This window comes from Amycolatopsis sp. NPDC051061, from assembly GCF_040682935.1.
Taxonomy (GTDB): domain Bacteria; phylum Actinomycetota; class Actinomycetes; order Mycobacteriales; family Pseudonocardiaceae; genus Amycolatopsis.
This window is the reverse complement of the sequence record NZ_JBFBBZ010000015.1, coordinates 87,337-142,424: the sequence shown is the minus strand read 5'-3', so window position 1 is coordinate 142,424 and position 55,088 is coordinate 87,337. Positions and strand designations below refer to the sequence as shown.

General features: G+C 72.4%; 54 protein-coding genes (1 of these 54 running past the window's edge). 32 read left to right on the top strand and 22 right to left on the bottom strand.

The window, feature by feature from the left end; genetic code table 11:
- A protein-coding gene (locus tag AB0N03_RS21970) for a glycoside hydrolase family 43 protein (protein ID WP_364374595.1) crosses the window boundary here: on the bottom strand, positions 1-903 show its 5' portion. Its footprint begins 39 nt before the window's first position; the window shows 903 of its 942 coding nt (coding positions 1-903); the start codon lies at positions 901-903; its stop codon lies off the left edge, out of view.
- Positions 904-1,032: 129 nt separating this feature from the next.
- On the opposite strand from AB0N03_RS21970, the gene AB0N03_RS21965 reads away from it, so the two are divergent.
- Complete coding sequence (locus AB0N03_RS21965) at positions 1,033-2,124, top strand: AI-2E family transporter (protein WP_364374593.1); 1,092 nt, start codon at positions 1,033-1,035, stop codon at positions 2,122-2,124.
- 46 nt (positions 2,125-2,170) lie between these two features.
- Here the strand turns inward: AB0N03_RS21965 and AB0N03_RS21960 are convergent, their stop codons facing one another.
- The 3 genes from AB0N03_RS21960 to AB0N03_RS21950 all read right to left on the bottom strand — a co-directional run bounded on the left by AB0N03_RS21960 (position 2,171) and on the right by AB0N03_RS21950 (position 3,867).
- The gene (locus AB0N03_RS21960) at positions 2,171-2,524 is read right to left on the bottom strand and encodes a hypothetical protein (RefSeq protein ID WP_364374592.1); all 354 of its coding nucleotides are present in this window, start codon (positions 2,522-2,524) and stop codon (positions 2,171-2,173) included.
- 322 nt (positions 2,525-2,846) lie between these two features.
- The gene (locus tag AB0N03_RS21955; protein WP_364374589.1) at positions 2,847-3,215 is read right to left on the bottom strand and encodes a hypothetical protein; all 369 of its coding nucleotides are present in this window, start codon (positions 3,213-3,215) and stop codon (positions 2,847-2,849) included.
- A 310-nt stretch (positions 3,216-3,525) separates the two neighbouring features.
- The gene (locus AB0N03_RS21950; RefSeq protein ID WP_364374586.1) at positions 3,526-3,867 is read right to left on the bottom strand and encodes a hypothetical protein; all 342 of its coding nucleotides are present in this window, start codon (positions 3,865-3,867) and stop codon (positions 3,526-3,528) included.
- 268 nt (positions 3,868-4,135) lie between these two features.
- Here AB0N03_RS21950 and AB0N03_RS21945 point away from each other — a divergent pair, with 268 nt between their 5' ends.
- Together AB0N03_RS21945 and AB0N03_RS21940 are read left to right on the top strand one after the other, a co-directional pair.
- On the top strand, positions 4,136-4,558 hold the full coding sequence (locus AB0N03_RS21945; RefSeq protein WP_364374583.1) for a WGxxGxxG family protein: 423 nt from the start codon (positions 4,136-4,138) through the stop codon (positions 4,556-4,558).
- Between the two features lie 811 nt (positions 4,559-5,369).
- On the top strand, positions 5,370-5,840 hold the full coding sequence (locus AB0N03_RS21940) for a hypothetical protein (protein ID WP_364374580.1): 471 nt from the start codon (positions 5,370-5,372) through the stop codon (positions 5,838-5,840).
- Positions 5,841-5,980: 140 nt separating this feature from the next.
- Here AB0N03_RS21940 and AB0N03_RS21935 read toward each other — a convergent pair whose 3' ends face one another.
- On the bottom strand, positions 5,981-6,907 hold the full coding sequence (locus tag AB0N03_RS21935; protein ID WP_364374577.1) for a hypothetical protein: 927 nt from the start codon (positions 6,905-6,907) through the stop codon (positions 5,981-5,983).
- A gap of 194 nt (positions 6,908-7,101) precedes the next feature.
- On the opposite strand from AB0N03_RS21935, the gene AB0N03_RS21930 reads away from it, so the two are divergent.
- From AB0N03_RS21930 to AB0N03_RS21905, 6 genes are all read left to right on the top strand, one after another.
- Positions 7,102-8,088, top strand: coding sequence for a polysaccharide deacetylase family protein (locus tag AB0N03_RS21930; protein ID WP_364374574.1), 987 nt, complete (start codon positions 7,102-7,104; stop codon positions 8,086-8,088).
- A gap of 769 nt (positions 8,089-8,857) precedes the next feature.
- Positions 8,858-9,709 carry a DUF3152 domain-containing protein gene (locus tag AB0N03_RS21925; protein WP_364374571.1) on the top strand — a complete coding sequence of 284 codons (852 nt, stop codon included), beginning with the start codon at positions 8,858-8,860 and terminating at the stop codon, positions 9,707-9,709.
- A gap of 294 nt (positions 9,710-10,003) precedes the next feature.
- Positions 10,004-10,855 carry a geranyl diphosphate 2-C-methyltransferase gene (locus AB0N03_RS21920; protein ID WP_364374569.1) on the top strand — a complete coding sequence of 284 codons (852 nt, stop codon included), beginning with the start codon at positions 10,004-10,006 and terminating at the stop codon, positions 10,853-10,855.
- 25 nt (positions 10,856-10,880) lie between these two features.
- The gene (locus tag AB0N03_RS21915) at positions 10,881-11,996 is read left to right on the top strand and encodes a family 2 encapsulin nanocompartment cargo protein terpene cyclase (protein ID WP_364374566.1); all 1,116 of its coding nucleotides are present in this window, start codon (positions 10,881-10,883) and stop codon (positions 11,994-11,996) included.
- A gap of 28 nt (positions 11,997-12,024) precedes the next feature.
- Positions 12,025-13,428, top strand: a complete 1,404-nt coding sequence (locus AB0N03_RS21910; protein ID WP_364374563.1) for a family 2B encapsulin nanocompartment shell protein — start codon at positions 12,025-12,027, stop codon at positions 13,426-13,428.
- 5 nt (positions 13,429-13,433) lie between these two features.
- Positions 13,434-14,822 carry a family 2B encapsulin nanocompartment shell protein gene (locus AB0N03_RS21905; protein ID WP_364374560.1) on the top strand — a complete coding sequence of 463 codons (1,389 nt, stop codon included), beginning with the start codon at positions 13,434-13,436 and terminating at the stop codon, positions 14,820-14,822.
- Here AB0N03_RS21905 and AB0N03_RS21900 read toward each other — a convergent pair.
- Positions 14,817-15,968 (bottom strand): C45 family peptidase, encoded by a 1,152-nt coding sequence (locus AB0N03_RS21900; RefSeq protein ID WP_364374558.1) that lies wholly within the window; start codon positions 15,966-15,968, stop codon positions 14,817-14,819. The genes AB0N03_RS21905 and AB0N03_RS21900 overlap by 6 nt on opposite strands.
- Positions 15,969-16,037: 69 nt before the next feature.
- On the opposite strand from AB0N03_RS21900, the gene AB0N03_RS21895 reads away from it, so the two are divergent.
- The 8 genes from AB0N03_RS21895 to AB0N03_RS21860 all read left to right on the top strand — a co-directional run bounded on the left by AB0N03_RS21895 (position 16,038) and on the right by AB0N03_RS21860 (position 24,850).
- Positions 16,038-16,928, top strand: a complete 891-nt coding sequence (locus AB0N03_RS21895; protein WP_364374555.1) for a MurR/RpiR family transcriptional regulator — start codon at positions 16,038-16,040, stop codon at positions 16,926-16,928.
- On the top strand, positions 16,925-18,115 hold the full coding sequence (rocD, locus tag AB0N03_RS21890; RefSeq protein WP_364374552.1) for an ornithine--oxo-acid transaminase: 1,191 nt from the start codon (positions 16,925-16,927) through the stop codon (positions 18,113-18,115). Before AB0N03_RS21895 ends, rocD begins: the two co-directional genes overlap by 4 nt.
- The gene (locus tag AB0N03_RS21885) at positions 18,112-19,029 is read left to right on the top strand and encodes a GDSL-type esterase/lipase family protein (RefSeq protein ID WP_364374549.1); all 918 of its coding nucleotides are present in this window, start codon (positions 18,112-18,114) and stop codon (positions 19,027-19,029) included. The genes rocD and AB0N03_RS21885 overlap by 4 nt, the downstream gene beginning before the upstream one ends.
- Positions 19,026-20,099, top strand: a complete 1,074-nt coding sequence (locus AB0N03_RS21880) for an isocitrate/isopropylmalate family dehydrogenase (protein WP_364374546.1) — start codon at positions 19,026-19,028, stop codon at positions 20,097-20,099. The genes AB0N03_RS21885 and AB0N03_RS21880 overlap by 4 nt, the downstream gene beginning before the upstream one ends.
- Complete coding sequence (locus tag AB0N03_RS21875) at positions 20,096-21,838, top strand: aldehyde dehydrogenase family protein (RefSeq protein WP_364374543.1); 1,743 nt, start codon at positions 20,096-20,098, stop codon at positions 21,836-21,838. Before AB0N03_RS21880 ends, AB0N03_RS21875 begins: the two co-directional genes overlap by 4 nt.
- Positions 21,839-21,937: 99 nt before the next feature.
- Positions 21,938-23,518 (top strand): cellulose binding domain-containing protein, encoded by a 1,581-nt coding sequence (locus AB0N03_RS21870; RefSeq protein ID WP_364374540.1) that lies wholly within the window; start codon positions 21,938-21,940, stop codon positions 23,516-23,518.
- Between the two features lie 94 nt (positions 23,519-23,612).
- A complete protein-coding gene (locus tag AB0N03_RS21865; protein WP_364374537.1) occupies positions 23,613-24,503 on the top strand; it encodes an NAD-dependent epimerase/dehydratase family protein in 891 nt (296 codons plus the stop codon).
- 20 nt (positions 24,504-24,523) lie between these two features.
- Positions 24,524-24,850 (top strand): darcynin family protein, encoded by a 327-nt coding sequence (locus tag AB0N03_RS21860; protein ID WP_364374794.1) that lies wholly within the window; start codon positions 24,524-24,526, stop codon positions 24,848-24,850.
- A gap of 151 nt (positions 24,851-25,001) precedes the next feature.
- Here the strand turns inward: AB0N03_RS21860 and AB0N03_RS21855 are convergent, their stop codons facing one another.
- Genes AB0N03_RS21855 through AB0N03_RS21830 form a run of 6 tightly spaced genes read right to left on the bottom strand, consistent with a single transcriptional unit; the run spans position 25,002 to position 30,279 of the window.
- A complete protein-coding gene (locus AB0N03_RS21855; RefSeq protein WP_364374534.1) occupies positions 25,002-26,003 on the bottom strand; it encodes a proline racemase family protein in 1,002 nt (333 codons plus the stop codon).
- The gene (locus tag AB0N03_RS21850) at positions 26,004-26,915 is read right to left on the bottom strand and encodes a dihydrodipicolinate synthase family protein (protein ID WP_364374531.1); all 912 of its coding nucleotides are present in this window, start codon (positions 26,913-26,915) and stop codon (positions 26,004-26,006) included.
- Complete coding sequence (locus tag AB0N03_RS21845) at positions 26,912-28,204, bottom strand: NAD(P)/FAD-dependent oxidoreductase (protein WP_364374528.1); 1,293 nt, start codon at positions 28,202-28,204, stop codon at positions 26,912-26,914. Before AB0N03_RS21845 ends, AB0N03_RS21850 begins: the two co-directional genes overlap by 4 nt.
- Positions 28,201-28,452 (bottom strand): (2Fe-2S)-binding protein, encoded by a 252-nt coding sequence (locus AB0N03_RS21840; RefSeq protein WP_364374791.1) that lies wholly within the window; start codon positions 28,450-28,452, stop codon positions 28,201-28,203. Before AB0N03_RS21840 ends, AB0N03_RS21845 begins: the two co-directional genes overlap by 4 nt.
- Positions 28,452-29,597 (bottom strand): FAD-dependent oxidoreductase, encoded by a 1,146-nt coding sequence (locus tag AB0N03_RS21835; protein ID WP_364374525.1) that lies wholly within the window; start codon positions 29,595-29,597, stop codon positions 28,452-28,454. The genes AB0N03_RS21840 and AB0N03_RS21835 overlap by 1 nt, the downstream gene beginning before the upstream one ends.
- 37 nt (positions 29,598-29,634) lie before the next feature.
- On the bottom strand, positions 29,635-30,279 hold the full coding sequence (locus tag AB0N03_RS21830; RefSeq protein WP_364374522.1) for a helix-turn-helix transcriptional regulator: 645 nt from the start codon (positions 30,277-30,279) through the stop codon (positions 29,635-29,637).
- Positions 30,280-30,384: 105 nt separating this feature from the next.
- Between AB0N03_RS21830 and AB0N03_RS21825 the strand changes: the two genes are divergently transcribed.
- The gene (locus AB0N03_RS21825) at positions 30,385-30,888 is read left to right on the top strand and encodes a hypothetical protein (RefSeq protein ID WP_364374519.1); all 504 of its coding nucleotides are present in this window, start codon (positions 30,385-30,387) and stop codon (positions 30,886-30,888) included.
- Here the strand turns inward: AB0N03_RS21825 and AB0N03_RS21820 are convergent.
- Positions 30,877-31,836: a pyridoxal-phosphate dependent enzyme gene (locus tag AB0N03_RS21820; RefSeq protein ID WP_364374516.1), complete on the bottom strand. Its 960-nt coding sequence runs from the start codon at positions 31,834-31,836 to the stop codon at positions 30,877-30,879. The genes AB0N03_RS21825 and AB0N03_RS21820 overlap by 12 nt on opposite strands.
- A gap of 41 nt (positions 31,837-31,877) precedes the next feature.
- Positions 31,878-33,059, bottom strand: a complete 1,182-nt coding sequence (locus AB0N03_RS21815; RefSeq protein ID WP_364374513.1) for an MFS transporter — start codon at positions 33,057-33,059, stop codon at positions 31,878-31,880.
- Between the two features lie 90 nt (positions 33,060-33,149).
- Here AB0N03_RS21815 and AB0N03_RS21810 point away from each other — a divergent pair, with 90 nt between their 5' ends.
- Together AB0N03_RS21810 and AB0N03_RS21805 are read left to right on the top strand one after the other, a co-directional pair.
- On the top strand, positions 33,150-33,848 hold the full coding sequence (locus AB0N03_RS21810; RefSeq protein ID WP_364374788.1) for a helix-turn-helix transcriptional regulator: 699 nt from the start codon (positions 33,150-33,152) through the stop codon (positions 33,846-33,848).
- Between the two features lie 79 nt (positions 33,849-33,927).
- A complete protein-coding gene (locus AB0N03_RS21805) occupies positions 33,928-35,445 on the top strand; it encodes a DUF2235 domain-containing protein (RefSeq protein ID WP_364374510.1) in 1,518 nt (505 codons plus the stop codon).
- On the opposite strand, the gene AB0N03_RS21800 is transcribed toward AB0N03_RS21805, so the two are convergent.
- Together AB0N03_RS21800 and AB0N03_RS21795 are read right to left on the bottom strand one after the other, a co-directional pair.
- Complete coding sequence (locus tag AB0N03_RS21800; RefSeq protein WP_364374507.1) at positions 35,416-36,750, bottom strand: MFS transporter; 1,335 nt, start codon at positions 36,748-36,750, stop codon at positions 35,416-35,418. The genes AB0N03_RS21805 and AB0N03_RS21800 overlap by 30 nt on opposite strands.
- A gap of 70 nt (positions 36,751-36,820) precedes the next feature.
- Positions 36,821-37,597 (bottom strand): NmrA family NAD(P)-binding protein, encoded by a 777-nt coding sequence (locus AB0N03_RS21795; RefSeq protein WP_364374504.1) that lies wholly within the window; start codon positions 37,595-37,597, stop codon positions 36,821-36,823.
- Between the two features lie 80 nt (positions 37,598-37,677).
- Between AB0N03_RS21795 and AB0N03_RS21790 the strand changes: the two genes are divergently transcribed.
- Positions 37,678-38,607, top strand: a complete 930-nt coding sequence (locus AB0N03_RS21790; protein ID WP_364374501.1) for an AraC family transcriptional regulator — start codon at positions 37,678-37,680, stop codon at positions 38,605-38,607.
- Here the strand turns inward: AB0N03_RS21790 and AB0N03_RS21785 are convergent.
- Entirely contained in the window at positions 38,597-40,609 is a 2,013-nt protein-coding gene (locus tag AB0N03_RS21785) for a phosphocholine-specific phospholipase C (RefSeq protein ID WP_364374498.1), read from the bottom strand. The genes AB0N03_RS21790 and AB0N03_RS21785 overlap by 11 nt on opposite strands.
- A 165-nt stretch (positions 40,610-40,774) precedes the next feature.
- Here AB0N03_RS21785 and AB0N03_RS21780 point away from each other — a divergent pair, with 165 nt between their 5' ends.
- A complete protein-coding gene (locus tag AB0N03_RS21780) occupies positions 40,775-41,302 on the top strand; it encodes a MarR family transcriptional regulator (protein ID WP_364374495.1) in 528 nt (175 codons plus the stop codon).
- Positions 41,299-41,661 (top strand): hypothetical protein, encoded by a 363-nt coding sequence (locus AB0N03_RS21775; protein ID WP_364374493.1) that lies wholly within the window; start codon positions 41,299-41,301, stop codon positions 41,659-41,661. The genes AB0N03_RS21780 and AB0N03_RS21775 overlap by 4 nt, the downstream gene beginning before the upstream one ends.
- A 160-nt stretch (positions 41,662-41,821) precedes the next feature.
- Here the strand turns inward: AB0N03_RS21775 and AB0N03_RS21770 are convergent, their stop codons facing one another.
- Positions 41,822-42,832: a DUF5914 domain-containing protein gene (locus AB0N03_RS21770; RefSeq protein WP_364374490.1), complete on the bottom strand. Its 1,011-nt coding sequence runs from the start codon at positions 42,830-42,832 to the stop codon at positions 41,822-41,824.
- Between the two features lie 178 nt (positions 42,833-43,010).
- Here AB0N03_RS21770 and AB0N03_RS21765 point away from each other — a divergent pair, with 178 nt between their 5' ends.
- From AB0N03_RS21765 to AB0N03_RS21735, 7 genes are read left to right on the top strand one after another with little or no spacing between them, the layout of a single operon-like run.
- A complete protein-coding gene (locus AB0N03_RS21765; RefSeq protein WP_364374487.1) occupies positions 43,011-44,099 on the top strand; it encodes a polyprenyl synthetase family protein in 1,089 nt (362 codons plus the stop codon).
- Complete coding sequence (gene crtI, locus AB0N03_RS21760) at positions 44,096-45,568, top strand: phytoene desaturase family protein (protein WP_364374484.1); 1,473 nt, start codon at positions 44,096-44,098, stop codon at positions 45,566-45,568. The genes AB0N03_RS21765 and crtI overlap by 4 nt, the downstream gene beginning before the upstream one ends.
- Positions 45,565-46,509, top strand: coding sequence for a phytoene/squalene synthase family protein (locus tag AB0N03_RS21755; protein ID WP_364374481.1), 945 nt, complete (start codon positions 45,565-45,567; stop codon positions 46,507-46,509). The genes crtI and AB0N03_RS21755 overlap by 4 nt, the downstream gene beginning before the upstream one ends.
- Position 46,510: 1 nt before the next feature.
- Complete coding sequence (locus tag AB0N03_RS21750; RefSeq protein WP_364374478.1) at positions 46,511-46,867, top strand: lycopene cyclase domain-containing protein; 357 nt, start codon at positions 46,511-46,513, stop codon at positions 46,865-46,867.
- Positions 46,864-47,184, top strand: coding sequence for a lycopene cyclase domain-containing protein (locus tag AB0N03_RS21745; protein ID WP_364374785.1), 321 nt, complete (start codon positions 46,864-46,866; stop codon positions 47,182-47,184). The genes AB0N03_RS21750 and AB0N03_RS21745 overlap by 4 nt, the downstream gene beginning before the upstream one ends.
- Positions 47,181-47,882, top strand: coding sequence for a class I SAM-dependent methyltransferase (locus tag AB0N03_RS21740; RefSeq protein ID WP_364374475.1), 702 nt, complete (start codon positions 47,181-47,183; stop codon positions 47,880-47,882). The genes AB0N03_RS21745 and AB0N03_RS21740 overlap by 4 nt, the downstream gene beginning before the upstream one ends.
- Positions 47,879-49,381: an FAD-dependent oxidoreductase gene (locus AB0N03_RS21735; protein WP_364374472.1), complete on the top strand. Its 1,503-nt coding sequence runs from the start codon at positions 47,879-47,881 to the stop codon at positions 49,379-49,381. The genes AB0N03_RS21740 and AB0N03_RS21735 overlap by 4 nt, the downstream gene beginning before the upstream one ends.
- 66 nt (positions 49,382-49,447) lie before the next feature.
- On the opposite strand, the gene AB0N03_RS21730 is transcribed toward AB0N03_RS21735, so the two are convergent.
- Together AB0N03_RS21730 and AB0N03_RS21725 are read right to left on the bottom strand one after the other, a co-directional pair.
- Positions 49,448-49,795 carry an SgcJ/EcaC family oxidoreductase gene (locus AB0N03_RS21730; protein WP_364374469.1) on the bottom strand — a complete coding sequence of 116 codons (348 nt, stop codon included), beginning with the start codon at positions 49,793-49,795 and terminating at the stop codon, positions 49,448-49,450.
- A 5-nt stretch (positions 49,796-49,800) separates the two neighbouring features.
- The gene (locus tag AB0N03_RS21725) at positions 49,801-50,508 is read right to left on the bottom strand and encodes an SDR family oxidoreductase (protein WP_364374466.1); all 708 of its coding nucleotides are present in this window, start codon (positions 50,506-50,508) and stop codon (positions 49,801-49,803) included.
- A 118-nt stretch (positions 50,509-50,626) separates the two neighbouring features.
- Between AB0N03_RS21725 and AB0N03_RS21720 the strand changes: the two genes are divergently transcribed.
- Positions 50,627-51,601: a LysR family transcriptional regulator gene (locus AB0N03_RS21720; RefSeq protein ID WP_364374463.1), complete on the top strand. Its 975-nt coding sequence runs from the start codon at positions 50,627-50,629 to the stop codon at positions 51,599-51,601.
- Here AB0N03_RS21720 and AB0N03_RS21715 read toward each other — a convergent pair.
- The gene (locus tag AB0N03_RS21715; RefSeq protein ID WP_364374460.1) at positions 51,528-52,316 is read right to left on the bottom strand and encodes an SDR family NAD(P)-dependent oxidoreductase; all 789 of its coding nucleotides are present in this window, start codon (positions 52,314-52,316) and stop codon (positions 51,528-51,530) included. The genes AB0N03_RS21720 and AB0N03_RS21715 overlap by 74 nt on opposite strands.
- Before the next feature lie 87 nt (positions 52,317-52,403).
- Between AB0N03_RS21715 and AB0N03_RS21710 the strand changes: the two genes are divergently transcribed.
- The gene (locus AB0N03_RS21710; protein ID WP_364374457.1) at positions 52,404-53,306 is read left to right on the top strand and encodes a LysR family transcriptional regulator; all 903 of its coding nucleotides are present in this window, start codon (positions 52,404-52,406) and stop codon (positions 53,304-53,306) included.
- A gap of 208 nt (positions 53,307-53,514) precedes the next feature.
- Here the strand turns inward: AB0N03_RS21710 and AB0N03_RS21705 are convergent, their stop codons facing one another.
- Positions 53,515-55,020 (bottom strand): MFS transporter, encoded by a 1,506-nt coding sequence (locus AB0N03_RS21705; RefSeq protein ID WP_364374454.1) that lies wholly within the window; start codon positions 55,018-55,020, stop codon positions 53,515-53,517.
- Positions 55,021-55,088 lie beyond the last annotated feature (68 nt).

The window sequence follows — 55,088 nt, the reverse complement described above, 5'->3', positions numbered from 1 at the left end:
CAGCGAGTACAACCCGCGCGCCGTGCGGGCGCCGCCGAGCCAGCCGTGGAAGTAGATGTGGCCGTCCACGACGTCGGCGCCGCCCGGGGCGTCCACTTTGGCGCCGAGGAGCTCGGTCGACAGGAACTGCGCGTCGGCCTTCACGAACGGGCCGTTCGCCGTCGGCGCGGACGCGTAACACGTGTGGTAGCCCGAGCTCTGAAACGTGTCCGCCGAGTAGAACAGCAGGAAGCGGCTCGCGGTCTTCACCACCGACGGCGCCTCGACGACCGCCTTCTCCGCGTTGAGGTCGGCGCGCAGCAGCTCGGTGCGCGGCCCGGCGAGCGTGCGCCCGTCGGCCTGCAGCTTCTGCGTCCAGATCGCCGCCGGCGCCCCGGTCGCGCCGCCGTCGCTCTTGTACAGCAGGTAACGGGTTCCGTCCGCGTCGACGAACGTCTGCGGGTCGATGTCGCCGTGGTCCTCGGGCGCGCAGACCAGTGGCTGGTCACCGACCGGGGTGTACGGCCCGGCCGCCTTCGACGCGGTCGCCACGCCGAGGCACATCTCCCCGTCGGTCGTGCGCGCGCCCGAAAAATACAGGGCGAACGTGCCGTCCGGCAGCTGCGTGACGTCCGGCGCCCAGAACCCGCCGTCCGGCTTGGCCCACGCGGGAACGGCCCCGAGCGCGTCGCCGGTGATGCGCCACGGTCCGTCCGGCGCCGACGCCGTCGCGACGGGGATCCGGCCCGATCCGGTGGTCGTCGAGAACGCGAAATAGCCGCCCGCGGTCTTCACCACGTCCGGGTCGGGGAAGTCCTGGTTGATCAGCAGCCGCGGCGCGCTGATGGCCGCCGCCGCCGGGCCGGCCGCGAAGGCGGCCAAAAGGGCGATGACGGGAGCGAGCACGAGGTTCTTGACGCTCATAAGCGATTCTGTTGACAGTTCAAGGGATTCGGCAAACGGTGGGGGACGCCGTCACCGGGAAGCGTGGACTTGCCCGCGCGCCCGGATCGGGTGGATTCGGGCAGCCACCGCCGGGGTAGCCGCCGTCTCATGCACGCACCGAAAGGCGCCTACCGCGCCGGCCACGCCGTCGGGGAGGCCGAAGGAGCTGCCGCGGGCCAGGAAAAGCCCTTGGGCACGCCCGGAAAGCCGCTCGATCGCCGGTCGCCGTTCTTCGCCGGGCTGACCGCCGCGGCCGGGGTGGTCGTCACGGTCGCGGTCGTGGAGGTCGTCCTCGCGGCGTCCGATGCGCTCCTCCTGATCGGCATCGCGTTCTTCATCGCGGTGGGGCTGGAACCGGTGACCGCCCGGCTGACCCGCCGGATGCCCCGCGCGCTCGCCGCCGGGGTGGTCGTCGTGACCGGGGTCGCCGTCTTCGCCGCGGCCGTCGCCGGCGCCGCGGTTCCCCTCTCCGACCAGATCGCACAGCTGCGGGACGGCGCACCGCGCTACCTCGCCCTGCTGCGTGACCCCGGCACACTTCTGGGTCGCGCGAACGAGACCTTCGGGCTCGAAGCCACCTTCCGCGGCATCCACCTCACGGACGTGGCCAAGTCGCTCGCCGGCGTGCTCGGCGACGCCGCGATCGTCGTCGTGCTCGGCACCTACTTCATCGCCGACTTCCCGCGGGTCCGCACGGCGCTCTACCGGCTGGCCCCGCGTTCGCGACGGCCCCGCGTGATCCTGATCGGCGACGCCGTCTTCCGGAAGGTGGGGGCGTACCTGGTCGGCAACGTCGTGGTGTCGCTGATCGCGGGGGTGCTGACGTTCGCCTGGCTGTGGTGCTTCGGCGTGCCCTACCCGCTGGTGCTCGCCCTGCTCGTCGCCGTCCTCGACCTCGTTCCGGTCGCGGGTTCGGTGGCGGCCGGGGCCGGCACGACGCTCGTCGCGCTGACCGTGTCGACGCCCGTCGGCCTCGCCACCGCCGGTTTCTTCGTCGGCTACCGCCTGCTGGAGGACTACGTGCTGCTGCCGAAGATCGTCGGCCGGGCCGTCCGGATCCCGGCGCTCGTCACCGTCGTCGCGGTGCTGCTCGGCTTCGAGCTGCTCGGGGTGGTCGGCGCGTTCGTGGCGGTGCCGGTCGCGGCGGCCGTGCTCCTGGTGGTGCGGGAAGTGGCCGTGCACCGGCTGGACCGGACGTGAAACCGCCGCGCGGGGGGCATCCGCGCGGCGGTTCCGGTGGGATCGGTCAGTGACCCTGAGCCGTCCCGCCGTCCGCGATGCTGCCGGCGGCGCAGTTGTCCGGCGTGTCACCCTCCGCCTCGTGCTCGCCCGGCGAGAGCACCGGCACGCCGATGCCGTCCGCGACGTCGTGCACCGGGACCTGCACACCCAGCACGTTGATGTCGTTCTCGCAGACGCCGCCGACGACGTTCAGGTTGTGCACCGCGTCGAGGTCCTGCACGTTGCCGATGAGGCCGAACTGTTCGGTCTGGTCGACCGGCTGGCCGCCGACGGTGAGGGGCGCCGCGGACGCGGATCCACCGAGCACCGCCATCCCGGCGGCGAGGGCGGTGGCGACGAAGCCGAGCTGCTTGATCACTAAAGAAACTCCTTCTACAGACCCGCCGGAGGGTCCGGCGGGGGATCGGGGAAAGGGAACCGGGCCCGGCTTCGGTTCGCCGGGCCCGGTGAAGTCGGTTATCGTGCGGTTCACGCCGGGTGGGACCGGCGCACTTCTCCAGGTCGTGACCGGTCCCACCCGTGCCGGCAACGCCCGGCGTCGCGGCGGGCCCGGAACGCGGAACAGGAGTGTGCAGCTCGCTCCGTGCTCCGGGCCCGCGTCACGACGTCTACGCGGATCGCCGGATTCCCGTGCCTCGGCCGGCGTCCGCACACACAGCGGGCAGCGTCGGCACGGAAACTCAGTTGTCCTGGCTCGTGCCGCCGTCGGTCACGGCACTCGCGGCGCAGTTGTAGGGCGACTCGCCACTGGCCTCGCTCCCGCCCGGCGACAGGATCGGCACGCCGATGCCGTTGAGCGAGTCGTGGATCGGAACCTGGACGCCGAGGACGTTGACGTCGTTGCCGCAGATGCCCGGCGTGACGTTGACGTTGTGGAGCACGTCGGTGTTGTTCAGGTTGACGAGGCCGACCTGGCCCATGTGGTCGTAACCGCCGAGGTGGTGGCCGTGGTGGTCGTGGCCGTCCGGCGTGCCGGCCGCGGCGACGCCGCCGGCCAGGAACGCGCCGGCGGCGGCGGCGGCCGTGACGAAGCCGATCTTCTTCAGCATGGACTACTCCTCGATTGACGATTGCGTCGGACGGGGCGGCAATGAAGGTGTGTTCTCCGACCCGTGTGAGGGAAACGTACTGACGTCCCGGCACCGTTTCCACTTCATTCCACCATCGTGTGGGTGCCGCGGGTCCCTGACCGGCCTAGTAGTGGCCCTAACGGGTTACGCGACGTTCTCTTTCGCGCCAATCTCTTCCTCTGCCATCGTGCGCGCGAAACAGTTGTTTCGCAAAAACTATTGCAGGTACGCGAAAAAGCCCTGCGCCGCCTCGGAGAGAGGCGACGCAGAGCTGTCGTACCGATGGTTCCTAGCCGGGCCAGGCCTCCGCTTCCGCGGTGAGTGCCGTGGTCACGTCGATCTCGCCCGACCGCACCCGCCACGCGAGCGAGCCGGGGCGGGGCTCCACGAGGTGCCATCCTGTGACATTTTCGTCGGTGTAACACGGGTTTTCGTCATCACCGATGCCGAGTGCGGCGAAGTACTGGCGGGCCGGCCAGGTCTCGGGCACCCAGGCGCGGGCCCAGCGCACCACGATCCTGGCGAGGTCGTTGCGGCCGTCCGCCGGGTGGATCAGGCGGTCGCCGGTGGTGCAGATCAGGCGTGGCGAAAAGGTCGCCCCCAGTGGGGCGACCACGAGCTGACTGTTCATTCCTCCCCCGGATCCACGGCAGTGGACGGTGTTTCCCGATACGGATGCGCGGCAGCGCGAAAAAGGGAAGGGAGCGACCGGTGGCGGACGCGGACGTCCTCCCGCGGCTCCTGCTTGAACCGGGGTCCAGCATACAAACGGCTTGCGCGCGCGGGAAACCGGGTCCGGAACCGGGAATCGTCGCCCGTTCCCGTGACAACCGGTGTGAAGCCGGGCGACGGGGGTACGCGAACGGTGATCGTCCGCCCCAACGGAAGGAAGAACCGAGATGAAGCGAACCGCACGGAACCTGCTCGCCGGCTGCGTGGCAGCGGGCGCCATCGCCGTGACCGGCGCCGTCCCGGCGTCGGCGGCACCGGCACCGGCACCGGCCGTGGTCGTGGCGCACCAGGCCGACGACGACGGAGGCACCATCCAGGACGACAACGACGACAACGGTCTGTGGGGCCTGCTCGGCCTGGTCGGGTTGCTGGGCCTGGCCGGCCTGGTCCGGCGCGGGCCGAAGACCGAGGCGATGGCCGGGTATCCCGCGGCGGGGAGGACTCCGCGCAGGGAGGCGGCTCCGCGCGCCGAAGCGGCTTCGCGCACCACGGCGGCTCCGCCGGTCGAGGCGTACCCGCCGGCCGAAGCGACGCCGCCGGCGAACACGTACCCGCCCGCCGAACCGCGGCGCACCCCGCCGGGCGTCTGAGGCCTCGGCCGAAACCCGCCCGGGCTGCCGGCACCCTGCGCCCCGAACTCCGTGGATCTCCGAGTTCTCGGCTGAATCTCGTGCGGGGTGCCGGCACCGCGGGGGCGAAGCCCTCCGCGTACTTGAGTTCTCGGCTGAAATCCCTGCGGGGCGTCGACACCGCGGGACCGAAACCATCCGCGCACCCGGAACCCTCCGAGCAGCCGTTTCCGACTGGCGCCCCCCACCGCGCTCCCCCTCTTCTTCTCCCGCACAGAACGTCCCGGTGCCCGTGGCACCGGGACGTTCTGTGTTTCCGCGTTCTCCCGATGGCGCCTTTGTGTCAGGTCTCGGCACCGAGGAAGCCGCCGATCGGCCGGAAACCGGCCCGGCGGCCGCCACTCAGATTAGCGATGCACTCAGCGCGCAAGAAGTGATTTTGCGCCGTACCCTTCTTAAGAGTGGCTTTCCGCCCCATGGCAAATTCGCATGATTACCCGATAGTTCCGCTAATAAACGTCCCGACCGGGTGAAGCTTCGGGACCACGCGAGAACCACCCAGCCATACCTTCCGTAAGAAAAATCGGGCTGATTCAGCCATTCATCGTAACCGATACTCCCGAACGAGTGACCTCGTCACGTGCCGTGATGGGTGCGGCGAATTGCCGGCCACCGGCTTCACGCGAACTTGATGTTTGTTCCGCGGATTCCGGAGCGGCGCGCACCGTGCGAAATCATCGACCCCGCCGGTGCCCCGGGGATCCGCTCGCGGTAATGACGTCCGGAGATCACCATGATCGGAGTCGTCATCGGAATTCCGGAGGAGTAGGACATGAAAAGTGCACTGGCTCGGGCGGTCACCGTTTTCCTCACCGCGGCGGCGGTGACCCTGACCGGGGTGGGCGTCGCGACAGCGGGCGGCCCCGGCGGCAGCGGGTCGTCGAGCACCACGAGCGCGGCCGCGGAGGTCCAGAGCCTGCGCGATCAGCTGGTTTCACGAGCGGACCAGGGCAACGTGCCCGGCACGCAGGCCACCCTCGCCGAACTCGACCCGCTGCTCACGGATCTGGCCCAGGGCAAGCGGTACACCATCCAGGCCGACGCCCGCGACACCGCGGCCACGGCCCAGCAGCAGAACACCGAAGCACGCGAGGGCGTCGACCGGCTGGCAACGGAGCTCAAGGCCCGCCAAGGGCTGCCGCCGGTGTCGGCCCTCCTCAACGCGTTGCTGCAGCGGGTCCTGATCTCGCTGTCCGCGCTGGTGAACGACCTTCTCGGCGGGCTGCCCGTCCCGATCGGCTAGGGACCGATCGGAACCCCCGGACGGACAGCCGGCGATGGCCCGGTGCGGCTCACCTCCCCGCACCGGGCTTTCGTCGTCTTCGCCCTCGCGAAAAAGCCCGGTGCGGCGGGATCCGCACCGGGCTTTCTCGCGTTCTCCGGCTATTCGTAGACGACGTAGGCGGGCGCCGGGCCCAGCGCCAGCACCTGCGCCGGGCTCATCAACGCGGCGCCGCGGCGGGTGTCTTCGTCGAAGAACAGCTTGAAGCCGGGGCGCACGTGGTCGGGCTTGGTCTTCATCAGCGTCTTCCACGTCGCCTGCTTGGCCGCGGCCGAGCCGATGCCGTCGACGACCTTCACCGGCGAGACGCCGAGGTGCGGCCGCAGGAGCTCTTCGTCGCGCACCACCGAGGACGCCACCTGGTGGTACACCATGACCTTGGCGGGCAGGCGGTGCGCTTCGGCCAGGCCGCCGAGGTACCGCGCGACGCCGTCGAGCTCGTCGCCGGTCGTGCGGCCGAACTTCTTCCCCGGCACCACGCCCGGCTCGACCGCCCACTCGGGGTCGAGGGCGACGCCGACGTCCGGCTCGGTCAGCCAGCGTTCGTAGGCCTTGACCTCGGGCAGGAAATCGGCGCGGCCGGGTTGGATGTTCAGCAGCAGCAAGCCGTTCAGGGCCCGGGCGGCATCGAGGTAATCCCGCACGGTCTCCTCCGCGCCGCGGCTGCGGTACATGCCGTCGGCGCCGGGCGAGCGGTGCACGGTGGTCGCGATCAGCTCGACGACCGGCGTGACCGGCCGGTCCGCCGGGAACGCGCGGATCCGTTGACGCAGCTCGTCGCTCGCCGCCGCGAGGTCACCCGTCATCCGGCCGAGTGCCTTCGAGCCCGGCGCTCCGCAGAAGCCGACGAGCAGGTTCGTCGCGAGCGGGTCCGCCGGTGGCGTCGGCGGGGCGGGGGACGCGGTGACCGGCACGGCGAGGGCGCGCCCCCGCCGTTGCGCACCGCACGCGCTCGCCGCCAGACCCGCGAGCGCGGCGGTGAGCACCAGACGTCGATCGAAGGCGGCGTGCGCCGTTTTCGGGACCATCGCAGGGAAATACCCGCGGTGATCTTCGTCCAAACGCCGTCGCCGATGATCACCGCATCGTGGCCGGGCGTCTTTCGCGATCAGGGCCTCTTCCTGCGGAATCGCGCTTTTTCGAGCGGTGCGGCGGAAAGTCGGGCTCACCCGACCCGGTGCATCGGCCCGCGCGCGGACGCGGCCGGCACCACACTTCCCGCATGCGTTTTCTTTTCCGGTTCGGCGCCGGGTTCGCCTTGCTCGCCGTGGCGGCCTGCGGTGCTCCCGCTCCCGCGGCGGCGCCGGCGTCTCCCCCGGCGCCCGCCGCCACGTCCGCCCGCGTCACGCCCGCGTCCGCGCGCCAGGTCGGCGCCGACGAGCTCGGCCGGGTGCCGATCCTGATGTACCACCGGATCGTCGCGCGGCCGCGGTCGGTGTACGAGCGCACGCCCGAGGACTTCACGGCGGAGCTCGAGCGGCTGGCCGCGGAGGACTACGTCCCGGTCACGACGGCCGAGCTGGTGACCCACCGGCTCGACCTCCCGGCGGGGTCGCACCCGGTGGTCCTGACCTTCGACGACGGCGACCCGAGCGTGTTCGGCCTGACGCCGCAGGGGCAGCCCGCGGCGGGGACGGCGGTCCGGATCCTGCTGGACGTCGCGGCCGCGCACCCGCGGTTCCGGCCGGTGGCGAGCCTGTACGTCAACGAGCACCCGTTCGGCGCGGCGGACGGCGGGCCCGAGCTGCGCTGGCTGGCCGACCACGGCTTCGAGATCGGCAACCACACGCGCCACCACACGAACCTGCGCAAGGCGTCGGAAAGCGAAGTGACGACGGCGATCGCCGAAGAGGACGCGGCGCTCCGCGACTACCGGCCCCGCACGCTGGCGCTGCCGTACGGCGTCCACCCGCGGCGTGCGGAGCTGGCGCTGCGCGGCCCGGGCTATTCCTACGACGGCGTGCTGCTGGTCGGCGCCGGGCCGGCGCCGGCGCCGTGCTCCGCCGGGTTCGATCCCGGGGCGATCCCGCGGATCCGCTCGCAGTCGACCGGATCGGAGGCGGAATACGGGTCGTCGCACTGGCTCGACGTGCTCGCGTCGCCCAGCGGACATCGGTACACATCGGACGGCGACCCGGCGACGGTGGCGTACCCCCGATCGGGCCCGGCCCCGGCCCCGGCTTGTGCGAGCGTGGGCCTTGCCTACTGAGCCGGCGCGGGTGGATTGGCTGCCGCAGCCCCGGCCCCGGCCGGCCGCGCGGCTCGAGGAGGAACCCCCGGCGGCGGGAGTACCACGGCCCCGGCGCCGGCTGCGGTTCCGCCGAGCGGGCGCGGCGGTGCCCCGGCAGCGGACGGCCACGCCTTCCGAGCCGTGGGCGGCGGTGTCTTCGCCGGCCCAGGCGACTCCGGCGGCCGAACCGCGATCGCCCCAGCTGATCGCGCCACCTGAACCACGCCCCGCGGTGCCGCTGCTGACCCACGCAACCCCTGCGGCCGAACCACTGCCACAGCAGCGGCCGCCCCACGTGTTCACGCCGCCCGAACCACCGGCCGCAGCAGTGCACCCGCCGGCCCACGCAACCCCCGCGGCCGAGCCACCGCCAGAACAGCAAGCACCCCGGCCGATCGCGCCACCTGAACCACGACCCGCGGCGCCGCTGCTGACCCCCGCAGCCGAACCACTGGCCACGGCGCCGCATCCACCGGCCCACACCGGCCCCGCGACCGAACCACTGCCATGCCAGCAGCCGCCCCCAGCGGTCGCACCATCTGAACCATCGGCGGCACAACCGATCCCGGCGGCGAAGGAACCTCTGGCGCGCGCGGCCACATCTCCGGCACCGCCTGCCCCCACTGCGGCACCCGGACCGCCGGCACCGGCGGCACCGGCGGCACCGGCACCGGCACCGGCAGCGATCGTGTGGCCGGCGGAGCCGGGGCACCCGTCACCGGAGCCGATCCACCCCCTTCTGCCCCCGATGACCGAGCCCCCGAGCGCCACCCTTCCACCCGAACTGGAGACCCCGGAGACGGACCGACCCCAAGCACCGCCCCCACCGGTCACGTGGTGGGCACCCGCGGTGCTCGTCTTCGCCATCGCTCTCGCCGTCGCCCTGCTGCTCATCCCCCGCGCCGCCGAGCCGCGGCAGCTCGGCGGTACTCCGTCGCCGATTTCGCCGGCCGTCGCGCCCGTCACCACGCGTCCGCCGGAGCCCGCCGAGCTGCCCGACGGCCCGCCGGTCACCCCCACCGGCTCCGGTACCTGGCACGTCGTTCCCGGCCCCAACACCCTCGCCGGCACCGGTGCCGAAGAACTGACCTACACCGTCGAGATCGAAGACGGCGTCGACGCCCCGGGATTCGCGGCCCAGGTCGACATGATCCTCGACGACCACCGCGGCTGGATCGGCCAGGGGCGGGTGAAGTTCCGCCGCGAGACCGGACCCGAAGCTCGGCCGGAAGTGCGGATCAGCCTCACCACCCCCGGCACGAGCCGGCGGCTCTGCGGGTTCGCGATCCCCTACGACTCGTCCTGCCACCTCAGCCACCGGATCGTCGTCAACCTCGCCCGCTGGATCCGGGGAGCGCACTCCTTCCCCGACGACCTCGCCGGCTACCGCACCTACGCGATCAACCACGAAATGGGCCACGCGCTCGGCTTCGGGCACGTCGGCTGCCCCGCCCCCGGCGCCCTCGCGCCGGTGATGATGCAGCAGACCTTCGGCCTCTCCAACACCTACCTCGCCGAGCTCAACCGCGCCGAACCCGGCGCCGCCACGCGGGTCCGTCCGGACGGCGCGGTCTGCCGCCCCAACCCCTGGGTCTCCTGACCGGCACCCGGGCGGGCCGCCCCGACGCCGGCGTCACCACCGACGGGGTAACGACTCACCGTCGCCCCGCGTCATCCCAACGAGGTGTGCTCAGTCCCGAAAGAGGTCCTCAAGTCCACCGCGGACCACCCCGCGCAGGATGCCGCTGCGCCAGACGGGCCACGCCCGGCCACCCCGAGTGAAGCTCCTTGTCCGCGTGAATCTTTCCTCGCTAGCGTCAGTGGTGAGGGGACAAAGCCGGGTGCCCGGTCCGTTTCCTTGTACCCCAAGGCAAATCGAACGAGGAGTTTCTCGATGACCGCTCTCGACCAGCCCGTGACCCGCACCGCGTACCAGCAGTCGGTCGCCGACTACTGGAACGCGGAGAAGGACCCGGTGAACCTCCGGCTGGGCGATGTCGACGGTCTCTACCACCACCACTACGGCCTCGGCGACTACGACCCGGCCGTCCTCGACACCCCCGCGGACCGGCGCGACCAGGCGATCATCGACGAGATGCACCGGCTCGAGACCGCCCAGGCCGACGTCCTCCTCGACCACCTCGGCCCGATCGGCCCGGGCGACCGGCTGCTCGACGCCGGCTGCGGCCGCGGCGGCACCAGTGTCATGGCCCACCAGCGCTTCGGCTGCCAGGTCGACGGGATCTCCATCTCCGAGCAGCAGGTCGGGTTCGCCAACGAGCACGTGCGGCAGCGCGGGATCGACGGCTCGGTGCGCTACCACCTGAAGAACATGCTCGACACCGGCTTCGGATCCGGGGTGTTCCAGGGCATCTGGAACAACGAGAGCACGATGTACGTCGACCTGCACGAGCTGTTCGCCGAGCACGCGCGGCAGCTCAAGCCCGGCGGCCGGTACGTCACGATCACCGGGTGCTACAACGACGTCACCGGTGGCCGATCGCGGGCGGTGAGCCAGATCGACCAGCACTACATCTGCAATATCCACGCCCGCGGCGACTACTTCAAAGCGTTGTCGGACAACGGGTTCGTTCCGATCACCGTCGTCGACCTGACGGCCGCGACGATCCCGTACTGGGAGCTGCGGGAGAAGTCTTCGGTCGCCACCGGGGTCGAGAAGCCGTTCCTGACCGCGTACCGCGAAGGCAGCTTCCACTACCTGCTCATCGCCGCCGACCGCGTCTGAGGCGGGCGTGCCGAGGGAGAGCACCATGACGACCGGGACCGCGTGTCCACAGTGGACGAACGGGGGCGCCGCGAGCCTGCTCGCGGGCCCGTTCGGCCTCGGCACGGCCGCCGCGCGGATCGCGACGCAGTTCGCGCCGGCGCCCGGGCAGGACCCGGCCTACGCCCACCTGCCGTGGGGTGACGGCAGCGCGCCGCCGCTGTACTGCCCGGTCCAGGGACGGATCGACGAAGCCCTCGCCGGGGAGGTCGACCGGCGGCTCGTCGGGTGGGCCGCCGACTGCGGGTTCACCGGCGCGGGCCTCGACCAGGTCGCCCACGCGGGGTTCGGCCGGCTGGTGATGCTCGCCCACCCCGACTGCGACGACCCGGACCGGCTGCTCGTCGCGGCGCAGCTGAACGCGACGTGGTGGGCGGCCGACGACTACTACGCCGACGACAGCACGCTGGGCGCGGCGCCGACCGAACTGCCGCCACGCCTGGCGCTCGTCATGGCGGCCATGGACCCGGTCGCGCCGGCCGGGGAGTTCTCGGCGCCCCTCGAAGAGGCGCTCCAGGCGGACCCGATCCTCGTCGGGCTGCACTCCGCGATCGACCACCTGGGCCGGCACGGTTCCCCCGTGCTGGTCCAGCGGGTCTGCTACTCGACGTTCGCGATGTTCGTCAGCTGGGACGCCTACGCGGCGTGGCGCCACACCGGCCGCTACCCACCCGCGTGGGAGTACCTGGCGGCCCGCCAGCACGACAGCTTCTACACGTCGATGACCCTCGTCGACGCCGTCGGCGGCTACGAGCTGCCCGCGCCGTTCTACTACGACCCGCGCGTGCGGGAGGCGATGATGCGGGCCGGGACGGCGTCGGTGCTGGTCAACGACCTGCATTCGGTGGCCAAGGACGCCGCCGACGAGAAGCCGGTCTGCAACATGGTCCTGCAGATCGCCGCCGACCGGGGCTGCTCGGTCGAGGAGGCGGTCGAGGCCACCGTCGAGCTGCACAACAAGATCGTCCACGAATTCGAAGACGGCCACCGCGAGCTGATGGCGGTGCCGTCGCCGGAGCTGCAGCGGTTCCTCGTGGGTGTCCGTTCCTGGATGGGCGGCGGTTTCACTTGGCACGCCACCAATCCCCGTTACCAGTCTTGACCTACGAATCGATTGGGTGGTTCTCGTTGTGACTGTCACCGACCCGGTGGAATCCGAGCAGGCGCCGCTGAGCCTCGGACGGGCCGCGGCCCGCACCCTGGCCACGACGACCAAGTCGGTCCCGCAGATGCAGGGCATCTCCTCCCGCTGGCTGCTCAAGCTGCTGCCCTGGGTCGAGGTCTCCGGCGGCGCCTACCGCGTCAACCGCCGCCTGTCCTACTCGGTCGGCGACGGCCGGGTCACCTTCACCACCACCGGCGCCGAAGTCCGCGTCATCCCCCCCGAACTCGGCGAACTCGCACCCCTGCGCGGCTACGACGACGAAGACGTCCTCACCGAACTCGCCTCCCGCTTCGGCCAACACGAATACACCCCCGGCGACGTCCTGGTCGAGTTCGGCTCCCCGGCCGACCAGGTGTTCCTCATCGCCCACGGCAAAATCACCAAGGTCGGCACCGGCGCCTACGGCGACCAAACCGTCCTCGGCACCCTGGCCGACGGCGACTACTTCGGCGAAACCGCGTTGACCCAGGCCGACGGGATCTGGGAATTCACCGCCAAGGCCGTCACCACCTGCACCGTCCTCTCACTACCCAGGGACGTGTTCGAAGACGTCCTCTCACGCTCGGAAACCCTCCAAACCCACCTGGAAGCATTCACCGCCGGCGGCTCAAGTGCCCGCAACGACCACGGCGAAGCCGAAATCTCCCTCGCCTCCGGCCACGACGGCGAACCGATACTGCCCGGCACCTTCGTCGACTACGACGCCCAACCCCGCGAATACGAACTGTCGGTCGCCCAGACCGTCCTGCGGGTCCATTCCCGCGTCGCGGACCTCTACAACCAGCCGATGAACCAGATCGAGCAACAGCTGCGGCTGACCATCGAAGCCCTGCGGGAACGCCAGGAACACGAACTGATCAACAACACCGGCTTCGGGCTCCTGCACAACGCCGACTTCGCCCAGCGCATCCCCACCCGCACCGGCCCTCCCACCCCCGACGACCTCGACGAACTGCTCGCCCTGGTCTGGAAGGACCCCGGGTTCTTCCTCGCCCACCCCAAGACGATCGCCGCGTTCGGCCGCGAATGCACCAAAGCCGGCGTCTACCCCGACGCCGTCGACTTCGGCGGGCACCACGTCCCGGCGTGGCGGGGGGTGCCGATCCTGCCCTGCAACAAGATCCCCGTCACCGAGACCCGCACCAGCTCGATCCTGCTGATGCGCACCGGGGAGCAAGCGCAGGGCGTGGTCGGGTTGCACCAGACCGGGCTGCCGGACGAGTACCAGCCGGGGCTCAACGTCCGGTTCATGGGTGTCTCCGAGCAAGCCATCATCTCCTACCTCGTGTCGGCCTACTACTCCGCCGCCGTGCTGGTGCCCGACGCGCTCGCCGTGCTGGAAAGCGCCGAACTCGGCCGGGAGGGCTGAGACCGGTGACGGTGACGGAGGAAACGACGTCCGTGCAGCTGTCGCTGAGCGTGACAGCTGCCCGGACGCTGACCACGACGACCAAGACGCTGCCGCAGATGCGCGGCATCACCACCCGCTGGCTGCTCTCCCAGCTCCCCTGGGTCGACGTACCCGCGGGCAGCTACCGCGTCAACCGCCGCCTCACCTACACCATCGGCGACGGCAAAGTCAGCTTCTACACCACCGGCACCCGCGTCCAGGTCATCCCCGCCGAACTCACCGAACTCGAACTCCTGCACGGCTTCGGCGACGAACAAGCCCTCGCCGCACTCGCCGACACCTTCGAACAACGCGAATACGAACCCGGCGCCACCATCACCACCACCGGCGAACCGCTCGACACCCTGACCCTCATCGCCCACGGCAAAGTCACCCAGCACGGCCGCGGCGAATACGGCGACGAAACCCACCTCGGCACCATCACCGACGGCGACCACTTCGGCGCCGAACTCCTCACCCGCGACGACGCCCGGTGGAACTTCACCGCACGCGCCGCCACCCACGTCATCGCCCTGGTCCTGCCCGCTTCGGCGTACGCCCGGCTCAACGGCCGATCCGAATCACTCCGCAACCACGTCGCCGAAGCCAACGGACGCCCACGGAAACCACAAAACAAAGCCGGCGAAGCCAGCATCGACCTCTCCGCCGGCCACGACGGCGAGCCGATCCTCTCCGGCACCTACGTCGACTACGACCCCTCACCCCGCGAGTACGACCTCGCCGTCGCCCAAACCGTGCTCCGCGTCCACAACCGCGTCACCGACCTCTACAACAACCCCATGAACCAGCTCGAACAACAACTGCGGCTCACCGTCGAAGCGTTGCGAGAACGACAAGAACACGAACTGATCAACAACACCGACTTCGGGCTCCTGCACAACGCCGACCTCAAACACCGCCTCACCACCCGCACCGGCCCACCCACACCACTCGACCTCGACGACCTGCTCTGCCGCCGCCGCAAAACGAAATTCTTCCTCGCCCACCCCCGCGCCATCGCCGCGTTCGGCCGCGAATGCACCCGGGCACGCATCTACCCCGACCCGGCGGTCCTCGACGGCAAACGCGTCCAAACCTGGCGCGGCGTCCCGATCCTGCCCTGCGACAAGATCCCCATCACCGACACCGGCACCACGTCGATCCTCGCCATGCGCACCGGCGAAGACGACGCCGGCGTCATCGGCCTGCGCCCCCAGCAACTCCCGGACGAATACCAGCCCGGCCTCAACGTCCGGTTCATGAACATCAGCGACCACGCCGTGACGTCCTACCTCGTCAGCGCCTACCACTCCGCCGCCGTACTGGTCCCGGACGCACTCGGCGTCCTCGACCACGTCGAAACCGGCTCATGACCCGCCCGGGCCGTCGGCGATGTTCCACGGCAGCACCTGGTACTCGCCCTCGCACGGGTTCCCGCGCAGCACCCGGTACTCCCCCGCGGTGAGGTCGACCAGGCTGCTCATGGTCGTCTTGTAGCGGCGCACGTCCGGATCGCCCTCCCGGGGGTGCGCGCACACGCCGTGCGGGTGCCCGAAGTGGTCGCTCATGGTCGCCTGCACGACCTTGCGCACCCCGGCGGAGTCCACGGCGGCCGACGCCCGGGCGAGCCCGCGTTCGATGATCGGAACCCGGTACAGCGAGTCGACCGCGGCCGGCCGGTACCGGCCGGCCAAGGCAGCCGGAACGCCGTACTGGTAGTGGTTGCCGTGCACCAGGACGCCGTCCGACGCATAGCCCCACCGGTGATCGAGCGGCGTCGTCTCCAGGTCGAGGGCGAACCCGTCGCGGTGGGTGAACAGCAGGTTCGTGGCGATGTGCTGGGGAAACGCGTACGGCACGCGCAAGGCGTCGCGCAACGTCGGGCTGTCGAGGATCAGGCGGCGCAGCACCGGCTGCGGCAGGCCGGGCGGGGTGCCGAACGCGCCGTCGAGACCGTTGGCGTTGAGCGCGAGGCCCGCCGAGTTGACGCCGTGCCGGCCGACCTGCCCCGCCTCCACCTGCATGATCACCGTCGGCTTGGGCGGCTGCACGATCCGGATCAGCACGGTCGTGGCCTCGGTCTCCGCCCGCCAGTCCCAGTTCTGTCCACAGTAGACGTGACCGTCGCCCGTCGCTTCGGGCAGCAGCGCGAACGACGAGCAGCCGTCCATCTCCGTGAAGCCGCTGGCGTGGTTGCGCGCGATCTCGCCGCGGGCGTTGAGCGCGAGCACCTCGTCCGGGTGCACGCCGGCGCCCGCCGCGATGCCGTCCATCTCCTCCAGCAGATCAGGTGCGTGGGTGGCGACGAGCTTCCGCCACGGCCCGACCCGCGAGACGACGTCGGCCCAGGCCAAGCCGGGCTTGAGGGCGAACGAGCGCCGGTAGTGGTCGAGTGAGCGGGCGATCTCTTCTCGCGCCGCTTCCCCGTGGTCACGGCCACGTTCGGCAGGTGAGCCGCTGAGCTCCAGCAGCGGAACGGTCGGCACGGGCAGCTCCTCCGGGCGGAATGTAGTGGTCATTACAGACCTTGCATCGAATGACTGGTGCGTTACTATGTAGTCATTCCTACAGGGAAGTCAATGACTGACATGGACACTACAGAGCTGTCGCTGCAGGACCGGATCACCGGCCGGCTGGCCTTGATGTCGAAGGCGGAGCGGAAGGTCGCGGAGTACCTGCGCACCCACAGCCGCGAAGCCATCTTCGCCACCGCCGAGCAGATCGCGGCGGCCGCCGGCACCAGCGACGCGACCGTCGTCCGGACGGCCCGCTCGCTGGGTTACGCGGGCCTGCTGGAACTGCGGCACAGCCTCACCCGGCAGGTGGTGCGGGCCACGAGCCCGGTACCCCCGCCCGGCCGTCCGGACGAGCAGGTCTCGGCCACCGCCGCCCTGCTCGACCGCGTGTTCACCGAAGCGGCGCAGCGGCTCGCGGACACCTGGCGGCTCACCACCGAGGCCGCGTTCGACACGGCGGTCGCCACCCTCGCCGACGCCCGCGACGTGCTCGCCTTCGGCATCGGCCCGTCCGAATCGGTCGCCGCCTACCTCGCTTTGCGGCTGCGCCGCATCGGCCGGCGCGCCCGGGTCAGCGGCGCCACCGGCTTCCGCCTGGCCGACGACCTGCTCGAGCTCGGCCCCGGTGACGTCGTCGTCCTGTACTCCCCCAGCCGGCTGCTCGCCGAGCTGGAGATCGTGCTCGACCACGCCGCCGCCGTCGGCGCGCGGACCGTGCTGATCTCCGACTCCCTCGTGCCCGTGTACGCCGACCGCGTGCACGCCTCGCTGTTCTCCGTCGACAGCCCCACCGGCTCCACCGGCGAAGGCCTGCCGGCCCAGGTGCTCACCGACGCCCTCGTGCTCGCGGTGCGCGCGAAGGACGAGGCCCGCGCCACCGAACGCGCCGAACTGCTGACCGGGCTGCGGTCCGAGCTCAGCCAGACCCGAACCACCCGCCAACCCCGGAAAGAGAGCCCGTGAGCGCGACGACCGACGAAATCAGCCGCGTCGAGGCCGGCACCGCCCGCAACTACCACCCGCTGCCGGTCGTGCTGGCCGAAGGGCGGGGTGCCTGGGTCACCGACGTGGAGGGCCGGCGCTACCTCGACCTGCTCGCCGGGTACAGCGCCCTGAACTTCGGCCACGGCGACAAGGAGCTCCTCTCCGTCGCCCACGAGCAGCTGGACCGGCTCACGCTGACCAGCCGCGCGTTCCACCACGACCGGCTCGGCACCTTCAGCGAAGAACTGGCCGCCTTGGCGGGCATGGACATGGTGCTGCCGATGAACACCGGCGCCGAAGCCGTCGAGACGGCGATCAAGGTCGCCCGGAAGTGGGGCTACACGGTCAAGGGCGTGCCCGCCGGGCGCGCCCGGATCGTCGTGGCCGGCGGCAACTTCCACGGCCGCACCACCACCATCGTCAGCTTCTCCGACGATCCGGTCGCCACCGCGGACTTCGGCCCGTTCACGCCGGGGTTCGACACCGTCCCGTTCGGCGACGCCGAGGCGCTGCGCGCGGCCATCACCGCCGACACCGTCGCGGTGCTGATCGAGCCGGTGCAGGGGGAAGCGGGCGTGCTCCTGCCCCCGGCCGGCTACCTCGCCGCCGTCCGCGAAGCCTGCACCGGCAACGACGTCCTGATGATCGCCGACGAGATCCAGTCCGGGCTCGGCCGGACCGGGCGGACCTTCGCCTGCGAACACTTCGGCGTCGTGCCGGACGTCTACCTGCTCGGCAAGGCTCTCGGCGGCGGCCTGGTCCCGCTGTCGGCGGTGGTGTCGCGCCGCGAGGTGCTGGGTGTCCTGCAGCCGGGCCAGCACGGCAGCACGTTCGGCGGCAACCCGCTGGCCTGCGCCATCGGCACGGCCGTCGTCCGCAAGCTCGCGACCGGCGAACCCCAGCGCCGGGCCGCCGAGCTGGGCGAGGTCTTCGCCGGTCTCCTCACCGGACTGCCGAACGTCCGGGAAGTGCGCACGCTCGGCCTCTGGGCTGGCGTCGACGTCCTCGGCCGCAGCGGCCGCGACGTGTGCGAAGGACTGCTCCGGCGGGGCGTGCTGGCGAAGGACGCCCACGGCTCGACGATCCGGCTCGCGCCGCCGCTGGTGATCGACGAGACGGACCTGCGCCACGCCGTGACGCAGCTCGCCGAGGAGCTCGGCTCGTGAAGGATTTCCTGCGCGGCCACGCGGAACTCGTCGAGGAGGACGGCCGGCTCGTCCCCCGCCGGCTGCCTTCGGGGACCCTGCCCCCGCGGCTCGACGACGCCGCGCTGATGCCCGCCGGGGTGCGCCTTGAGTTCGGCACCGACGCGCGCGGGTTCGGCTGGGACGTCAAGACCGACGGGGACGTCGACGTCGTGGTCGACGGCGACCTCGTCAGCCGCTCGCCCACGGTCGACGTCGACGACCTGCCGGCCGGCCGCAAGCGCGTGACGATCTGGCTCCCGCAGTCGAGCCACGTCAGCCTGGGCGAATTCAGGCTCGAAGGCGAGCTGACGCCGGTGCCGGAGGGCCCGCGCTGGATCGCGTACGGCAGCTCGATCACCCAGTGCCGGCTGGCCGCCGGGCCGTCGGAGACCTGGCCCGCCCGGGTGGCGACCGAACTCGGCTGGTCCTTGCGCTGCCTCGGGTTCGCCGGCGAATGCCACCTCGATCCCGTGGTGGCCCGGTACCTCCGCGACACCGAGGCGGACGTGATCAGCCTGTGCGTCGGCGTCAACATCCACGGCGCCGCGTCGTTCTCCGCCCGTTCGCTCGGGCCCGCGCTCGAAGGGTTCGTCCGCACGATCCGCGACGGCCACCCGGACACCCCGATCCTGCTCACCACTCCCCTGCACGCCCCCGACCGCGAGCGGCAGCCCAACGCGCTCGGGCTCACCCTCGCCGACGTGCGGACGGAGGTCGCGAACGCCGCGCACGGCCTGCCGGTCGTCGACGGCCTCTCGATCCTCGGCCCGGCCGACGCGGGGCTCCTCGCCGACGGCCTGCACCCCGGCCCCGACGGCTACCGCCTCATCGCCGACCGGATGCGGCCGCACCTCGCCGCCCTGCTCCCCGAAACCGAAGGACGCCACCCATGAAGATCCTCGTCCTGCCGGGCGACGGCATCGGCCCCGAGATCACCGACGCCACCCTCGACGTCCTCGCCGCCGCCGACCGCCACCTGGGCCTCGGCCTGGAGTTCGAGACCCGCGCCATCGGACTGGCCTCGCTGAAAACCGGCGGCACCACCCTGCCCGCCGAGGTGATGACCCGGATCCCGCAGGTGGACGGCGTCCTGCTCGGCCCGGTGTCGCACTACGAGTACCCTTCGCGCGCCGAGGGCGGCATCAACCCGTCGGCCGAGCTGCGGACGGTGTTCGAGCTGTTCGCCAACGTCCGGCCGTGCCGCTCGCGGCCGGAGCTGAGCCTGCTGCGCGCCCCGATGGACCTGGTCATCGTGCGCGAGACCACCGAAGGCTTCTACTCCGACCGCAACATGCACGCGGGCACCGGCGAGTTCATGCCCGACCCGGATCTCGCGCTGTCGGTCCGCAAGGTGAGCGCGAAGGCCGCCGAGCGGGTGGCCGTCGCCGCGTTCGAGCTGGCGCGCGGCCGCCGCCGCAAGGTGACCGCGGTGCACAAGGCCAACGTGCTCAAGCTGTCGGACGGGCTGTTCCTGCGCGAGGTCCGGAAGGTCGCCGAGCGCTACCCCGACGTGGAGCTGGAAGAGCTGATCGTCGACGCGACGGCCGCCCTGCTGATCCGCACCCCGGACCGCTTCGACGTCCTGGTCACCACCAACATGTTCGGCGACATCCTCTCCGACGAAGCGTCCGAGCTGTCCGGTGGCCTCGGCCTCGGCGGGTCGATCAACGCCGGCCACGACCTCTGCGTCGGGCAGGCCCAGCACGGGTCCGCGCCCGACATCGCCGGGCTCGGCGTCGCGAACCCGACGTCGCTCATCCTCTCCGCGGCGATGCTGCTCGACTGGCGCGGCCGCCGCGACGACGACCCCGGCCTGGTCAAGGCCGCCGAGCTGATCACCACCGCCGTCGACACCGTGCTCGACGACCCCGCCACCCGCACCCGCGACCTCGGCGGCACCCTCGGCACGGCCGGGTTCGCCGAGGCCGTCGCCCACGCCCTGACGAAGGTGAGCGCCCGATGATCCTGTCCGTCGACCCGGCCACCGGCACCGAGCTGGCCCGGTTCACGCCGCAGTCCACTGTGGACATCGAGACCGGGCTCGACGCGGCCGTCGGCGCCCAGGCGCGCTGGCGCACCCTCGACGTCGCCGAACGGGCGGGGCTGCTGCGGGAGCTGGCCCGCGTTCTCCGTGCGGGCAAGGAGAAGTACGCCCGGCTGATCACCGCGGAGATGGGCAAGCCGCTCGCCGAGTCCGAAGCCGAGATCGAGAAGTGCGCGGTGACGTGCGAGCACTACGCCGGACAGGCGGCGACCTACCTCGCCGACCGGCCGATCCCGCCCGACAGCGTGGTCGTGCACGACCCCCTCGGCGTGGTGCTGGCGGTGATGCCGTGGAACTACCCGTTCTGGCAGTTCTTCCGCTTCGCCGCGCCCGCGCTCGCCGCGGGCAACGGGATCGTCCTCAAGCACGCGGGCAACGTGCCGCAGTGCGCGCTGGCCATCGCCGACGTCGTGCGGGACGCCGGAACGCCCGACGGGCTCGTCCAGGTGCTGCTCGTGGAATCCGACGCCGTCGCGGACCTCATCGCCGACGACCGGATCGCGGCCGTCACCTTCACCGGGTCGACGCAGGTCGGCACGATCATCGCCGCCCAAGCCGGTGCCGCGCTGAAGAAGCAGGTGCTGGAGCTGGGCGGGTCCGACCCGTTCGTCGTGCTGGCCGACGCCGACGTGCCCGCGGCCGCGGCCACCGCCGTCAAGGCCCGGTTCGTCAACGGCGGCCAGAGCTGCGTCAACGCCAAGCGGTTCATCGTCGAAGACGCGGTGGCCGACGAGTTCGTCCGGGAGTTCACCGCCGCGGCCGCCGCTCTCGAGGTCGGCCCGCTGGCGCGGGAGAACCTGCGCGAGACGCTGCACGACCAGGTCCGCCGGAGTGTCGACGCGGGTGCTTCCCTGCTGCTGGGCGGGAAACCGGCCGACGGGCCCGGGTTCTTCTACCCGCCGACGGTGCTCGACCACGTGACGCCGGGCATGGCGGCGTTCGACGAGGAGACGTTCGGGCCGGTGGCCGCGATCACGCGGGTCGCCGACGTGGACGCGGCGATCGCGATGGCCAACCGCACGGAGTTCGGTCTCGGCGCGGCGTTGTGGACGCGCGACCTCGACCGGGCCGCCGCGCTGGTGCGCCGGTTCGACGCCGGCGCGGTGTTCGTCAACGGGATGGTCGCCTCCGACCCGCGGCTGCCGTTCGGCGGCATCAAGAAGTCCGGGTACGGCCGGGAGCTCGGTGCCGAAGGGATCCGCGAGTTCACCAACACCAAGACCGTGTGGCGCGGGCCGGGGTCGACGTCGTTCGCGCCGGCGGTCCTGCGCCCGGGGTCGCTGCCCGCGCACAACCGCGGTGGCGGCGCGAGCACCGTGCCCCTGGTGACCCGCGCGATCGGCGCGCGGGTGTTCCTCAACGGCACCACGCACTTCGAGGGCGGCGCGGGCATTCCGCTGCACACGCACAACTGCCCGGAGAGCGTGGTGATCCTCGAAGGCTCGGCGATCGTGGAGATCGACGGCACCGAGCACCACCTCGAGCGGTTCGACACGACGTACGTCGACGCGGGCACCCCGCACCGGTTCCGCAACGCGTCGGCGACCGAGCCGATGCGCATCCTGTGGACGTACGCGTCGGTGGAGGCGACGAGGACGATCGTCGAGACGGGCGTGACCACCCGCGTCGACGCCGAACACGCGAAAGTTTCGGAATAACCCGCAATTCGAAAGTTTCGGTCGGCACGCACTTCTTGACGGAGAAAGGAAAACGGACCTACCGTTTCGGTATTCCGTTTCCCCGGAAGGGAGAACCCGGTGCGTGCGAACACCCGGATCCGTGCTGCCCTCGTGCTGCTGGCCGCGACCGTGATCACCCTCGGCGGCGTGGTCACGGTCGCCTCCGGCGCCGCCGCGGCGGTCGAGGACGACGGCGCCGACTGCCCCGTCTCCGTGCCCGCCTCGTGGCCCAGTACCCCGAAACTTCCCGATCCCTTCCAGAAGATCGACGGCACGCGCATCACCGCCAAGTCCGGCTGGCGGTGCCGGCGGGAAGAGATCAAGAAGCTCGCGGAGCGCACGGTCTACGGCGAGAAGCACGCGAAACCGGCCAGTGTCACGGGAACCGTGTCGAACACCGGAATCACGGTGAACGTGAGTGAAAACGGCCGCAGCGCGAGTTTCTCCGCGGGCGTCGAACTGCCGAGCGGCCCCGGTCCTTTCCCGGCCGTGGTCGTGGTCGGCGGATTCGGCGCGGACACCGCGACGATCAAAGCGTCCGGCGCCGCCGTCATCACGTACGACCCGCTCGCCGTGGGCAAGGAAGGCACGCCACGGAACAACAAGCAGGGCGCGTTCTACAGCATCTACGCCTCGTCCAGCAGCACCGGGCTGCTGGCCGCGTGGGCGTGGGGCGTGAGCCGGATCATCGACGTCGTCGAGCAGTCCGGCGGCGGGGTCCTCAAGGCGGACGCGCTCGGCGTCACCGGGTGTTCGCGGTACGGGAAGAGCGCGTTCGCGATCGGCGCGCTCGACCAGCGCATCGCCCTCACCATGCCGATCGAGTCGGGCACGGCCGGCGTTCCGATCCTGCGCGGGATCCCCGGCGAAAGCGGCTCGCAGCCGCTGAGCAACGCCTACGGTGAGCAGCCGTGGTTCGGCGACGCCTTCAGCGCGTACACCGGCAATCCGGCCGCGCTGCCGGTGGACACCCACGAACTGGTCGCGATGGTCGCGCCGCGCGGGCTGTTCGTCATGGAGAACCCGCACATCGACTGGCTCGGCGCGCGCTCCGGCAGCGTCGCGGCGCTGGCCGGTGCGGAGGTCTACAAGGCGCTCGGCGCGGGCGAAAACATCAGCTACTGGTCCGACGTCCAGGACGGCACGCACTGCGCGTCGCGGCCCGAGTGGCGGACGCCGGTGCAGCAGAACATCCAGAAGTTCCTGCTGAAGACGGGCAGCGCGGCGGGCACCTTCCGGATCTCGGCCAAGAAGGCCGGAAACCTGGCCGAGTGGCGCGACTGGCCGACGCCGGTCCTCACCGACGGGCCGGGCAGCACCCCGCCCACCACCTCCCCGACGACGCCGACCACGCCGACCACACCGCCGCCGGGTGGCACCTGCACGGCCGCGGTGTCGGTGAACCAGTGGACGGGCGGCTTCGTCACGACGATCCGCGTCACGGCCGGAGCCGCCGCGATCACCGGCTGGACCGTCGCCGCGGCCCTGCCCGCGGGAGCGACGATCACATCCGCGTGGAACGCCGGGCGCAGCAGCGACACCGGCGCGGTCCGGTTCACGAACGTGGGCTTCAACGGCGCTCTGTCCCCCGGCCAGTCGGTGGAGTTCGGCTACCAGGGCACCGGAACGGGCACCGGGACGACCGTGACTTGCGCTTGACGCAATGGTTGGTTGCCAAAGTTGCGTGGCGCGAACAGCACCGCGGCTCCTAGCTTCGTACTCGTAACGAGTATCCCGAAGAAGGAGCAGCACCATGCACGTGTTCGTCACCGGAGCGACGGGGTGGATCGGCACGGCGGTCGTCGGCGAACTGCTCGGCGCCGGGCACGAGGTCACCGGCCTCGCCCGCTCGGAGGCCGCGGCCCTCACGCTCGCCAAGGCGGACGCCCGGGTCCGTCGCGGCGACCTCGACGACCTCGACGGCCTGCGCGACGGCGCGATCGACGCCCACGCGGTCGTCCACCTGGGCAACAAGCACGACTGGGCCGACCCCGCGGAGAACAACCGGACCGAGCGCGCGGCGATCGAGACGATGGCGGGCGCGCTCACCGGGACCGACCGGCCGTTCGTGCTGGCCGGCGCGCTCGCGGGCCTGGTCCGGGGCCGGCCCGCGGCCGAGACCGACGTGTCCCCGGCGGTCGGGCCGGACTCGATGCGCGGCGGCGGCGAAAACCTCGCGCTCGAGTACGTGGACAAGGGCGTCCGGGTGGTCAGCGTCCGCTTCGCGCCGTCGGTGCACGGCGTCGGCGACCACGGTTTCCTGGCGTCCATCGTGGCGGCGGCCCGCCGGCACGGCGTGTCCGCGTACCTCGGCGACGGCGCCGCGGCGTGGTCCGCGGTCCACCGCCCGGCCGCGGCCCGGCTCGTCCGGCTCGCCCTCGAAGGAGCACCCGCCGGAGCCCGGCTGCACGCCGTCGCGGAGGAAGCGGTGACGACGCGCGAAATCGCCGAAGCGGTCGGGCGCGCGCTCCACGTGCCGGTGGTGTCGGTGGCGCCGGAGGACGCCGTCGAGCACTTCGGGTTCATCGGCCGGTTCTTCGGCCTGGACATGTCCGCGTCGAGCGCGCGCACCCGCGAGCTGCTCGGCTGGACACCGTCCGGGCCGACGCTGGTCGAGGACATCGAAGCGGGTGCGTACGCGTGACCCCGACCGTAACGGCGTTCATGCTGGTGAAGACGACGCCGGAATGGCTGGCCCTGACGGTCGAGCAGCGGATCGAGGCGTTTCGCACCGAGGTCGTCCCCGCGGTCGAGGAGAAGGCGAAAGGCGTCCGATCGCGGTTCTACGACACCGAGTTCTACTCGGCGCGCGTGACCGACGTGTGGGTGTGGGAGGCCGTCGACCACGAGGCATACCAGCGCCTGGTCGACGCCCTGCGCGAGACGCCGTTCTGGGACCGCTGGTTCGAGGTCGCCGAGATCCTGGTCGGCGTCGAGAACGGCTACGCGAACAACTACGGCTTCGAGGCGGTCGCCGGCATCACCACGTAAGTCCGGGAGTACGCGCGTGACAGGGAGGTCGACACGCGTGATCGAAGGGTCGACACGACATCCGGCCGGCAGTTCGCCGTGTCGACCCTCCAGGCACGCGAGCCGACCCTCCAGGCACGCGAGCCGACCCTCCGGGCGCGCGTGATCCGGGTCAGAGCACGAACCCGGCCGGGAAGGGGTCGTCCGGGTCGAGGAGGTAGGTGGCCGTGCCGGTGATCCACGCCCGGCCCGAAAACTCGGGGATCACCGCCGGCACCCCTCCCACCTCCGTCTCCGCCACCAGCTCGCCCGTGAACGTCGTCCCGATGAACGAACTGTTCTCGAACGGCGTGTGCAGCGGCAGCTCGCCGAGCGCGTGCAGCTGGGCCATCCGGGCGGACGTGCCCGTGCCGCAGGGCGAGCGGTCGAACCAGCCCGGGTGGATGGCCATCGCGTTCCGCGACGCCCGCGCGTCCGAGCCCGGGGCGAGGAACTGGACGTGCTTGCAGCCGCCGATCAGCGGGTCGGCCGGGTGCTTCGGCGGGCGCTGCTCGTTGATCGCCCCCATGATCGCCAAGCCCGCGCCCAGGATCCGGTCCTTTTCGGACCGTTCGAACGGGATGTCCACTTGGGACAGTTCGAGGATGGCGTAGAAGTTCCCGCCGTACGCCAGGTCGTAGCGCACCTCGCCGAGGCCGGGCACGTCCACGACGGCGTCGCGCTCGGCGAGGAACGACGCGACGTTGCGGAGTTTGACCCGTTCGGCACGCCCCTCGCGGACGGTGACTTCCGCGTGCACGAGCCCGGCCGGGGTGTCCAGGCGCACCACGGTCGTCGGCTCGGTCACCTCGACCATGCCGGTCTCCACCAGCACCGTCGCGACGCCGATGGTGCCGTGGCCGCACATCGGCAGGCACCCCGACACCTCGATGTAGACGACTCCCCAGTCGGCGTCGTCCCGGCACGGCGGCTGCAGGATCGCGCCGCTCATCGCCGAGTGCCCGCGCGGCTCGTGCATCAGGAACTGCCGGAGGTGGTCGAGGTGCTCCATGAAGTACCGGCGGCGCTCGGCCATGGTGGCGCCGGGGATCGTGCCGACGCCGCCGGTCACCACCCGCGTCGGCATGCCCTCGGTGTGGGAGTCGACCGCCGTGATCGCGCGTGACGACCGCACCTACGCCACCCCCAGCGAGGCCAGCGCGCGGCCCATGTCCGCGCGGACCTGCTCGCACTGGCCGTCCGACAACGGGCCTCGCGGCGGCCGGCACGGTCCGCCGTACCGGCCGACCAGGTCCATGCCCAGCTTGATGGCCTGGACGAACTCGGTGCGCGAGTCCCAGCGGAACGCGGCCACCAGCGGCTCGTACAGCGCGCGGGCTTCGTCGAGCTTGCCCGCCGTGGCCAGCTCGAACAAGCGCGCCGACTCGGCCGGGAAGACGTTCGGGAACCCGGCGAACCAGCCGGTCGCGCCCATCAGCAGGCTTTCCAGGACGACGTCGTCCGCGCCGCTGATGACGGCCAGCTCGGGGGCGCGTTCGCGGATCTCCAGCACGCGCCGGACGTCGCCGGAGAACTCCTTGACGGCGACGATGTTGTCGATCTGCGCGATCTCGGCCAGGAGGTCGGGCGTGAGGTCGACCTTGGTGTCGAAGGGGTTGTTGTAGACCATCACCGGCAGGCCGACCGAAGCCACCGCCTCGAAGTGGGCGAGCACCTCGCCGCGGTTGGCGCGGTAGAGCGTCGGCGGGAGGCAGAGGACGCCGTGCGCGCCGTCTTCGGCCGCCACCTCCGCCCAGTACTTCGCCTGGTGGGCGCCGGGTCCGTGGACGCCGACGACGACGATCCCGGCTTCGCCGACAGCTTCGATCGCGGTGCGGGCGACTCGGCGGCGTTCGTCGTCGGTGAGCGAGGAGTACTCGCCGAGGGAGCCGTTCGGGCCGACACCACGGCAGCCGTTCTCGACGAGCCAGCGGCAGTGTTCGGCGTAGGCGTCGTAGTCGACGGCCAGCCCCGCGGGGGCGGAGTCGTCGGTTTTGTACGGCAACGCGGCGGCGACGACCACGCCGCCGAGGTCGCGGGTGCTCATGGGGTCTCCTTCGGGTCGGCGAGTTCGCCCAGGCGGATCGGCTGGGCGATCGGACGGTGGTGGCGTTCGGCGCCGCCGCACAGTTCGGCGACGGTGGGCCCGCAGATCCGGCCCTGGCACGGGCCGAGCCCGGCGCGGGTGCCGAGCTTGAGAGCGTGCGGTCCTGGCGTCGCCGGGTCCGCGGCGGCGGTTTTCAGTTCCTTGTACGAGGTTTCCTCGCAGCGGCAGACGATCGTGTCGTCGCGCAGCCAGCCGGGCCAGGCGGCGCCGATCGGGTGGGCGGTCTTCAACCGGCGTGCGAACGCGCGGGTGCGGTCGCGCTCACGCAGCAGGTCACGGCTCGGCGTGCCGCCGGCGGCGACGCGTCCGGCGACCGCGCCCTCCGCTCGTGCGGCGTCGGCACCGCCGATCCCGGTGATCTCCCCGGCGGCGAACACGGCGCTCACGCTGGTGCGCTGAGCTGAATCGACTCCCACGAACCCGCCGTCGAGGACGCACCCGGCGGCGACGGCCAGTTCGGGTTGCGGCGTGAAGCCGTGTCCGACGCAGACGGCGTCGACCTCGTAGGTCCGTTCGGTGCCGGGCACGACCGACCAGTCCGCGCGGACCCGGGCGGTGACGACCTCGCGGACCCGGTCGTCCCCGCGGGATTCGACGACCGCGCGGCCCAGGTGGTACGGGACGCGATGGCGGACGAACGTGGCGGCGTAGCGGGCGAGTTCGCCGGTTTTGCGCACCCCGGCTCGCCATCCTTTGAGGACGGTCGCGGCGGGGTTGGCTTCGAGGACGGCGACGACGTCGGCTCCGACTCTCAGCAGCGACTCGGCGACCGGCAGCAGGAACGGCCCGGCCCCGGCGACGAGCACCCGCCGTCCGACGGCGACCCGCTCCCCCTTGGCCAGCGCCTGCGCGGCGCCCGCGGTGAAGACGCCGGGCAGCTGCCAGCCGGGGAAGGGCAGGGTGCGGTCGTGCGCGCCGGTGGCGAGGATCAGGGCGTCGGGCTCGAGGGTGTGCCGTTCCCGGCCGGAGCCGTCGGCCGGGCCGCGCAGAACGTGGATGCGAAGGCGGGCGCCGGTGGCTTCCAGCGCCCACACCGTGCTTTCCGGCCACCATTCGCACCGGCTCAACAGACTCTCGAAGCCGGCTTGCGCTCCGTACAGCGTCCGGTGGTACTGCCCGCCCGGAGCGTCCGACTGGTCCAGCACGGTCACTCGCGCTCCGGCCCGCAGCGCGTGCTCGCCCGCCGCGAGCCCGGCGGGCCCGGCACCGACGATCACGACCCACCTCATGCGTCCTCCTGCCGGGACTGGGTCCGGATCTCGTCGCCGTCGGCGGCGCGACGGCGGCAAGCGCGGACGTCGGGCACCCCGTTCACGGTCACCAAGCAGTCGAAGCACGCGCCGATCCCGCAGAACACGCCGCGTGGCGCCCCGGACCTGCTGGTGCGCCACGACAACCGCCCCGCGGCCAGGAGCACCCCGGCCACGGTCTGTCCTGCGATGCCCGGCACCGGCTCGCCGTCGACGCTGATCTCGATCACGCCACCACCGCCGGCCGGTCGACCGTGAACTCGTCCACCGGCATCGACGGCGACGCCCCGGTCAGCAGTTCGCGCAGGAGCCTCGCCGTGCCGACGCTCAGGCCGATGCCCGCGCCTTCGTGTCCCGTTGCGTGCCAAAGGTTTCCCAACCTCGGGTCCTCGCCCAGGACCGGGAGGTGATCGTCCACGTAGGGCCGGAAGCCGCCGTAGGCCCGCATCACCGCCGCGTCGGCCAGCGACGGGAACAGCCGCAGCGCCTTGACCGCGATGGCGCTCAGCACGTCCGGCACAATCGCGTCGTCGAAGCCGACGCGGCGGCGTGACGAGCCGATCAGGATCGTGCCGCCCCAAGTCGACTCCACGACGGCGGACGTCTGCAGCTCGCCGTCACCGGAGCCGACCGCCCCGACGTAGTCGGCGTCGTAGACCTTGTGCCGCACCACGCCGGGCATCGGCGTGGTCACCAGCACTTCCCCGCGCCGGGGCCGGACCGCGATCGGGGCGCCCAGGCGCGCCGAGACCTCGCCGGCCCACGGGCCCGCCGCGTTCACGACGATGTCGGCGTCGAGGACCTCGCCGGGCACGCGAACCCCGCTGATCCGGCCGCCTCGGACGACGGCGCCGGTGACCTCGGTGTCGGTACGCAGGCGGGCGCCGTGCGCGAGGGCGGAGCCGAGCAGGGCGAGGGTCGCACCCGCCGGCTGGACCTGCGCGTCCTCCGGGTAGCGGACCGCGGCGGTCACTTCGCGGGTCAACGCGGGTTCGGCCGTCGCGAGGTCCACTGTGGACAGCGGCTCCGTACGCACCCCGGCCGCGACCTGCTCGGCGGCGAACGCCGTGAGCGCGCGGGCGCCGGCTTCCGTGGTGGCCACGACGATGCCGCCCTTCGGGTCGAACTCGCAGGCGTCGCCGAGTTCGGCCGCGATCTCCGGCCAGAGCCGGGCCGAAAGCTGCGCGAGCCGGAGCTCGGCGCCCGGCCCCTTGTCCGAGACGAGGAGGTTGCCTTCGCCGTGCGAAGTGGTGCCGCCCGCGGGTCGGCCACGGTCGACGACCAGGACGTCGAACCCGGCGAGGCTCAGCTCCCGGGCGCACGCCGCCCCGACGACACCGGCCCCGATCACCACCGCCCGCGTTCGGTTCATCGACCCTCCGGTGTTCGGTAAAGCGAACGATCGGAGGTTAAGTCTCCGAGGCCGAAGGTGTCAACGGGTGGGGCCGGCCCTCGAGCCGTTCGTCGGCTCGGTACTGCAGCAACAGCACCGAGTGCACCGGGGCCTCGAGCGCGGTGTAGCTGTGCGGCTCGCGGGCGTCGAAGGCGACGTAGTCCCCGGGTCCGAGGTCGACGGTCCGCCCGCCGACCCCGACGCGCAGTCCGCCGGTCTGGACGACGGTGTGCTCGACCCCGACGTGTCCCTGCGACCGCTGCGGCGCGTCGCCGCGGACGACCTGGTCATAGACCTCGAAAACGCTGTTCTCGGCCTCGATCCGGCGCAATGGCCGCAGGTCGATGCCCTCGCCGCGGAGCACTTCGACGTCGGCCGCGCGCACCACGGTCAGCCCGCCGCGGGGCCGGTGGTCGAGCAGGTCGGAGATGGCGACCTCGAGGGCGCGCGAGAGGCTGAAGACGGTCTCGATGGTCGGGTTGCCGGTGCCGGCTTCCAGCTGCGAGAGAGTCGCCTTGCCGATCCCGGACCGCCGCGAAAGCTCGGACAGCGACAGACCCCGCGCCGCCCGCGCGGCCCGCAGGTTGACGGCGAGCATGTCCCGGATCGACGGGCCGCCGTCTTCGGCCACGGGGGTCCCGCCGTTCGGTAAAGCGTCCATCGAGCCCGGTCTCCGTTCGGTTTGCCGATCGGGGCAGGGTCATGATGCCACGGCGGACGCCGTGCCAGAATCAGCGCGCCCGATCACCACCCTGGGGGAACCGTCGTGGACATCTCGTTTTCGTTCGTCTTCACGCCCGAAATGGCGAAGCAGTCGTTTCGCGCCTGTCACCCGAGCGCCCCGGTGGCCCGGTGGCTGCCCGCCGGGATCTACGTGGTGCTCGGCGTGCTGGCGCTGGCCGAAGCTCTCCGGGACTCGGCGCCGGACCCGGTCGGGCTCGCCGTCGGCGGCGTGGTCCTCCTGCTGGGCCTCGGCTGGCCGGTCATCCAGGCGCGGCGGATCAACCGGCGGTTGCGGGCCTACGCCGAGCCGGGGACGACCCGGCTCGTCCTGACCGACGCCGAGTACGCGGCCGAAGCGCCCGGGCGGACGATGACCCTGCTGTGGACGACGTTCAAGAGCGTCGCGCTGGTCCGGGGGTTCTGGGTCCTGAAGATCGAGTCCGAGGGCAAGGTGGCGTTCCCGGCGAACGCCCTCGACGCCTCGCAGACCGAAGTGTTCCGGGCGGCCATGCGCGAGAAGGGCCTGCTGGCCGGTTCAAAGGCCTAGCCACCGCCGGTAAGCCGGCAGGTCGACGTTGCTGCCGCACACGATGGTGACCACGTCGAGCCCCGCGAAACGAGCACGGTCCTCGAGGATCGCCGCGAGGCCGAGGGCCGCCGACGGCTCCACCACCAGGCCCGCGTGCTCCAGGAACAACCGCATCCCCGCGATGATCGACGCCTCTCGCACCAGGACCGCGTCGTCGGCGACGACGAGGAGGTCGCCGAGGGCCTCCGGGATGGGGAACCGGCCCGCGACGCCGTCGGCGATCGTGTCGGCCGAGTCCGTCGTGACGACGCGCCGCTCGCGCCAGGACAAGGTCATCGCCGGTGCGCCCGCCGGCTGGACGGTGCGCACCGACGTCCCGGGGGCGAGGCTCCGCATGACGTGACCGACCCCGGTGGCCAGCGCCCCGCCGCCGAGCGCGATGAGGACCGCGTCGAACGGTCCGGCGTCCGCCAGCTCCAGGCCGATCGTCGCCGCGCCTTCGCAGGTCTCGACGTCCAGGCTGTCCTCGACCAGCCGCACGTCCCGCTCCTTCGCGAGGGCCGCTGCCCGCTCGCGAGCCAGCTCGAAGTCGCCGTCCACCAGCTCCAGTTCGGCGCCGAGCGCCCGGATGCGCTCGAGCTTGGCCGCGGGCGCGAACCGCGACGCGACGACGGTGACGTCGATCCCGCGCGCTCGTCCGGACAGGGCGAGGGCCTGGCCGAGGTTGCCGGCGCTGGCGCACACGGCGGCCCGTTCGCCGCGCTCGGCGAGACCGGTCACGACGAGTTCGGTGCCGCGGCCTTTGAAGCTGCGGACGGGGTTCGCGGTCTCGAGCTTGATGCTCACCCGGCAGCCGAGCTCGCGGTCCAGGGGTTCGCAGCGGTAGAGCGGGCTGTCGAGGAAGACCGGGTCGATCACCCGGCGGGCGGCCCGGATCCGGTCGAGGTCGAGGCGCGTTTCCGGCACGGTTCCGGAGCATAGTCACCGTGCGGGGTTCGCCGGGCGCGTCAGCCCGCGAGCGCCGGTTCGCGGGTCTCGACCGCCCAGCGGGTCAGCCGCGGGAGGGGCGCGACCGCGACCAGGAACACCGCCGCGACCAGCACCCACCCCAGCGCACCCAGGCCGCCGACCGCGAGGGTGAACACCGCCGGGCCGACCATCTGGACCGTCGCCGTGGCCGCTTCGCTCGCCCCTTGATAAGCCCCCTTCGCCTCTTCGCGCATGAGCCGCACCGACAAGCCCCAATTCGCGGCGACGTAACTCAGCTCGCCCACGACGTGCAGCACCGCGGCGAGCACCACCACCGTCACCGCGCCCGCTCCCGCGCCGCCGGACGTCGTCGCCAGCAGCAGGCAGCTCGCCGCGAGCACCACGCCGGACACCACCGCGGTCCGCGCCGCCCGGGTCGCGGTGCGCCCGAACCGGGCGAACGGCACCTGGAACACCGCGATGCCCACCGAGCTGAGCACGACCACGAGCCCGCCCAGCCCCAGCGGCAGCCGCGTCGAGCCGGACAGCCACAGCGGCAGCCCGGTCGACAACATCCCCCAGCACAGGGACAGCACCGCGGTGACCCCGGCGACGCACAGGTACGGCCGGTCGCGCAGCACCGCCCGGGCGCCGGATCGCCGCGAGGGGACCGCGGCGGGCTCGGGCACCAGCAGCGTCGTGCCCGCCAAGACCAGGAAGCTCACCACGTTGCCCGCGATGGCCCAGGTGTACGCCCATGGCGCGTCGGCCGTCAGCACGAGCGCCCCGAGACCGGCGCCGGCCGCGTACCCGACGTGCTGCGCGACCCGCTGCTGCGCCAGCACGCGCATCCGGCGCGCCGGGTCGGCGACCAGCCCGGTGACCAGTGCCGTCCGGACCGCGGTCCCGCCGGTGGCCAGCGCGGTGAACGGCACCGTCACGGCCAGGAACGACCAGGTCCCGTCCACCGCCAGGTAGGCGGCCATCGCCGCGGCGCGCACCAGCGTCACCACGACCAGCACCGCCCGGGCGCCGGCGCGGTCCGCGAACGCGCCCAGCGGCACCGCCGCGGCCATGCCGACGGCGCTCGCCACCGCCATCCCCGCACCCACCGTCACCGGGGGCAGCCCGAGAATCCGGGTGAAGTACAGCGCCCAGATCGTGAACCACAGGCCGTCGCCGAGCGCGGACACCCCGCGGCCCCACAAAAGACTTCTCATGCACTCACCCTTCACGAGAACCTGAATGGTAAGCACGACACTCATCATTCAGCAAGGCGTGAAGGGTGCTAAACTCGCGCCGTGAGCGGAATGGTCGAACCCGGAAACGCCGTCCAGGGCGCGATCGTCGGGCTGACGCGGGAGCTGGCCGACCCGGTGCGGCTCACCGCGCTGCAGCTCCTGGCCGCGGAAGGCCCGCACACCATGGTGCAGCTGGCCGACGCGCTGGGCGTCACCGCGCCGCGGCTGGGCAACCACCTGGCGCGGCTGCGGGCCGCCGGGCTGGTGACGGTCGAGCACGCCGGGCGCCACGCGCTCTACCGCGTCGGCCGCGACGACCTCCTGCCGGTGCTCACCGCGCTGGCCCGCTACGGCGGCAACGACTCCGTCACCCCGCCGCGGCCGACGGAGTCCACTGTGGACATCGCGCACACGTGCTACGACCACACCGCCGGCCGGCTCGGGGTCGCGGTGTTCGCGATGCTCGTCGACCGCGGCGCGCTGCGGCCCCCCGACGGCTCGGCGGCCGACCTGACCCTCGGCGGCGACGTCTCGGCGTTCCACGACCTCGGCGTCGACCCGGCCACGGTGCACCCCGGCCGCCGCCGGCTCGCGACCGCGTGCCTGGACCGGACCAACCGCGTCCCGCACCTCGGCGGCGTTCTCGGCCACGAGGTGCTGGACGCGCTCCTCGCGGCCGGCTTGGTCCGGCGCGGCGGCGGGGACCGCGAGCTGACCATCACCCCGCGCGGCAGCCGGCGGCTGGGCGCGCTGGTGCCCGGCTTCTGATCAAGAGACCGGGCCGTATTTCCGCAGCCACTCACCGTCTCCTACTCTCGAACATCCCAAGGGGAGTGAAGGGGATCGGATGAACGAGCCGAAAAGGGCCAGGCGGCACCTGGTCGTCTGCTGCGACGGTACGTGGAACACGCCCGACCAGCAGCAACAGGGCCGGCCGGCGCCGACGAACGTCGCGCGGCTGCACCACACCGTGGCGAACCTCGACACCCAGCCGCGGTACTACCACCCCGGCGTCGGCACCGGGACCGGGCTGCTCGACCACCTCGAAGGCGGACTGGTCGGCAAGGGCCTCTCGGAGAACATCAAGAGCGCCTACGGCTGGCTCGCGCGCACCTACTCCCCCGGCGACGCGATCCACCTCTTCGGGTTCAGCCGCGGCGCGTTCACCGTCCGCAGCCTCGGCGGCATGATCAGCCGGTGCGGCCTGCCGGCGGACCTCAAAACCGCCGGTTCCACCGAGTTCTGGGCCGAGGTCGACCGGCTCTTCACCACCGTTTACCGGAAAGAGGCCGGCGAGGCCGCCGACCCGGTCCCGATCGAGTTCCTCGGCGTCTGGGACACCGTCGGCTCGCTCGGCATCCCGGACTGGCTCGGCCCGCTCAAGCTCGTCGAAGACCACGTCGGGCACCTGCCCCGGTTCCACGACACCAAGCTCGGCGAGCACGTCAAGCACGCCCGTCAGGCCCTGGCCATCGACGAGATGCGCGGCCCGTTCATGCCGACCCTGTGGTCGAACCTGCACGAGGTGACCGGCGACCGCACGGCCAAGCAGGTCTGGTTCCCCGGCGACCACTGCGACGTCGGCGGCGGCCACGACCGCACCGGCCTGTCCGACGCCGCCCTGCGGTGGATGATCGACGAGTGCCGCGCGGCCGTGCCGGACCTGGTCTTCGACGACGCGATGTACCAGCAGATCGCGCCGGACGCCCGGGACGTGCTGCACAACTCGCTCCAGAGCGTGTACACGGTCCTGTGCCCGGCGCCGCGCGCCTTCCCGTTCATCACCGCCGGTTCCGCCGACATCGCCCCGTCCGCCGTCGACCGGCAGGCGACGCCGCCGATCACCACGGGCACCTACCGCGAAGGGCGCCGCCTCGAAGCCGGCGAGTCGGCGACGGTCGACGTCTACGCCGGGAAGCCGTGGAACTGGACGGGGATCTACCTCGAGCCCGGCGAGTACGAGTTCGGCGCCGAAGGGACCTGGCTGGACGGGAAGATCGCGCACCACCCGGACGGCACCGAGGCGGACGCCCGGCTGGACCTCCAGGACCTGCTGCAGGCGCTGGCGACGACATCGGCCTGGCTCCAGACCCAGCTCGCCCGGCTCAACGACGCCCAGGCCCGCTCCTTCGGCGGCCGCCGCTGCGAAGACGCGAAGTGGATGACGCTCATCGGTGCGGTGGCGGCCCGCGACCTCGACGCCCAGGACGTGCAGCAGCCGTACGAGGCGTTCCCGATCGGCGGCCGGCTGGAAAGGTGGACCAACCGGAAGCCGGGCTACTTCCACGCTTTCGCCAACGACAGCTGGCTGGGGTACTCGGGCAACCGAGGTTCGCTACGGCTGACCGTCAAGCGACTCGGCTGACCGCGCCGGCACCTTCTCCTCGACGTCGTGCAGCGGAACTCCCTTGCGGTCGCGCACGAAGAAGCTCGCCACCAGCCCGATCAGCGTCATGCCCGCCAGGTACGCGCACACCGAGTACACCGTGCCGGTGCTCGACTGCAGCGCCTCCGCGATCGTCGGGGCGAAGGCGCCGCCGAGCACCGCACCGATCGCGTACGACAACGCCGCGCCGCTGTACCGCACGCGCGTCGGATACATCTCCGCGTACAACGCCGCCTGGGGGCCGTAGGTGAACCCGAGGCCGACCGAGAACAACACCAGCGCAAGCACCAGCAGGCCCACGTTCGCCGTGTCGAGCAGGGCGAAGAACGGCACCATCCACACCAGCTGGACGGCGAAGCCGATGCGGTACACCGTGAGCCGGCCGAGACGGTCGGCGAGGTGGCCGCCCACCAGCGTGCTCACCAGCCACGCCACCGCCGAGATCATCACCGCGACCAGCACCGCGGACCGGTCCAGGTGCAGGTTCTTCGTCGCGTACGACTGCACGTACCCGCCGGTCGTCATGTAGCCCACGGCGTTGTTCGCCGCGAACAGCAGGGCGCCGAGGACGACGAGCGTCCCGTGGTGGCGCAGCAGCGGCACCAGCGGCAGGCTCGACCGGCCGCGCGTCCGGCGGACCTCCTCGAACACCGGGCTCTCCGCGACGCGGCTGCGGATCACGAACCCGGCGATGATGAGCACGAAGCTCAGCAGGAACGGGATGCGCCAGCCCCACGCCAGGAACTGCGCCGGCGTCGTGACCGCGGCCGCCAGCGCGAGCGCGCCGTTGGCCAGCAACAGCCCGACCGGCACGCCGATCTGCGGGAACGCGCCGTACAGCCCGCGCCGGTCGGCCGGGGCGTGCTCGACGGCGAGCAGGGCCGCGCCACCCCACTCGCCGCCCGCCGAGAGTCCCTGCACGATCCGCAGCAGCACCAGCAAGATCGGGGCCGCCACCCCGATCGACGCGGTCGTGGGCACCAGGCCGATCAGCACGGTCGAGACGCCCATCAGCAGCAGCGTCGCGATGAGCATCGCCCGCCGGCCGAGCCGGTCGCCCAGGTGCCCGGCGACGATCGCGCCGATCGGCCGGAAGAAGAAGCTGATGCCGACGGTCGCGAACGACAGGATCAGCGCGTCCTTCCCCAGCGCGGAGAAGTACTGCGTGGCGAAGACCAGCCCGGCCGAGATGGCGTAGACGAAGAAGTCGTACCACTCGATGGTCGTGCCGGCCATCGCGGCGAGGACGACCCGGCGGTGTTCACGATCGATGCCTCTCGCCATGACAGCTCCCTCGGTGCCTGCGGTGGGTGGCGAGGATCGTATATGGTTTCCGATATGATCGGCAAGCCCGTCAGGCCCAGGTGGTTGTCGCGACGAAGTCCTCGAACGACCGCGGCGGCCGGCCGAGAGCTCGCTCGACGCCGTCTTCGAGGTCGGCGCCCCGGCCGTCGCGGAGGTCCGTCAGCAGGCCGGTGAGCAGCCTTGCCACGTTTCCCGGGACGCCGTAAGCGGTTTGCCGCTCGATGAACGCTTCGGGGTCGACGTCGAGGTAGTCGATCTTCCGCCCGGCGGCCCGGGCGATCAGTTCGACCGCTTCGCCGAAGCCGACCGCCCGCGGACCGGTCAGTGCGTAGACCTCGCCGTGGTGCCGGTCGTCGGTCAACGCCGCCACGGCGACCTCGGCGATGTCCTCGGCGTCGACGAACGGAGTGCGTCCCTCCCCGGTCGGCAGGGTCAGCACGCCGTCGCGGATTCCTTGCGCCCACGGGCCTTCGCTGAAGTTCTGCGCGAACCAGTTCGGGTGCAGGATGGTCCAGCCGACACCGGATTCGCGGACGGCCCGCTCGGTCGCGTGCAGCGGATGGCCCTCCTCGCCGGCGCGCGGCGCGGACAGCAGCACCAGCCGCCGCGCCCCCGCCGCCACCGCTTCGGTCACGAACCGCGGGAGCCGTGGTCCGGCCCGCAAGTCGGGTTCGACCAGATAGACGGCCGTGACGCCGTCCAGTGCCCAGCTCGACGGATCGCCGAGGTCGAAACCGTTGCCGCGCGAAGCAATTCGGGCACGGTCGACGCGCTGGGCGACGCGGCGGCCGGTCTTGCCGGTGCCGCCGAGGATCAGGATGCTCATGCCTTCAGGCAACCGTGGATGCACGAGACGATCCATGGGAGAAAGTCGATGGTTCCTTTGTGATCGTCTAGGGTCGGTCCATGGACGTGCTGAGCGATCTGCTGCACCGGGCCCACGCCTCGGACGCGCTGGTCCGGCAGCTGATCCAGCGGCCGCCGTGGTCGCTGACCTTCGCGGACGCCCCGCCGCTGACCATGGTGGCCACGCTCGGCGGGCACGCGTTCCTCGGCCTCGGATCCGGGCCACCGGTTCGCCTGGCCGCCGGGGACATCGCGCTGATCAAGGTGCCCGGCTACACGATCGCCGACGACCCGGCCACCGCGCCCCAGGTCGTGATCCGGGGCGGGCGGAAATATCCGATCACCGGCACCGGAGAGGTGAGTCCCCGGGCGCCGCGCACCTACGGCGACGGTTCACCCGGTGCCACGACGATGTTGCGGGGCGCGTACGAACTCCACGGCGTCGTCGCCGGACGGCTGCTGGACATGCTCCCGCCGCTGGCCGTCGTGCCCGCCGGGCCGCGGACCGGGGCGGCTCTCGACCTGCTGGCCGCCGAAGTCGCCCGCGACGAGCCGGGCCAGGACGCCGTGCTGCGCCGTCTGCTGGACCTCGTGCTCGTGCTGGCCTTGCGGGCGTGGTGCGCCTCGGAAGCGCCGCCGGCCTGGTTCCGGGCGCTGGACGACGCCGGCGTCGGGGAAGCCCTGCGCCTGCTGCACGCCGAGCCCGCCCGCCGGTGGACGGTCGCGGCGCTGGCCGCCCGGGCCGGGCTGTCCCGGGCGGCGTTCGCCGCGCGGTTCGCGCACCTCGTCGGCGAGCCGCCGCTGACGTACCTCACGGGCTGGCGGATGACCTTGGCCGCGGATCTGTTGCGCGACACCGAAGACAGCGTCGCCGCGGTGGCGAAGGCGGTCGGCTACGAAGACCCGTTCGCCTTCAGCGTGGCGTTCAAACGCAACCGCGGCGCCAGCCCCTCGGACTGGCGCCGCGGTCGCGAGAACGTCATTTCGTGAGCGTCGCCGGGTCGCTCGTGCTCGGCCGGCCCGTCTCCCCGTGCCCCGCCGAGCGGCGCAGGAACTTCGCGTCACGGTCCGACGAAACCGAAACGTCGTACCAGTTGTTGCTGCGCCGCGTGTCCACGTGCTCGACGACCCGCGCACCGGGCCGCAGCTGGTGGGTCGACGAGCACCGCCCGTACGCGTCCGACACCGTCAGCCGCGCCGTCGTGGTGCCGCTGTTGGTCAGGACCAGCGTCAGTTCCCCGCCTTCCTGGCGCACACTCACCTCAGGCCCGGCGACGCCGCCGCGGAACTGCCGCACGAACCCGTTGGGCCCGTAGACCGTGTAGTCGTAAGCCCCGGAAGCGGGCAAGGCGGCCGACAGGGACTTGCCGGCGCCGGCCGTGTACGTCCGCGGCTCACCCGACGGCGTCACGACGTAGAACGTCGCACCCGCGCGGCCGTGGTTGGCGAACGTGACGGTCAGAGTGCCGCCCGCCAGCCGGGCGTCCGCCGACAGGTCGTACGGCAGCGCCCGCGCCGGCCGCAGCCCGCGTTCCTGCTTCGGCAGCACGTTGTGGGCGGGCACCGCGGGCACGTAGTCCGGGTGCCGCACGCGGTCCGGCGGCTCGTAGCCGGCCGTGTCCGGCAGCGCGGGCACGCGCACGTCGGTGCGGGCGAAGTCGAACGCCGACGTCAGGTCGCCGCACACCGAGCGCCGCCACGCCGAGATGTTCGGCTCCTGCACGCCGAAGCGCCGTTCGAGGAACCGGATGATCGACGTGTGGTCGAACGTCTCCGAGCACACGTAGCCGCCCTTGCTCCACGGCGAGACCACGAGCATCGGGACGCGCTGGCCGAGCCCGTACGGGCCCGCCGGGTTCGACGCCGAGCCCGCGAAGATCTCCCCGGTCGTGTCCACAGTGGACTGTTCGGCCGTGGCGTACGGCGGGACCACGTGGTCGAAGAAGCCGTCGTTCTCGTCGTAGGTGATGAACAGTGCGGTCTTGCTCCAGACCTCCGGGTTCGACGTCAGCGCGTCGAGCACCTGCGCGATGTACCAGGCACCGTAGTTCGTCGGCCAGTTCGGGTGCTCGCAGAAGGCTTCCGGCGCGGTGATCCACGAAACCTGCGGCAGCTTCCCCGCCTTGACGTCGGCGCGCAGCTGGTCGAAGTAGCCGTCGCCCGCCTTCGCGTTCGTGCCGGTGCGGGCCTTTTCGTACAGCGCGTCACCGGGCTTGGCGTTGCGGTAGGAGTCGAAGTACAGCAACGAGTTGTCGCCGTAGTTGCCGCGGTAGGCGTCTTCGATCCAGCCCCAGCCGCCGGCGGCGTCGAGGCCGTCCCCGACGTCCTGGTAGATCTTCCAGGAGACCCCGGCCTTCTCGAGCCGCTCCGGGTAGGTCGTCCAGGAGTAGCCCTTCTCGTCGTTTCCGAGGACCGGGCCGCCGCCCTGGCCGTCGTTGCCCGTGTAGCCCGTCCACATGTAGTAGCGGTTCGGGTCGGTCGAGCCCATGAACGAGCAGTGGTAGGCGTCGCAGATCGTGAACGCGTCGGCCAGCGCGTAGTGGAACGGGATGTCCTCGCGCGTCAGGTACGCCATCGTGGTCGAGCCCTTCGCGGGCACCCACTTGTCGTACTTGCCGCCGTTCCACGCCGCGTGCGTGTCGTTCCAGCCGTGCGGCAGGTCCTGGATGAACTGCAGGCCCAGGTTGTCCGCTTCGGGGTGGAACGGCAAGATGTCGCGCTTGCCGTCCGACTGCGCCCAGACGGACTTGCCGGAAGCCGGCGTCGCCGGCCGCGGGTCGCCGAAGCCCCGGACGCCGCGCAGCGTGCCGAAGTAGTGGTCGAACGACCGGTTCTCCTGCATGAGGACCACGACGTGCTCGATGTCCGTCAAGGACCCGGTACGCCGGTGGGCGGGGATTTCGGCGGCGCGCGCGATGCTGGTCGAGAGGGCGGAAAGGGCGGCGGTGCCGCCGGCCAGCTGCAGGAAACGCCGTCGGTTGACGTCCGTCATGGGGACTCCGGGGGTGTCGTGGTGGAGAGCCGGGTCAGTATGTGCGGGACTTCGAGAACCTGTGCCGGGCCCGAGGCTAACGCCGGGCGAAACCCTGGTAAACGACTGCGGTCGGACATGATCTTGACACGAATACGGAAGTACGTACTAATGTAGTACTTCACTATGAACGACTTCGCCAAAGACCCCGACGACCGCCTCTACTCCCCCGACGTCCGCGGCGCGCTGGCCGAGTTCACCCGCGGCGAGGACACCGGCGTGCTCGAAGCCGCCGCGGCCGTCCGCACCGCCGCGCGGAGCCTCGACCAGCTGCGCTCCCACGGCACCGACAGCCGCGGCCTCAGCCCCGGCGCCCTCGACCTCCTCATCCGGCTCAGCGGCTCGCAAGCGAACATCAAGGACCTCGCCGCGTCCGCCGGGGTCAGCTCGCGCAACGTCACCGGCCTGGTCGACACCCTGGAGCGCGCCGGGCACGCGGTGCGGGTCCCCGACCCGCGCGACCGGCGGTCCGTGCTGGTCCGGATCACCGACGACGGCCGGACGTGGCTCGAGGAGTTCCGCCGTCCGTCGCAGCTGGCCATGGCGGCGCTCTTCCGCGGCTTCACCGCCGCCGAGACGACCCAGCTGCGGCACCTCTGCCTGCGCCTCGCCGAGAACCAGCAGCACCTCGCCCGCCACCTGGAGGCCCGATGACCACCCGCGACACCGTCCTGACGTACTCCCGCGCCCGCTTCGCCGGCGACGTGACCACCGCCGCCGCGCAGCTCGCCGGCACGTTCACGTTCCGCAGCCCGCTGATCGGCTCCGACGACGCCCGCGGCCACCTCGCCGGGCTCGGCGGGTTCGTCAGCGTGGTCACCGGCGTCGACATGCTCAGCGAGCTGTACGGCGAGTCGGAGGCCACGCTCGTGTACGACGTGCACACGGCGACGCCGGTCGGGACTCAGCGCACGGCCGAGCACTTCCGGCTGCGGGACGGGAAGATCACGGCAATCACGTTGATCTTCGACGCGACGCCGTGGCACCCGGTCATGGCGGCGGCCGGTCTCTGACAGCGGCGCCGGCGCGCGCCTTCCGCCGCGTCTCGGGCCGGCCGCGACGAGAGAGGAACAGCGGCACCCGCCCGACTGCCCGGATCATGGTCGCGGGCTGAGCTCGAACACGGGCGGGGCACCGCCGCGCCCGGAATACCCGGTTCGCGGCCCCGCAAACTCAGCCCGCGCGCAGTGCGTAACGGCGTTCGGCGTAGGCGAGGTCGTCCCGCCACAGGCGGGTCGCCGTGTGGCGCACTAGCGGGCGGATCGCCGGGGCCAGCTTCGCGGCGACGGCGAACCCGCGCCGCTCGGACGCCGCGATCGTCGCCTCGATGACCGCCGTGCGCGGGCGGCCGCCGGGGCCCGGGCCGAGCGGGGTCGCGTGCGTCTCGACGACGCTGCCGACGCCTTCGCCCTCGACGATGCGCATCACCACTGTGCGCGGCTCGGGGCAGGTGAACTCCGCCAGGACCGGGACGCCCCAGCGGCCGGCGAGCCGGAAGGTGACCTCCACGAGGAACCGGTCGTCGGCGTCGGCCACGTCGATCCCCTGCGGCGCTTCGAGCACCCGCAGGCGGCTGAACGAGTACGGGTGGAACCAGGCGCCGTGCCACGGGTCGAGGCGGTTCGCGACGACGTCCTCGGGTTCGCACGTCCCGGTCACCGTCGCGACGGCGTCGATGCGGGCCGCGCCACCGGGGCGGGCCGGCACCACCGGCTGCTCGGTCGGCGGCTCCCCGCCGACGCGGTCGAGGCGCGCCCAGACGAGCACGCCGTCATCGTGCGCCGGCACCGGTGACCACGTCCCGCGCTTCGAGCCGTCGATGCGCAGTCCGTGCCACCGGCAGACGAGACCGCCGCCGTCGACCCGCGCGTCGGCGAGCGGCGCGCCCAGGTGCGGGCAGGCACCCGGCCCGATCCGGACTTCGCCGTGACCGTCGCGCCACGCGACGAGCTCCCGGCCGCCCACGGTGACGCCGAAGGGCCGGTCGGCGCGCACCTCCCGGCTCGCCCCGATGACGAACCAGTTGCCGGACGGCCGGGCCGAGGCGCGCTTGCCCGCCGCTTCGATCAGCGCGGGCGAGCAGTCGCGGTAGGTCGGTTCCTGCTTGGCCCACCGGGGTTCGGCGAACGGCTGGACGGGCCAGCGTCGCGGCCACCCCGCGGCGATCCGGCGGGTGACGTTCATCGGTCCATCGTGGCCGATCCGCATCGCACCCGCAACGCAGCGGGCTTTCTTGTCCACCGAGCGAATCCACGTTTACGTCAGTACAGTCCGGGTAACAGCGGAGGAGTTCCGGCGTGGTCGTCGACCCTCGCCGAGTCTGCGCATCGATTGTGCATCGCGACACGGCGAGAGGAGTCCGATGACGGCGCTTCCCACCGACGGTGCCGCCGGATCAGTGGCGTGGCTCGACGCGTTGCGCCGGCGGTGCGGGAATGACGTCCACGCCTTCGTCACCGAGCGGGTGCGGGAGCACTTCACCGGACACGCGGCGGACACCCCGGCCCCCACCGTCCTGCCGGAGTTCGTCACCGGCGGCAAGTTCTTGCGCCCGATGTTCGCCTACACCGGCTGGCGCTGCGGCGGCCCCGAGAGCGCGGCCGCCCTGCGCGCCGCGGCCAGCCTGGAGCTGTTGCACTGCTTCGCGCTGGCCCAGGACGACGTCATGGACGGCTCGGCGCGGCGGCGCGGGCGGCCGTCGATGCACGTCCGTTTCACACGGTGGCACGAAGAGCAGGGACTGAGCGGACCGGCGGCCCGGTTCGGCGAATCCGCCGCGGTGCTGATGGGCGACCTGTTCCTCGTCTGGTCCGAGCAGCTGCTGCACGAAAGCGGGCTCGACGCCGGCGCCCTCGCCCGCGGCCGGCCGGTCTACGACCTGCTGCGGTCCGAACTCGCCGTGGGCCAGCTCGGCGACCTGGTGAACGACGCCCGCGCCCGGCCGTCCTGGGCCGACGTCCTCGACGTCATCCGCCGCAAGTCCGGCAACTACACCGTCCGCCGTCCCCTGGAGTTCGGCGCCGCCCTGGCCGGCTGCCCCGAAGACGTCATCACCGCGCTCGGCACGTACGGCGGCCTGCTCGGCGAAGCGTTCCAGTTCCGCGACGACCTGCTGGGCGTGTTCGGCGAACCGGCGGTCACCGGGAAGCCCGCGGGCGACGACCTGCGCGAGCGCAAGGCGTCCAGCGTGGTCGTGCTCGCGCAGGACCTGGCCGACCGCCGGCAGCGCGCCGAGCTCACCGGCCTGCTCGCCCTGGACGAGGTGGACACTGGCGCCGTCGCCCGCTGGCGGGAGCTGATCACCGCGACCGGCGCGCGCGACCAGCTGGAGAAGTTCATCGACGACCGCGTCCGCCGCGCCCTCGAAGCGATCGACCTGGTTTCCCTGCCGCGGCAAGCGGCTTCCGCGCTCACGGTCCTCGCGAACCGCTGCACCGAGCGCGTCCGATGAGGACGGTCACCGGGCGCACCGACCGCGTCGTGGTGGTCGGGGCCGGGCTGGCCGGGCTGTCCGCCGCGCTGCACCTGGCGGGCCGGGGCCGGCACGTCACCGTCGTGGAACGCGATCCCGGCCCGGGCGGCCGGACCGGCCGGGTGGTGACCGGCGGCTACCACCTCGACACCGGGCCGACCGTGCTGACCATGCCTCTGATCCTCGCCGAGACGTTCGCCGCGGCCGGCGCGGAGCTGGCCGACCACCTCCGGCTGACGCGGCTCGACCCGGCCTACACCGCGCGCTTCGCCGACGGTTCGGTGCTGCCGGTGCACGCCGACGCGGACCGCATGACCGACGCCGTCCGCGAGTTCGCCGGCCCGGACGAAGCGGCCGGGTACCGGCGGCTGCGCGCGTGGCTGACCCGGCTGTACGCGGCGGAGTTCGACCGGTTCGTCGCGAGCAACATCGACTCGCCGCTCGGCCTGGTCTCGGGCGACCTCGCCCGGCTCGTCGCGCTCGGCGGTTTCCGGCGCCTGGACCGGAAGATCGGCGCGTTCCTGCGCGACGAGCGCCTCAAGCGGGTCTTCACCTTCCAGGCGCTCTACGCCGGCGAGTCGCCGATGCGGGCGCTCGCGCTGTACGCGGTCATCTCCTACATGGACACCGTCGGCGGCGTGTACTTCCCCGAAGGCGGGATGGCGGCGGTGCCCCGGGCCATGGCCCGCGTCGCGGAAGAGGTCGGAGTGGAGTTCCGGTTCGGCGAGGCGGCGACGGCGCTCGAACGCCGGGGCGCGCGGATCACGGCCGTCCTCTGCGGTGCCGAACGCATCCCCGGCGACGCCGTCGTCCTGACCACGGAACCGCACGAGAGCTATCGGCTGCTGGGTCGCGCACCGCGCCGCCCGATCCCGTTGCGCCCGGCGCCGTCGGCGCTGGTGCTGCACGCGGGCGGCCCCGGGGACTGGCCGGTGGGGCACCACACGATTTCGTTCGGCCACGGCTGGGCGTCGACCTTCCACGAGCTCATCACCGAGGGCAGCCGGATGAGCGACCCGTCCCTGCTGATCACCCGCCCGACGGCGACCGACCCCGGGCTGGCCCCGGCCGGACGGCAACTGTTCTCGATCCTGGCCCCGGTCCCGAACCTCCGGCGGGGACCACGGGACTGGGACAGCGAGGCGGAACCGTACGCCAAGGAGATCCTCGACCACGTCCGCGCCGACCTGCTGCCCGGCTTCGAACCCGAGGCGTGGCACGTCCTCGGCCCGGCCGACTGGGCGCGCCGCGGGATGGTCGCGGGCACGCCGTTCAGCTACGCCCATTCGTTCGTCCAAACGGGACCGTTCCGGCCCCGGAACCTCCCGCCGGGCACGGAAAACGTCGTGCTCGCGGGCGGCGGGACGGTACCCGGGGTCGGCGTGCCCACCGTGCTGCTCTCCGGGCGGCTCGCCGCCGACCGGATCACCGGGGCAGGAACCCGATGACCCGCCGCGAGCTCGACGCCGCCGGCATCACCCGCTCCGAGCTGCGCCAGGCGTACGCGCGGTGTCGCGAACTCAACGCGCGACACGGCCGCACCTACTTCCTCGCCACCCGCATGCTCACCCCCGCGCAGCGCCCCGCCGTCCACGCCCTCTACGGGTTCGCCCGGCGCCTCGACGACCTCGTCGACGAACCGGAACCCGGCGCCACGCCCGACGCGATCGCTTCGACCCTGCTCGACGTCGAAGACGAGTTCCTCAAGGAGCTCGCCGCCGGGCACAGCGACGATCCGCTGCGCACCGCCGTGATCGACACCGCGACCCGGTACGCGATTCCGGAGCCGTACTTCCGGGCGTTCTTCGCCTCGATGCGGATGGACCTCACCGTGACCGGCTACCCGACCCGCGCCGCGCTCGACGAGTACGTGCACGGTTCGGCCGAGGTCATCGGGCTGCAGGTGCTGCCCATCCTCGGCACCGTCGTCCCGCGCGCGGAGGCCGCGCCGCGCGCCGCCGCGCTCGGCAAGGCCTTCCAGCTGACCAACTTCCTGCGGGACGTCGCCGAGGACCTCGGCCGCGGCCGGGTCTACCTGCCCGCCGACGAGCTCGCCGCGGCCGGCGTCGACCACGACCGGCTCGCTTGGTGCGTCCGCACCCGCCGGATCGACCCGCCGGTGCGGCGGGCGCTCGCCGACCAGGTCGCGGCCACCCGCCGCGTCTACGCCGAGGCCCACCCGGGCATCGCCATGCTGCACCCGGTGTCGCGGCCGTGCGTCGCGACCGCGTACGTCCTCTATGGAGGGATCCTCGACCGCATCGAAGCCGCCGGCTTCAACGTCTTCGCCGGCCGGGCCCGCGTGCCCCGCCACCGGCGGCTGGTCGCGGCCTGCGACGCGCTCGTGCGGGCGCAGTGGGCCCGGCGCCGGCACCCGGCGGTGACCTGACGTGGGGCGCGGGGAGTACCTGCTCGTCCTCGGCGCGTGCGTCCTGGTGACGCTGCCGCTGGAGCTGGCCGGCGCCCGGGTGTACCGCCGCCCGGGGCGGCTGGCGCGCGCGGTGCTGCCGGTGGCCCTGGTGTTCCTGGTGTGGGACGCGCTGGCGATCGCCGCCGGCGTCTGGGACTTCGACCCGGCGTTCGTCACCGGGCTGGGCCTGCCGTTCGGGATCCCGCTCGAAGAGGTGCTCTTCTTCGTCGTGGTCCCGATCTGCGGGGTCCTGACGTACGAGGCGGTCGGCCTGACCGGGCAGCTGGTGCGGCGGCTGACCCGGCCGCTGCTCGACCGGCGGCGGGTGCGGCGCTGATGCCTTGGGGCTACACGGTTCCCGCGGTCGCCGCCGTGCTCGCGGTGGTCGCGGCGGAGGTGCTCCTCCTGCGCACCGGGCTGTTCCGGCGGGGCACGTACTGGGTCACGATGGTGATCGTCGTGGCGTTCCAGATCCCGGTCGACGGCTGGCTGACCAAGCTGTCCGCGCCGATCGTCCGCTACTCCCCCGCCGGCATCACCGGCTGGCGGTTCCCGTGGGACATCCCGGTGGAGGACTTCCTGTTCGGCTACGCCCTCGTCACCGCGGTCCTGCTCCTGTGGGAACGCGGCAAGTCGCGAAAGGACAGTGCGTGAAGGACAACGGCCTGCCCCGGGCCGAGGTGCCCGGGGCGTTCGACCACGGCGCCGCGTCGTACGACCGGCTCGTCGGGCTGAACCCCGGCTACCACCGCGACCTCCGCCTCTCGGCGCGCCGGCTCATCCGGCCGGGCCGGACCGGGTTGCGGATCCTCGACGCCGGGTGCGGCACGGGCGCGTCGACGGCCGCGCTGCTGAAGATCGCCCCGGACGCGCGCGTCACCGCGATCGACGCGTCGGGCGCGATGCTCAGCCAGGCCCGCGCGAAGTGCTGGCCGTCCACAGTGGACTTCCGGCACACCCCGGTCGAGGAACCACCCGAAGGCCCGTTCGACGCGGTCTTCGCCGCCTACCTGCTGCGCAACGTCGCCGACCCCGACGCCACCCTGCGGGCCCTACGCGGGTTGCTGCGCCCCGGCGGGCACCTCGCCCTGCACGAGTACTCCGTCCGCGACTCGCGCCGCGCCCGCTGGGTGTGGAACGCGGTGTGCGGTGCGATCGTCATCCCGCTCGGCCGGGTCACCACCGGCGACGCCACGCTCTACCGGCACCTGCGCCGCAGCGTCGTGGCCTTCGACGGCGTCGGCGATCTCTGCGACCGGCTGACCCGCGCCGGGTTCACCGACGTCCGCACCGGCACGATGCCGGGCTGGTCGCGCGGGATCGTCCACACGGTCCTGGGCACGGCGCCGTGATCGCCGGACGCGACCGCCGGGCCGAAACCCACCCCGCACCCGGCGGGCTCACCGACGCCGGGTTGCTCGGCCGCCGTCCGCGCGCGGCCGTCGTCGGGGGCGGCATCGCCGGGCTCACCGCGGCGACCGGCCTCGCCGAACGCGGGGCCGACGTCACGGTGTTCGAGCGGGAGGACTACCTGGGCGGCCGGGCCGGCGGCTGGGCCGAGCGGCTGCCGGACGGCACCGGCGTCACGATGAGCCGCGGCTTCCACGCGTTCTTCCGGCAGTACTACAACCTGCGGGCCCTGCTCTCGCGCACCGACCCGGGCCTCGACCGGCTCGTCCCGGTACCCGACTACCCGCTGCTCGACCCGCACGGGCGCACCGACACGTTCGCCGGGCTGCCGCGGACACCGCCGTTGAACGCGTTGGCGTTCGCCTTGCGCAGCCCGACCTTCCGCGCCCGCGACCTGCTGCGCCTCGACGGGAGGCAGGCGCTGCCGCTGGCGACCGTCAGCGTCCCCCGCGTCTACGAGCAGCTCGACCACCTCGACGCGGCATCGTTCCTCGGCGCGATCAACTTCCCGGAAGCGGCCCGGCACCTGGCGTTCGAGGTGTTCTCGCGCAGCTTCTTCGCCGACCCGGGCGAGCTTTCGGCGGCCGAACTGGCGACGATGTTCCACCTCTATTTCCTGGGTTCCTCCGAAGGACTGCTCTTCGACGTCCCCGCCGAGCCGTTCCCGCAGGCGCTGTGGAACCCGTTGGGCGACTACCTTTCCGGGCGGCGCGCCGACATCCGGTGCGGGACGGCCATCTCTCGTATCTCCCGCGACGCCGACGGGTTCCGGGTCGACGGCTCGCGGTTCGACGCCGTCGTGCTCGCCTGCGACGTCGCGGGTCTGCGCCGGATCGTCGCGGCGTCCCCCGGCCTGGGCACGCCGTCGTGGCGGGCGGCGATCGAAGGACTGCGCACGGCGCCCCCGTTCGTCGTCCGGCGGCTGTGGCTCGACCGGCCGGTCGCCGCGCACCGGCCGGCCTTCCTGGGCACGGGCGGCCTGCCGCCGCTGGACAACATCAGCGTCCTCGACCGGTACGAGGGCGAGGCCCGCCGCTGGGCCGGGCGCACCGGGGGGTCGGTGGTCGAGTTGCACGCGTACGCGTCCGACGGCGTGGGCCTGGACAAGCGGCTGCACGAGCTCTACCCGGAGACGGCCGATGCCCGCGTGCTGGGCGAGCTCACGGTGACGCGGGAGGACTGCCCGCTGTTCCCGGTGGGCGGGTTCTTTTCGCGGCCGGGCGTCGCGACGCCGGAGCCGGGGCTGGTCCTGGCGGGCGACGCGATCCGGATCGACCTCCCGGTGGCGTTGATGGAACGCGCGGCGACAACGGGCTGGGCGGCGGCGAACGAGCTGCTGACGGGCTGGGGTGTGGCCGGGCACCCGCTGCGCTCGGTCCCGAACCGCGGCCGCCTCCGCTGGCTGGACCGTTGGGTGGCCGGATCACGGCTTCCGCGATGACATGAAAGGGTCGTTCATGTCGGCTGACGACATGAACGACCCTTTCATGACGGTCGGGCAGGTCCGTCAGAGCCGCGAGACCTGGTAGTGGGCGATCAGCCAGGCGTCCCCGACCCGGCGCACGATCACACCGAGGTGCACCGAAATCGTCGGCCGGTCGGTGAAGGCGAAGTCCACGCTCGAATACCCGAGGAGCACGTCCTCGGCCAGCCGGCGGGTCTCGAAGATCCGGTACTCCGCCGTCATGCCGAGCGGCTGGGAGCCGTAGTACGCGGCCACGCCGTCCCGGCCCACGCTGTACGGGTGCAGGCCCTGGAAGATCGCGTCTTCGGTGAAGGACGCCGCGACCCGCTCGGGATCGTGCGCGTCGACCGCGGACTTCCACGCGTCCAGTACTCCGGTGAGGATGTCCATGACGGTCAGTGTCCCGCGCTCTGGCCGCCGTCGACGTGCAGGATCTCGCCCGTGACGAACGGCGCGCCCTCGAGGTAGACGACCGCGTCGACGATGTCGCCGGTGTCGCCGATCCGCCCGAGGGGGTGCAGGCCCGCGAGCGCGTCGTGCGTCGACTCCGGGTGCATCGGGGTGCGGATGATGCCGGGCGACACGGCGTTCACGCGGACACCCCGCGTGGCGTACTCGATCGCGAGGGACTTCGTGACCGCGTTCAGGCCGCCCTTGGTCAGCGACGCCAGCGCCGAGGGCACCGCGCTGTTCGCGTGGTCGGTGAGGCTCGTCGTGATGTTGACGACGTGCCCGCCGCCGACCTCCAGCATCGCGGCGATCGCGCGCTGGGTGACTTCGAAGAAGCCGCGCAGGTTGACGCCGGTCACGAGGTCGAAGTCGTCGCCGGTGTACTCGGTGAACGGCTTCGCGACGAAGACGCCGGCGTTGTTCACCAGCGCGTCCACGCGGCCGAACGTCGCCAGCGCCTGGTCGATCACGCGGGCGCCGACAGCCGGGTCGGCGATGTCGCCCGCGACGGCCAGGATCCCGGCGTCACCCGACGGGGCGATGGACCGCGAGTTCGCGACCACGGCGTAGCCGAGCTTGCGGTACGCCTCGACCACGGCCGCGCCGATGCCCTGTGAAGCGCCGGTGACGACCGCGACCTTCTGGGTGTTCATGGTTCCTCCTGGTGGGGTGGGCTTCCTGAGCCGAGGATGTGCCCGCCGGAACCGGTTCGCCACGACCGCTTCGCTCTCAGCTGGAAGGCCCGGACTCTCACCGCACTAAGCTCCCGGTATGGAGCTACGCCAGCTTCGGTATTTCGTGGCCGTCGCCACAGAGCTGAACTTCGGCCGGGCCGCGGAGCGGTTGCGCATCGCGGGGCCTTCGCTGTCCCAGCAGATCAAGGCGCTCGAACGCGACCTCGGTGTCCGCCTCTTCGACCGCGACCGCCGCTCCGTGACGCTCACCGAGTGCGGCGAGTCGCTGCTGCCGCGGGTCCGCGCGCTGCTGGAGCAGGCTGACGAGCTGCGCCGCTCGGCCGCGGGGATCGCCGCCCGCGAGCCGGTGCGGCTGGGGTACGTCAACTGGCACCCCGCCGACCTGCTCGACCGCGTCGCGGGTGTCGCCCACCTGCACGTCGACACGTGGGTGCTGCCCTCGCACGCCCAGCTGCGCCGGGTCGCCGACCAGAGCATCGACCTGGCGATCTGCTGGGCGCGGGCCGCCGACCTGGCCGAACACGACCTGGAAGCCCACCTGCTCGGCGCCGACCGCCTGCACGCGATCGGCGCCGGCACCGCCGAGGTGGCGGCGAAGGACGTCGTCGTGCTCGTCGACGCCGACACCGCGAGCTGGGCGTCGTGGAACGGCTACGCCGAGGAGTTCGCGAGAGTCACCGGCGCCCAGGTCGTGCACACCCACGACGGCGGCGTCACCGGTCCGGCGTTCTTCGACCACGTCCGCCGGCTGCGGCGCCCGGTGCTCAACTCGCCGAAGGGCCAGACGACGCCGGTCCCGCCGGACCTCGCGCGCCGGCCGGTGACCGGCCCGGCGCCGCTGTGGACGTGGTCGCTGGTGTCCCGCCGCGACGAAACCCGCGCGACGGTCCTGGCGACGATCGAGGCACTGGCCAAGGACGTCGACCCGCTGGACCTCGACACCGGGTGGGTCCCCGCGGACGACCCGCACGCGGCGCTCAGCCGAACGCCCGCACCGCCACGGCCTGCCAGTCTTCCCACGTCTTCAGCCGGGCCTGGTACTCCTCGGTGACCGCCGGCAGGGACTTGCCGAGGAACATCCGCAGGGGCGGGTCGGCGGCGTCGACGAGTTCGAGGACCGCGGCCCGGGTGGCGTGCGGGTCGCCGACGTCCCAGTGCCCTTCACCGGCCTCCGGGTAGTCCGGGTTCGGGATGCTCCGGCGCGAGCCCACGTCCAGCCAGTCCGTCGCATACGGACCCGGCTCCAGGTTGGTCACGTGGATGCCGAACTCCGCGACCTCCTGGGCGAGGGACTGGGAAAGGCCTTCCAGCGCCCACTTCGACGCGTGGTAGGCGCCGATGCCCGGGAACGCGACGACGCCGCCCTCGCTGGTGACCTGGATGATGTGCCCGCGGCGCTGCGCCCGCAGGATCGGCAGCGCCGCCTGCGTGACCCAGAGCGCGCCGAAGAAGTTCGTCTCGAGCTGGGCGCGGACGTCGTCTTCGCTCAGCTCCTCGACCCGGCCGAAGTGGCCGTAGCCGGCGTTGTTGACCACGACGTCCAGGCCGCCGAAGTGGTCCGCGGCGCGCCGGACCGCGGCGAACGCGGCCTCGCGGTCGGTGACGTCGAGCTCGAGCGGGAGGACCGCGTCGCCGTACCGCCGCACGAGGTCGTCGAGCCGAGCGGGGGTGCGTGCGGTCGCCGCGACCCGGTCGCCGCGGTCGAGGGCGGCCTCGGCCCAGTGGCGGCCGAAGCCCTTCGAGGATCCTGTGATGAACCAGATCATGCTTCCATGCTGAGCTTCTCGAGGCATGAGCACCAGCGATGTCTTCGCACATCTGCTGTGCGTATCACTCATGGCTAGGCTGGCGGCATGGCAGAAGTGACGCTGACCGGCCTGCGGGTGATCCGCGAAGTGGCGGCCACGGGCTCGTTCACCGCGGCGGCCGCGTCGCTCGGGTACACGCAGTCGGCCATCTCGCGGCAGGTGGCGATGATGGAAGCCGCCGCCGGCACGGCCTTGTTCGAGCGGCACGCCCGCGGGGTGCGGCCGAGCCCCGCCGGGGCACTGCTGGCCCGGCACGCGACCACCGCGCTGGCGGTCGTCGACACCGCGGAGCAGGAATTGGCCGGCCTGCGCGACCGGCTGGCGGGGCGCCTGTCGATCGGCGCCTTCCCGGCCGCGACGGCGGTCCTGGTCCCCCGGGCGCTCGCCGTCCTGCGCACCCGGCACCCCGGGCTGGCCGTCACGCTCGAGGAAGGCGCGACCCCGGCGCTGCTCGCCCGGCTCCGCGGCGGGCGCACCGAGGTCGTGGTGATCGGGGTCGGCGACGGGCTGCCCGGTTACGACCTCGCCGGCCTGCACCAGGACGTCCTGACCGAGGACGACCTGCGCGTCGCCGTCCCGGCCGGGCACCGGCTCGCCCACCGGCGGCCGGTGGACGTCGCGGACTTGCGTGACGAGACATGGATCGTCGGCCGCGGCGGGCGTGGAGAGCCGCAGTTCGGCGCGTGGCCGACGCTGGAGGAGCCCCGCGTCGGCCACGCCGTCCGCAACTGGACGACCCGGCTGGGGATGGTGGCGGCGGGGCTGGGGATCGCGCTGCTGCCGGGGGTGGCGGCCGCGTCCGTGCCGGCCGGGGTCGCGGTCGTCCCCGTCGAGGACCCGGCGTGGCGCGGCCGGGCCGCGGTCGTGGTCACCCGGCCGGGCCGTTCGGCGGGCGCCACCGCGGTGGTCGACGCCCTCCGGGAGCAGGCGGCCGAGCTGCGCGGCTGAGCACCACCGGGGGAAGAAACCTGCCCTCCCGGGACTGCTGCTGTGCACGTCGTACGTCAGGTGGTAGTCCGCGCCCGGCAAGGCGTTGAAGAACGCCGTCAGCGTGCCGATGCCCGCCTGCGAGTCCGTGACGGTGACCGAGCCGAGGGTGCCGTCCTTGCCCCGTCCTGGTCGACAAAGGGACCGGCGGCCGCCCCCAGATACACGCTCAGCGGCGGACCAGCACCGCGGTCGCGGCGATGCCGGCCACCACGACGGCCGCCAGCGCCAGCATGCTGATTCCCATGCCGTGCGCGAAAGCCGCGCGCGCGGCCGCCGCCAGGTCCGCGCCGCCCGGACCCGCTGCCACCGCGAGCGCGCCCGCCAGCGAACCTTCCGCCGCTTCGCGCGCGGGCGGTGCCAGCAACGCCGTCGCCGAGCGGACCGAATCCGTGTAGCCGGCGGAAAGCACGCTGCCCACGAGCGCGATCCCCAGTGCCGCCCCGACTTCGCGCGTCGCGTCGTTGACCGCCGAGGCCACGCCGTACTGCGACGGCGCCACGTTGTCGAGGATCGCGCTCGTCGCGGCCGGGGCCGTCACCCCGATCCCCGCGCCCAGCACGCATACCGCGATCGCCAAGGTGGCGTACCCGCTCCCGGCGTCCAGCTGTCCGATGAGGACCATGCCGATGACGACGACGGCGAGCCCGGCACACGTCACCGCACGCAACCCGAACCGGCGGACCAGCGGCGCCGAGGCCAGCGACAGCGGGAACAACGACACCGCGACGGGCCACAGCGCCAGCCCCGACTTCAGCGCCGAATACCCCTGCACCAGCTGGAGGTACTGCGCCAGCGCGTAGAACATCCCGAACGCGGCGGTGAACTGCACGGTCACCGAAACCGAGCCGGCCGCGAAGGCCGCGTTGCCGAACAGCCGGACGTCCAGAAGCGGGGACGTGCACCGCAGCTCGTACCCGACGAACAGCGCGCCGAGCACCAGCCCGCCCGCGATGGACCCGAGGACGAGCGCGTTGTCCCAGCCGAGATCGGCGACGCGCAGGATGCCGAACACCACCGCCCCGATCGCCAGGGCGCCGAGGGCCGCGCCGACGACGTCGAAGGGGTGCGGACGGCGGTCGCGCGACGTCGGCACCGTCAGGCTCGCGGCCACCAGGACCACCGACAGCACCGCCGGCCCGAGGAACACCGAATGCCACGCGAAGTGCTGCAGCAGCACCCCGGCCAGCACGAGCCCGCCGAGCCCGCCGACGCCGGCCACCGCGGCCCAGGTCCCGATGGCCCGGCCGCGCCGCTCCGGCGGGAAGCTCGCCGTGATGATCGACAGCGTGGCCGGCATGATCATCGCCGCGCCGAGCCCGGTGACCGCCCGGGCCGCGATGATCCACGACGACGTGTCGAGGAACACCGGCGCGGCGCATCCGAAGGCGAACACCAGCAGGCCCGCGACGAGCACGCCGCGACGCCCGTGCCGGTCGCCCAGCGCGCCGGCGGGCAGCACCAGCGCGGCCAGCACGAGCGTGTAGACGTCGACGATCCAGGTCTGTTCGGCCTGGCTCGCGCCGGTGTCGGCGGCCAGCGCGGGCAGCGCCGCGTTCACGATCGTCACCATGGCGATCACCAGGCCGACCGCCGTGCACATCACGCCGACCGTCCACGCGCGACGGCCGGTCGACAGCACGAACCCGTCGGCGGCATCGAGCTCCGCCCGCATGCACCTCGCCCCTCTTCCGCGGCACCGGTTTCCCCCGACGCTACGTCCGGATTCCGAGACTCACGGCC

Excerpts from the sequence above, each read along its gene's own strand:
- AB0N03_RS21865 (WP_364374537.1), top strand. The coding sequence starts at position 23,613 with ATGCACGTGTTCGTCACCGGAGCGACGGGGTGGATCGGCACGGCGGTC.
- AB0N03_RS21920 (WP_364374569.1), top strand. The coding sequence starts at position 10,004 with ATGACCGCTCTCGACCAGCCCGTGACCCGCACCGCGTACCAGCAGTCG.
- AB0N03_RS21715 (WP_364374460.1), bottom strand. The coding sequence starts at position 52,316 with ATGATCTGGTTCATCACAGGATCCTCGAAGGGCTTCGGCCGCCACTGG.
- AB0N03_RS21945 (WP_364374583.1), top strand. The coding sequence starts at position 4,136 with ATGAAGCGAACCGCACGGAACCTGCTCGCCGGCTGCGTGGCAGCGGGC.
- AB0N03_RS21930 (WP_364374574.1), top strand. The coding sequence starts at position 7,102 with ATGCGTTTTCTTTTCCGGTTCGGCGCCGGGTTCGCCTTGCTCGCCGTG.
- AB0N03_RS21875 (WP_364374543.1), top strand. The coding sequence starts at position 20,096 with ATGATCCTGTCCGTCGACCCGGCCACCGGCACCGAGCTGGCCCGGTTC.
- AB0N03_RS21955 (WP_364374589.1), bottom strand. The coding sequence starts at position 3,215 with ATGCTGAAGAAGATCGGCTTCGTCACGGCCGCCGCCGCCGCCGGCGCG.
- AB0N03_RS21795 (WP_364374504.1), bottom strand. The coding sequence starts at position 37,597 with ATGAGCATCCTGATCCTCGGCGGCACCGGCAAGACCGGCCGCCGCGTC.
- AB0N03_RS21705 (WP_364374454.1), bottom strand. The coding sequence starts at position 55,020 with ATGCGGGCGGAGCTCGATGCCGCCGACGGGTTCGTGCTGTCGACCGGC.
- AB0N03_RS21780 (WP_364374495.1), top strand. The coding sequence starts at position 40,775 with ATGAACGACTTCGCCAAAGACCCCGACGACCGCCTCTACTCCCCCGAC.
- AB0N03_RS21830 (WP_364374522.1), bottom strand. The coding sequence starts at position 30,279 with ATGGACGCTTTACCGAACGGCGGGACCCCCGTGGCCGAAGACGGCGGC.
- AB0N03_RS21725 (WP_364374466.1), bottom strand. The coding sequence starts at position 50,508 with ATGAACACCCAGAAGGTCGCGGTCGTCACCGGCGCTTCACAGGGCATC.
- AB0N03_RS21935 (WP_364374577.1), bottom strand. The coding sequence starts at position 6,907 with ATGGTCCCGAAAACGGCGCACGCCGCCTTCGATCGACGTCTGGTGCTC.
- AB0N03_RS21755 (WP_364374481.1), top strand. The coding sequence starts at position 45,565 with ATGACCCGCCGCGAGCTCGACGCCGCCGGCATCACCCGCTCCGAGCTG.
- AB0N03_RS21790 (WP_364374501.1), top strand. The coding sequence starts at position 37,678 with ATGGACGTGCTGAGCGATCTGCTGCACCGGGCCCACGCCTCGGACGCG.
- AB0N03_RS21720 (WP_364374463.1), top strand. The coding sequence starts at position 50,627 with ATGGAGCTACGCCAGCTTCGGTATTTCGTGGCCGTCGCCACAGAGCTG.
- AB0N03_RS21730 (WP_364374469.1), bottom strand. The coding sequence starts at position 49,795 with ATGGACATCCTCACCGGAGTACTGGACGCGTGGAAGTCCGCGGTCGAC.
- AB0N03_RS21940 (WP_364374580.1), top strand. The coding sequence starts at position 5,370 with ATGAAAAGTGCACTGGCTCGGGCGGTCACCGTTTTCCTCACCGCGGCG.
- AB0N03_RS21770 (WP_364374490.1), bottom strand. The coding sequence starts at position 42,832 with ATGAACGTCACCCGCCGGATCGCCGCGGGGTGGCCGCGACGCTGGCCC.
- AB0N03_RS21800 (WP_364374507.1), bottom strand. The coding sequence starts at position 36,750 with ATGGCGAGAGGCATCGATCGTGAACACCGCCGGGTCGTCCTCGCCGCG.
- AB0N03_RS21900 (WP_364374558.1), bottom strand. The coding sequence starts at position 15,968 with ATGACCACTACATTCCGCCCGGAGGAGCTGCCCGTGCCGACCGTTCCG.
- crtI (WP_364374484.1), top strand. The coding sequence starts at position 44,096 with ATGAGGACGGTCACCGGGCGCACCGACCGCGTCGTGGTGGTCGGGGCC.
- AB0N03_RS21915 (WP_364374566.1), top strand. The coding sequence starts at position 10,881 with ATGACGACCGGGACCGCGTGTCCACAGTGGACGAACGGGGGCGCCGCG.
- AB0N03_RS21925 (WP_364374571.1), top strand. The coding sequence starts at position 8,858 with ATGACCGAGCCCCCGAGCGCCACCCTTCCACCCGAACTGGAGACCCCG.
- AB0N03_RS21965 (WP_364374593.1), top strand. The coding sequence starts at position 1,033 with ATGCACGCACCGAAAGGCGCCTACCGCGCCGGCCACGCCGTCGGGGAG.
- AB0N03_RS21880 (WP_364374546.1), top strand. The coding sequence starts at position 19,026 with ATGAAGATCCTCGTCCTGCCGGGCGACGGCATCGGCCCCGAGATCACC.
- AB0N03_RS21850 (WP_364374531.1), bottom strand. The coding sequence starts at position 26,915 with ATGAGCACCCGCGACCTCGGCGGCGTGGTCGTCGCCGCCGCGTTGCCG.
- AB0N03_RS21895 (WP_364374555.1), top strand. The coding sequence starts at position 16,038 with ATGGACACTACAGAGCTGTCGCTGCAGGACCGGATCACCGGCCGGCTG.
- AB0N03_RS21845 (WP_364374528.1), bottom strand. The coding sequence starts at position 28,204 with ATGAGGTGGGTCGTGATCGTCGGTGCCGGGCCCGCCGGGCTCGCGGCG.
- AB0N03_RS21805 (WP_364374510.1), top strand. The coding sequence starts at position 33,928 with ATGAACGAGCCGAAAAGGGCCAGGCGGCACCTGGTCGTCTGCTGCGAC.
- AB0N03_RS21835 (WP_364374525.1), bottom strand. The coding sequence starts at position 29,597 with ATGAACCGAACGCGGGCGGTGGTGATCGGGGCCGGTGTCGTCGGGGCG.
- AB0N03_RS21710 (WP_364374457.1), top strand. The coding sequence starts at position 52,404 with ATGGCAGAAGTGACGCTGACCGGCCTGCGGGTGATCCGCGAAGTGGCG.
- AB0N03_RS21950 (WP_364374586.1), bottom strand. The coding sequence starts at position 3,867 with ATGAACAGTCAGCTCGTGGTCGCCCCACTGGGGGCGACCTTTTCGCCA.
- AB0N03_RS21860 (WP_364374794.1), top strand. The coding sequence starts at position 24,524 with ATGCTGGTGAAGACGACGCCGGAATGGCTGGCCCTGACGGTCGAGCAG.
- AB0N03_RS21785 (WP_364374498.1), bottom strand. The coding sequence starts at position 40,609 with ATGACGGACGTCAACCGACGGCGTTTCCTGCAGCTGGCCGGCGGCACC.
- AB0N03_RS21815 (WP_364374513.1), bottom strand. The coding sequence starts at position 33,059 with ATGAGAAGTCTTTTGTGGGGCCGCGGGGTGTCCGCGCTCGGCGACGGC.
- AB0N03_RS21775 (WP_364374493.1), top strand. The coding sequence starts at position 41,299 with ATGACCACCCGCGACACCGTCCTGACGTACTCCCGCGCCCGCTTCGCC.
- AB0N03_RS21765 (WP_364374487.1), top strand. The coding sequence starts at position 43,011 with ATGACGGCGCTTCCCACCGACGGTGCCGCCGGATCAGTGGCGTGGCTC.
- AB0N03_RS21810 (WP_364374788.1), top strand. The coding sequence starts at position 33,150 with ATGGTCGAACCCGGAAACGCCGTCCAGGGCGCGATCGTCGGGCTGACG.